Here is a 57671-nt window from a genome sequence, read left to right as displayed (position 1 = left end):
TTCCTGCTCGATTATCTTGATGATCGTATTCGCACTAAAGATGAGGTGGCACACCTGCTTGAACTACCTGTTTTTGCCGAAGTGCCGCGCGCCCCAACACCGGGACGCTCCGTTACGAAGCGATAAACACCGCCGGAATATTCATCCTGATGATTTCTAGTGGGTCATCCTGTAGGGACAGTGCCGCGCTCCTGTCCTGGTCGGGATACGGGCACAGGGACAAGCCGCTGTCCCTACAGGCGAAACCTGGATAGACAAGCCGCTGTCCCTACAGAAATGAACTACAATGGAGGACTTTGCCTCGTGGGGAATAATGCAAAAGAACAGCACGCGCTGCTCACAGATTATGATACAAATACTGCTTATAGTGAAGCTTTTCATACACTGTTCGCGAATATTCGCTTTCACTGGAATAACGAAAAGACAGAACAGTTCCTTGTTCGCAATGTGCATACATTACTGATCGCCACACCCTCAAATTACAGCGAGCAGGCTTCAGTAGCCGCAAACCTGGCAATTGTCGCCGCTCAAAGTGGCACTCCAACCATCCTGGTGGATACCGATGTGCGGAGACCACAACTGGAAAAGCGCTTCGGACTCGGGCAGCATTCCGGATTGAGCGATTTATTACAAGAAGACGAACCGGTCACTGCCGAGCGAATCAGCGCCTGTTTGCAAACAACATACGTGTCTGGCTTGAAGCTTATCGGAGCGGGCACATCAACTGAAAAAGGTTCGTCGCTCCTACTTTCGCCGAGACTCCAGGATGTAGTATTATGTGTTTGCAACGTTCTGGCCAGGGAAACGGAAGAAAGCCGGCCAGGCATCGTTATTTTTCATAGCGCGCCAGTACTAGCCGGCGCTGATGCCTCATTAATCGGGGCACTCGTCGAACAGACTTTGTTGACAATTGTAATCGGTAACACAACTCGCGCTCAGGCAAAACAGGCACAGGAGCAACTCCAGCAAGCCCAGGCCAGGCTGTCTGGAATCGTCATGCTGAAACCATAAAAGGAGAGGGTTAGAATATGCCAGGCCGAGAGAGTCAGGGCAATGACTCCTGGGATCGATTTTCTAGCGGACCGCTTGCCGCGACAAATGGAACCGGTAAGCAACGAGCCATTCCTCGTCGCCCTTCCAACATGCCCCGTGTAGACCGTCCGCCCCGGACACCTCGTGTGGGCAGACCGCAGCGTGAAACCCCGCGTCCCAAAAGAGGGCGACGCCTGCTCGTACTTTTGCTGGTATTTGTTATATGTGGAGTGCTGGCAGCGATCATTGGCGCTGCGGCTGTTTTCTATTTTACGAGCATAGGGGTCAGTTCAGGAGCCGCGAGTACGGCTTCTGATTTTCTCAACAGCCTTGCCACCCAGGACTACAACCAGGCATACAAAGATCTTGACGCCACTATCACACTACAGATAGCACCTGATGATTTTGTTGCTCAAGCTAAACAAGAAGATACCTGTTATGGCGCTGTGACAACATACTCAGAAGTAAATGGCAGCGCGACAACGTCGCCGGACAATCTTACGCAGAGTTTCACCTACACCGTCACACGTTCAAAAGGCAAGTCCTACCAGCTACACTTGACGCTACACAAAGACAACTACGGGAACTGGTACATCACCTACTATGGTGGCATTAACGGCGGCGGCAATAACCTGGCACCGGGTCTACCCACCTGTAATAGCTAATATAAACATACGAGGGAATAGAGAACGCTCTTTTCACACGCTCTAATGAGCGTTCTCTTTCTCCGCTTGCTCAATTCGGCAACCTTTTTTCACCCATTCCAACTTTCCCCATACATGAAGCGTAATCCCTGTGAACTCTCTGGCCGCGAATTGCTACTAATACCATAGAAGAAAAAAGTAGGGGACAATGAGATCGATACAGAAAGCGACGCGACGTGTTTCACACTACCGTACAAGAGACCGACTGGATGGATATGAGCATGCAGCCAGTCGCCGATGATAGACAACTCTTGAGGGATATCGCAGCAGGTAGCAGGCAAGCGCTCTCGGAGCTTTATACGCGCTACCAGCGTCCTCTCTTCAATTATTTGCTGCAACTCACACCCGATTATGGGCTGGCGGAAGAGTTGCTCCAGGACACACTGGTGGCCATCTGGAAAAGCGCGCACAGCTTTGAAGAGAGATCAAGCGTGCAGACGTGGCTGATCGGCATTGCTCGCCGGCAGGCGCATAACACACTGCGCCAGCGCAAAATCCCGCTTACCTACGAGTCAGAGATGGAAACAATGGCGGATATCGAACCGGAATCGGGAGATTTTACGCTCGCTACTATCGCTCGCGAAGAACTGGCCGCGGCTTTCAAGCAGCTTGCTCCAGTCCATCGCGAAATCCTGGCGCTGATTTTCGTACACGAACTGTCTTATGCGGAGGCGGCCACTATTCTAGGAGTACCGGTCGGCACAGTCAAGAGCCGCCTGAGTAATGCCAGGCGCGCGCTGCGGTCACTACTCGACGCGAGAGAGGAGTTGAAAAAATGATGTTCCAGTTTCCACAGGATCGCGAACATGTAGTCGATCTGCTGCCAGCATATATTAGTGGCAACCTTGATGCGGCAAGCGCCATTCTTGTACGCGACCACTTACCGGAGTGCGAAGCATGTCGGCTCGAACTGGCAAGCTGGGAGGCAATCCGCGACGCGGCTCAATTGGCTATGGTATCCGCGCCGCTTCCTTCCGCACAAATCTTGGATCAGGTCTGGACAAGAATTGATACATCGCCGGCTCCAGAAGTCGTAACACGGAGATGGTTACCTGGTTACCTGATGGCTCACCTCTGGCTCGTCTTCAGGAAACAGATCGGCATCATTCATAAAAGCATCTGGATCGTCTCGGCCATGGTAATGGCTTTTGGCTGCATCCTGATATTCGCCGCCACTGCAGGCAATCACAACCATATACACGAGGCCCAATTATTGCTGGCGCTCTTCGCCTCTGTAATCGGTGCATCTGGCGTTGCCTTTATCTATGGAGCGGAAAATGATGCTGGCTTTGAATTGACGCTCTCGACTCCAACATCTATTCGCATCGTGATGATCTGCCGCATGATCCTGGTTGTTGGCTATGACTTACTGCTCTCCGCGCTTGCATCAACTATCCTGGCCCTTTCTTATGGTGGTGGCCCCTGGGAAATCATTCAACTCTGGCTGGGGCCAATGCTGCTCCTGGCTTCCATCAGCCTGGTGCTCTCAATGATGGTTGGGTCTGTCATCGGCCTGCTGTTCTCACTTATTCTGGAGGCAACACAGGCCTTGCCCACAAATATCGAGCAGGGCTTGCTAGGACTGCAACTCGCCCACCCCAACCTGTGGCAAACCAATCCCGTCATCTTGTTGCTGGCTGTACTCTTCTTTGTGTTTGCCATACTCTATGCGCCGCGCCAACCAAGATTATCGGGTTAGTAGCAATAGTTCGCCCAGGGACGAGGGACCAGATACTACTGCTCATCAGATCAGCGCAAAGTACGAGCCGTGCTCGAAAAGAATTGAGCATCAAAAATCACATACGAATTTACATAGATGGAGGCAAAATGTATCTTGATCGATTGTCTTATGAATTAAAACTGATGGGTAAGCGGGTCATCCTGACCCCCATTCTGGTGATGCTTGGCTTTGCCCTCATAGCAGTGTTCCTGCACGCCAGAGCGGTAGACCCATCCCGTACATTGTCGGCAAGCCTCGAAATAATCATACCCCTGGCGGCGGGTATAGTTGTAGCAACGATCACCAGCCAGGATAATGCCATAGAATTACAGCTTACCATGCCTAAAAAGTACGATAGAACAGTTTTGCGCCGGTTTCTCATTATCTTTGGCTGGACCGCATGCATAGCCTTGCTTTCGGGCATCATCTTCTACACACTCAATCTCAAGTTCATACCGCTATCGTCACCATCAGAACCGGTGATTTTGCAGTTGCTCACGCAGGTACTCACCTGGCTTGCGCCCATGCTCTGGCTGATCAGTATCGGAATATGCCTGGCTTTGCTGTTGCGCAGTCGTCCGGCCAGCAGCGCATTGATAGGCGGCATCTGGATTTTTGAAATCATCTTCAAAGATTATATTGCCGCTACCAACTGGCTGCACCCGGTATTTCTCTTCCCAACAACGCTGATACCGCTGGTGGGAATCATTCCCCAGGCCTATTTCAACATCTGGTTGACAACCCGCCTGGAGTTAATTGGAACTGCGCTCGCAGTTCTGTGTATCAGCTGGCTGCTGCTGCGCAATCCCGAGAGTTTACTGAAAACAGCGAGTGAGGAATAATCATGAACCAGTTAGCACTATTCTCCGGCATTTTTAGCTATGAGTTTCGCATGCAGTTCCGGCGGCTTGCGCTCTGGATAACGTTTTTTGGCATCGCGGCATTGCTGTTACTGCGCGGTGGATTCCGTTTCCTTCTGGTCTTCGCACTGAACCAGCCGCTGCTCCCCCTCGTCGCCGAGTGGGCTCGCAGCTTGAATTTTCTGCTGCCCATCGCGGCAGGAGTCCTATTAGCCGACCGCCTGGCACGAGACCGCAAGACGCGAGTCGACGAACTCTTTACCTCTGCGCCAGGCGCTTTAAGCATACGCCTGGCCGGGAAATATGCCGGTAGTACGCTTGCTACTCTCATACCCATTTTCTTGTTCTTCAGTATTGGCGCAGGCTCAATTCTCTATCAGACCCATAACTTGTTAACGATACCCTATGCCCTTGAAGCCTTCGCGACAATCATATTGCCCGGAATACTGTTTGTCAGCGCATTTTCGATAGCCTGCCCGTTCCTGCTCTGGGTACCGCTCTACCAGTTTCTCTTCGTCGGCTACTGGTTCTGGGGTAACATCCTGAATCCAGGAAGTGGTATTCCTACGTTAAGTGGAACCCTTTTGACGCCGGTGGGAGGATACATGGCATCCGCCTTCTTTGGGGATAACGATCAACTCATCCAGAATGCTACAATTACGCAGGGGGTGGAAAGCCTCTCGCTTCTACTCGGTATCGCACTGCTCGTAATGGTTGTACTCTGGTGGTTGATGAGATGGGAGCAGGCGCGACAATGACGATTTTTAGACGGAGAAAATCTTTAATGTGACACGATTTAAGGAGGATTTTTCATTATGAACATCGAAATCAATAATTTGAGCAAAGTTTACCGTGGCGGAGTCCAGGCCCTTAATGCAATAGATATGACCATTCCAGGCGGCATGTTCGGACTTCTGGGTCCAAATGGCGCGGGCAAAACAACATTGATGCGCATCCTGGCCGGTATCCTACGCCCAACCGCTGGCAGCGTCCAGATTGGTGAATACGATATCAGCACCGAGCGCGGGCGCACCGCGGTCAAACGCATGCTGGGCTATCTGCCCCAGGACCTCGGCATGTACCCGGACCTGAGCGCCCGCGAATTTCTCGACTACGTGGGCATTCTCAAGGGGATGGACAATCGCGGGATTCGCCGCCAGCGTGTCGAAGAGCTGCTTGAACTTGTCTCGCTTTCTAACGTTGCCAATCGCAAGCTCAAAACCTATTCCGGCGGCATGAAACGCCGCATCGGAATTGCGCAGGCGCTGCTCAATGATCCCAAACTCTTGATCGTCGATGAGCCAACCGCGGGACTCGATCCCGAGGAGCGCATTCGTTTCCGCAACCTGCTTTCGGAACTGGGTGGAGATCGTACCGTACTACTTTCAACACACATCGTCGAGGATATCGCGCAGACCTGCCGCAACCTCGCCATTATGAAGAGCGGCAAGGTAGTTTTTCAGGGTACGACGGCAGAACTGGTTGGGGAAACACGCGGTAAGGTCTGGATTATCACCACGCAAGGCATCAAGCCGGAAGGAAACTTCACCGTTGTTTCCACCCTCAATATGGGCAGCACTATTCAATATCGTGTCGTCGGCGAGCTTTCTCCGCGTGCGGGAGCAATACCGGTAGAGCCAAGCCTGGAGGATGGCTACGTCTGGCTTATGCGCGAACAGCGCACCTCAAATATATCGCTGATTTCATGACACGTGCTTATCACATCAGGGATAAATGGGAAAATGGTAGCAAGCTCTTGAGTAATTCAGCATCCTTATGCTAGACTACTCATACTGCAATAACGCGGTAATTCCCATTGGAGTCGCTGAATCATGAAGAAGGCGTTACTCTACCTTGGCCTGGTACTGCTCGTGGTTCTTGCCGTCGGATACTATAACTATGCCAACAGCATTATCTCAATCAATAACAGCAGTTCGACGCCGACCGAGCCATGGCAGCCGGCCCGTTTAAGTATTCCACGCCTGCATATCAATGCGCCGGTTTTAAGCGTCGGTAAAACGCCCTCAGGAGCAATGGATGCGCCGGTATCCCAGGCCATCAACTCGCCTTATTGGACAAGTGTCTTCTGGTATAACGTTGGTCCGGCCCCCGGGCAGGCCGGCAACGCGGTCATCGCCGGGCATGTTGACCGCGTCGGCGGCGACCCGGCTATCTTTTGGACCCTCAGCGCCCTTGAACCCGGCAACACGCTTTCAGTGATTACTTTGGAGAAAAAAACGCTGCATTTCGTAGTGAACCGCGTCATCAGTTATCCCGCGAACGCGCCCAGCCAGTATGTAATCAACGCGGTATTTGGCCCCACTACGGCCCACCACCTCAATCTGATCACCTGCAGCGGTGTCTGGACGGGTCACGGGTACGACCAGCGATTGGTCGTCTTCACTACGCAGACGAATTGATTCTTTCTCAGCAAGTCATAAAAAAACGGGCCAGCCATGTCATTCTGAGCGAAGTAAGCCGAAGCCCTTCGTTCCTCAGGGCTTCGGCTTACTTCGCTCAGAATGAGGCGGTTTGTTTGGAAGCTATTTTTGGCCATACCTGTATTGTTAGAAGTTCGTTACTGCGTCAATATCCGTAATATGCGTTGGAACTGCCTGCCGTAGTCCTCCGCCGCCAACTTAGGCCTGGTAAGATCGAGCGTTGCGAGTTGTAATTCCTGCGACTCATCTCCTTCTAGCATAGCAGTCGTACCTGGTTCTATGCGATGCAGCGTCTTCCCTTCTGGCAAAGCGACACTGGCTTTTTCGAGGATCTCATCCGCGACATAGACAGGGCTGCCGGTTACGACGGCAAGAGCAAGGGCATCGCTTGGACGCGCATCGACCTCATTCACAGTGTCGCCGCTGCGAATCTTCGCGATCGCATAGAAGACCTCATCCTTGAGCGATTCAATGCGTACCTCTTCAAGTGTTGCTCCCGCGGCTTTCAATACGCCGGCTATGAAGTTCATCGTCATGGGCCTCGCCAATTGAGATTTACTCAAACCCATTTCTATAGCAGCGGCCTCTGCCGGGCCGATCCAGATACCAAGCACCCTGCGACCCGCTTCGTCCAGCAACACGACCATCGAAGTATCGCGCTCTTTCGTCCCTGGTTTCAAGAAACTTACAGCTTCTACAACCGTCACCTTGATCATTGTTTGCCTCCTCTGTCGTAACGAGGAATCCTCCGGCTCCCAATCGGGGAGCGCCAGAAGATGCTCTTTTAACTGTTTGCGGGCTTTGTACAATCGCCCCTTTACAGCGACAACGGAAATTTCCAGGATCGCAGCTACCTCACGTAAACTGAACTGCTCGTAGTAGAACAGCAGTGTCGCGGCACGTTCCCTGGGCGAAAGCGCCTGCACAGCACGCAGCATGGTGCGATGCAGTTCGTGTTCTTCAACGAACGCCTGCGGGTCCAGCAGCGCACCGGAGAATGTAGTGGCGTCGATGCTCATGCCGCCCATCAGCGCCTCCAGCGAGTAGAAATCAAGCTTCTGGTCGCGCAGGTAGCCCCGGCAGACATTCAAGGTAATTCCATAGAGCCAGCTTCTGAAACGGTCGCTATCCCGTAGATGATCGAGCGATAAATACGCCTGTAGGATGGCCTCCTGCGCCAGTTCCTGGGCAATAAAGGCATTCGTCACCATACCCATGGCAATACGCTCGGCCATGGGTTGATAACGCTCGATAAGCTGGCCAAAAGCGCGCTTGTCACCTGCGCGCGCCAGGATTACCAACTCAGCATCAGATTGCTCATCCACGGCTGTTTTTGCTCACTCACCAGGAAAACCGGCATGCCACTACTCTTTTCCGTTGCTAAAGAGTAGTGGCAAAAATCGAAAGGAAGGTTACTTTTTTGCAGAGCAGATCAAGAGAAGGCATTCAGTCCGGTGATGGCCTGACCAATGATCAGGGTATGGATATCGTCCGTACCCTCATAGGTATAGACCGACTCCAGGTTGTTCTCGTGACGACTGATGGGGTATTCCAGCGTGATGCCATTCGCGCCAAGCACCGAACGGGCCTCGCGCGCGGTTTTGAGCGCCTCGCGCACATTATTGCGTTTCGCGACCGAAACCTGCACCGGGTGCAACAACCCCTCATCCTTAAGACGACCCAGTTGCAGGGCAAGCAGTTGCGCCTTAACCAGTTCGGTTGCCATGACCGCCAGTTTCTCCTGCACGAGCTGGAAGCTGCCGATTGGGCGACCGAACTGGATGCGTGTCTTCGCGTAATCCAGCGCAGCCTCGTAGCAGGCCCGGGCCGCGCCGTTCGCCCCCCAGGCAATACCGTAGCGAGCCTCATCCAGGCAAGACAGCGGGCCGCGCAGCCCACGAATGTTGGGCAGCATATTCTCGACAGGAACGCGGCAATCCTCGAAGTGTAACTCAGAGGTAACAGAAGCCCGCAGTGAGAGCTTATGATGAATATCGCTGGTCGAAAAGCCGGGCGTGCCGCGTTCGACCAGGAAGCCACGAATACCATCCTCAGCTTTAGCCCAGACAACGGCCAGGTCTGCCATGCCACCATTGGTAATCCACATCTTCGTACCATTTAGAACATAGGAGTTGCCATCGCGGCGCGCGCTGGTACGCATGCTGCCAGGGTCGCTACCCGAATCCGGTTCTGTCAGCCCAAAACAGCCAATCACCTCGCCCCTCGCCATACGCGGCAGCCAGTGCTGCTTCTGTTCCTCGCTACCGAAAGCGTAGATGGGAAACATGGCCAGCGAGCCTTGCACGGAGACGAACGAGCGCAGGCCGCTGTCACCGGCCTCCAACTCCTGGCAGGCGAGGCCATAGCAAACGGCATTCAATCCGGCGCATCCATAACCTTCAAGATGCATGCCCAGCAGGCCAAGGTCGGCAATCGCAGGGATGAGTTCGCGCGGAAACGTGCCGGCCTCAAAATGCTCGCCAATGATGGGCAAAACACGCTCCTGCACGAATTTGCGCACGGTATCGCGCACCAGGCGTTCTTCCTCACTCAGCAGGTGGTCGATGTAATAAAGATCGGTTGCGGATGGCAACTCAACATGTTGTTCAACTTTTGTTTCTGCCATAAATATATCACTGCCTTTCTTGCACGGTAGTACGGGTTTTTAGACGATTAGGGAAATGTATGCTCTTCGTTGAGCAACATACTACCATGCTGATTATTATATCTCAGATTCAGGATGGTATCTGGCAGTCTCTTCCTTTCCCTTCTGCTTTGATCTCGCGCTGAGATAACAGTACAATACATTTCTGGCAAGGTCAAAGAATATGGAGCTTTTTGTTTGTTAAATCAATGGACAACATCAATCCTATACGCTATAATAAGCCCATTATGAATGGATGTTATTCGGAAGGTTTCACTGGAATGACACGAATCCGGCAGGTCTGAGCGGAGCCCATCTGGGGTCTACTGCTTGAACATGCACGTTCCGCGTCTCGCTTTTGATGAACGCGGATGCTGTGTGTTGCCTGCCTGTCGCACCATCTTTTCAAGATCGGGCTTCGCATCGAGTCGCATGAGCTATATGGCTCTGCGGCTTTTTTGTGCCTGTCGTTCGCCCCTCGTCTTGAAAGGAACGTGTGATGTCATCTGCTTCTCACCGGCGTATCACCTACGCGCAACATTTTTTGAAGGATTCCTGTCTTGTCACCTCGCTGCTCGCCCGGTGCGATATCAATTCCAATGATGTCGTGTATGAAATTGGTCCTGGCAAGGGCATTATTACGGAGCAGCTTGCCTTACGCTGCAAACAGGTTGTGGCCATCGAGATAGACCCCTGCCTGACAACTATGCTTCGCCAGCGATTCGCGAGCACGCCTGATGTGATAATCCGCGAAGGCGATTTCCTGGAGTATCATTTGCCTCGCAAGCCGTACAAAGTCTTCGCGAATATTCCATTCAATATCACTGCCGCTATCGTAACCAAGCTGACCTTAGAGGAAAATCCGCCCGAAGATGCTTATCTTGTAATGCAGAAAGAGGCCGCAGAGCGATTCCTTGGTAAGCCGCACGAATCGCTCTACTCAGTGTTATTGAAACCCTGGTTTGAAGTCGAACTACTGCATCGTTTTCGTCGCAAGGATTTTACGCCTCCACCACATGTTGACGTGGTCATGTTGCGCCTGCGAAAAAGGGGTCCGCCCCTGGTGAATCGCGCCGATAGGCAATGTTTCCGCGATTTTGTTGTGCATAGTTTTACGGCATGGCAACCAACGCTGGGACATATTCTCAAGGACATTTTTACGAGACCGCAACTCAAACACATACGAAGAGAACTGGAAATCGACCTTGATGCAACGCCAACATCGCTAACATTTGAACAGTGGTTGAACCTGTTCGAATGCTTCAAAAAAGTGGGCAACAGAGAGGCAATGGATAAGATTATGGGGAGCGAGAAGCGGCTGAGACAGCGACAAAGTAATTTCAATCCTCGCCGGGAAAAGGTTTAGTTCCTGCCACTTCTCTGTGAGGAGCGTATAATGGTCAAAACCCGAACACGTCAGGGGCAAATGCATACATTAGACAAGCTGGCCGCTTTCATCAGAGGCATCAGCTTGAATAGCCCATGCTGGAGTGAGGCCATAATAGAGTACATCAGGGTCGATGTCTGCTCCATTCGGCCATGCTATTGTACCTTCTTCAACCTGTAAGGCATGAAACAAAGAAAGATCGTTCCGAATCGGCTCGAAGATGGGGCCATGAAGGTAAGGAGCAAGATTTATTTCTCGTCTTGAGCCATCAGTAAAAAGCACATTGACAGTGAATCCCTCAACGGGTTCGGCACTCTGAACTCGAACCAATGACTTCGTCATATCTCGTTCTACCTCTCAGATAAAGGAGCTATTTGTTTAAGGGCCATGCCTTTCCTCGCCAATTCCCAATTTTCCATAAGTTCCTTATTGTGTGTCGCAGTCCACTTGAGAACCAGGTCAAGTTGTGACTTAGGAAGATATCCCTTAAGCACTTTTGGCGCTGCAATTGTTAAAAAGATCAAAATTATGGCCTCATACTCACCCCATTTCGCATGAAAATGCGGTGGCATATGATCATTATAATACATATAGATCAGGATGCCAAAGAACTGACTGATACGCGGCATAGTACCCCCTATTAGCGTTTTTTCTTCATTGAAAGCGCTAATTATTATGAGTGAGATTATAGCCTCATCAATTTGCAATGTCAATAAGAGATTCTCTTTACCAGTATCATAGCTTACTCAACCTGTATCCGATGCAGGAAAAGATGCTATCATACACTCAAGCCATTGCGTATCTTATTTCCATTTCGAGAGGTAAACCATGCTTTTTGATGAGACAACCGTTCCTGAACATTTGCGCATCCAGCTATCGGGTCTCCTTGAGCCGGGGATGATACATAACCGTGTCATGCGTTTTGAAGAACTGTATGAGTCCTTGCCCAAAGATGCGAGCGTACGAGTAGGCGTTTATACGTCGGAGATTGCTCCAGGAGGACAAACTTCCTGGCACTTTCACAATGGCGCAGGATTTTTCCTGGTGTTGCAGGGGAGAGTCACGATCGAATTTAAGGATTCGACTCGCCATTACCAGGCTGGGGATGCCTATGCGGAACCAATTGGAGTTATCCATCGCGCGGTAAATCCCGAGCCAGAAATTCCATTTCTTTGCGTCGGCTTTGTCGTTACTCCAAGGGATCGTGAGCATGTCGTGAACGTCAAGGAACCATGGTGACGCTAAACAGCACCGATTGACCACTCTCCCCAAAACAGTGTATGATAGTGAGGCTATGAAATATCCATCATTCTGGGATACCCTGCAACAACCTATTATCGGACTGTCCCCCATGGACGGCGTTACTGACGCGCCATGCCGCACGATGCACGGCCTTTATGGTCGTCCTGACGTGGTGCTGACCGAGTTCACGAACGTCGAGGGCCTGTGGCGTGGCAGCGACCGCATTTTCCGCGACTTCTTATACACGCCTGCGGAACGGCCCGTCGTGGCGCAAATTTTTGGTTGCCGCCCCGAATACTTCTACAAGGCCGCGCACGTCGTCTGTGAGCTGGGCTTCGACGGCGTCGATATCAATATGGGCTGTCCCGCCCGCACCGTCGCCAACAAAGGTGGGGGAGCAGCGCTGATTCGCATGCCAGAAACGGCCAAAGCTATCATCCGCGCAACACAGCAAGGCGTGCGCGACTGGGCCAACGGTCAAACATTGGAAGACCTGGAAATGGAACCGCAGCGCATCCAGCGCATCCGCCAGATGAATGAAGAGCGGGTGCGCATCTGGGGCGATACTCCACGTGTCGAGCGCCGCCTGCTGCCCGTTTCGGTCAAAACGCGCCTGGGCTACGACTCCATTGTGATTACCGACTGGGTACAGGAACTGCTGGAACTCGAGCCTGCCGTCATTTCGCTGCATGGGCGCACGCTTATGCAGCACTATAAAGGTGAAGCGAACTGGGATGCCATTGCAGCTGCCGCCGAAATCGTGCGCAAAACCGGTACCTTGATCTTCGGCAACGGCGATATCCATAACCTGTACGAGGCCGCGCAGCGCATCCGCACCACGGGCGTCAATGGTGTATTAATCGGACGCGCTACATATGGCAATCCCTGGCTCTTCCGCAACCGCGAGAAGCTGAAGGTGCTGCTCAACGCGGGCATTAATCCAACTGTCGATGACCTGCCGGATGTCATGCCGACGCGCGAGGAGCGGCTGCGAATGGCACTCGAACATGCTCATGTACATGCCAGACTCAAGGGCGAAGACCATTATGTCGAAATGCGCAAGCATCTGGGTTGGTACTTAGGCCACTTCCCCGGCGCCAAGCAGGTACGCCATGCCCTCGTCCGTATCAACAGCCTGGCAGACGTTGAGCGCATCATTCATGCCGCGCTGGAGCATCCCGAAGCATTTGAGGATGACGAGAGGCCTGATGAGCCTGTTGAAGAGGAACATAACGCGGAACTGGATATGGTTTGCTCCGCCTGATCAGGCTAAATAGCCATCCCTCTCTTCAAGCTCCTGGCAATCTCCCGCATCCAGGGATAATGCTCGCGCAGGTGCTGGGTCATCCTGCGCAGGACTTTAGTCGCGGTCCATTCCTCGCCATCGTGCAGGTAAACGCGCGTGCGCTGCTCTGTCGTCAGGTCGTGCAACAGCAGTTCAACGTCCATCGCATTATCGAATAGAGCCATCGCAATGTCGGATTGCAGGTCCGGGCCGGGGTTTGCCGGTGGATTATCCATCAAGCGGGATGCATACCAGGCTTCGGTCTTCACGATATGCGCCATATGCTGTGCCAGCGACCAGTCCCCGGGATGCAGCACTCGCTCGCAATCGTGTTCTGGTACGTCTTCATACAACTCAAGCAGTTCGGTACGCGCCACCGCGGCTACATTCAGCGCCTTATCAATTTCCATATCATCAGGTGGCACCAAATCTGCCTCAAATCTAGGACCCTTATTGCCATCGATGGCCGCTAACCGCTCTTTGACGACCACAGAGATATCGCTCCCGTCGTCTTCAACGATGGTTATATCATTTTTCTTTAGCCAGTTCAGGTAGGCAGAGACCGCATTGGGCGCGTTTTTCAGCGCCTCTTCAAAGGTAGGTGCGGAAGAAAAACATCCGGGCAAGTCGCGGAAAAAGAGTATACTCTCACCAGGCCAATCTTCAACCAGGGTATAATACTGCATCACATGTATCTCCTCTTATCGTCTGTTCCAGGCAAAGACTTTATTTGATTGATCTTTTCTGTGATGATAACACGCTGAGGTTGCGTAAAGAAGCTCTTGAGAGGGGCAACTGAGCATTTTTTCCTATGAGGCGGTGTTGACACCACGTGGCCAATTTGTCGCCCCAGGTATAATGAATGTAGATAAATGGATTGCAGTGAAGTGGATGAGGAGGATCAGACATATCATGAATAACGAACAGCCAGTTTTTCCGCCTGCCCCCATGGTACGCCTGCCACAAATTCCCCCACAGCAGGTCGCGACAAGACGACAAAAATATGCCAGACCTGTATTGACACGCTATACTGTGCAGCCAATGCCTGTGACACCACGTCCCGGTTTACTACCATACTCACCATTTCAAACCCGGCTACCAGACACTCCGCCAGTAGCGTCTCTAAGCTCCCCGGCAACACGAACACTCTCCCCCAGAAATACCGGTACCACTTTGAGTCCGCGTATGCTTTATATCCCACGCACTACCAGGCATAGAGAACCCGGCTTAGGCGAGTCGCTTATGGGATGTGCTCTGCTGCTGTTGATAGCTATCGTCGTATTAGTGCTGCTCTACTACCTTTCCTCGCCAGGATAATACACCAGCAACCACTGCCAGGCAATCCGCGCTTGCGCCTGAAACGTTTGCGCTATACAATAAGAACACATTGTTTGGTCGAGCATCTCCCAGGAGAGCCCCTACAAGAATCCGGACTCATGTACAACGTGCGCCGGTCTTAGAAATGTTTGAGACCAGGTAAATCGATGTCGATAAAAGCCTACCTGAAGTGGTTGAGCAGCGTTGTACGGGGCTGGCTTTTTGTCTTGTGGATTTACTTGAGTGCCGGCTGGCGCTTTTGCCGCTGGCGTATTCAATTATGGTACAGGCAAACGTATATGGCGGAAAGTGAAAGTACACAGGCTGCTACGAAAAAAACCCTGCTCTTTATCCGGCATGGGCAAACGACATGGAATGTTGAACACCGTCTCCCTGGACAACTGCCAGGAATAGAGTTGAATGATATAGGACGACAACAGGCCGCGCGGCTCGCGGACGCGCTTTCAGTGTTACCGATCAGCGCAATTATCACCAGTCCCCTGGAGCGGGCACGTGAGACCGCCGAAATTCTGGCGCAGCCACGCGGCCTGACCGTACAACTTGAGCCTGGCCTGATGGACACAAATGTTGGTCACTGGGCAGGGCAGGTCTTCGACGAACTCTCTAAAAATGATCCGGCGTGGAAAGCGTTCGTGCGCGACCCAACGAAAGGACCGGAGGACGTCGAGACCTTTCCCCAGGTACAACAGCGCGTCGTGGCTGCCGTCAATCGCTGGCTTGAACACGATTCAACCGGCAACTACCCGGCGTTTGTAGCCCATGCTGATATCATCAAGTTGCTGCTCGCACACTATACCGGCCTGGAAACGGCACGCGCAGGGTCCCTGTCCATCGATAATGCTTCTGTCAGTATTGTCGAAGTGGAGGGAGAACACCGGCCACGCGTCGTCGCCGTCGGCTGGAATCCTCATCCTGGCTGGCTGAAACCGCCCTCTTCTGAGCCCGAGAAGCCCAAAGCCGAGGGACAACAGGAGGGCGAGCAGAAAACCTGATCATCTGCCCAATCTTAAAAAGCCGCGTTATGCCAACGATACCTCTCGCAATGCAGGTATCCTGGCGCAAACATAAAACGTGGAAGGGAACTACAGTATGTTTGATCCGCGTGATCCTTATGAACGCTATTGGTGGCACTACGATTCGAGACGCCCACTCTCGATGGCACAAATTATCGCATTGAAAAGCGTCGATACCGAAACGGTGGCGCTCATCTGGTTGCTGCTGGAACATGGGGCATCATTAACCGTAGCAGGCCCAACCGATCCGCAGCCGGGCATTGGCAAAACCACCACGCTGAACGCGCTGCTACAGTTTTTGCCGGAGGGAACAGCCCTGGCCTATATGTCTGGCATGTACGAGAATTTTGCGTTCACACAATTGCCCGATATTGACCCGGCGAAAACCTATGCCCTCTGTAACGAGGTCAGCGACCACCTGCCCATCTACATGTGGGGACGCGTCGCGCGCCGCTACCTGACCTTGCCCGCGAAAGGATATCATATCGCAACGAGCGTGCATGCCGATACCATCGACGATGTGATTTACATGTACCAGCATGACCTGCGCGTACCTGTACAGGATATTCGTCGTTTAGGGCTGGTTATTAACATTGGCGTCGTTGGTCGCGTTTATCCGTTGCGCCGGCGCTGGCTCACCACACACTTCCTGCAGCCCCATGCCGATCCTAAGCGCCCCGATGTCGTCATACCCATTCCACTCTCCCTGTGGAACAAATTCGATGACACCTTTGAACATGCTGATTCATCCATCCTCGACGACCTGGCAAATTGGTCCGGCATGACAGGTTCAGAGTTCTCAACCGCGCTCCAGCGCCGCATCGATTGCCTGGAAGAAGTCTCTCAAGGCCAGGGTATCGATATGAATGAGATGTACAGCGTCATTGAAGAACTGAGGAAAGGCGATTAATTGGCCGATTCCTATCCAGGAGAATTATTTTCTCGCTGTAATTGTTCCAGTAAGTTAGAGGACAATACGAAGAAAGGAGGCAAGCCATGCTGAGTCACAAGCAATTACAAAGCGAAGGACGCTGGCCACGCATCTGCAATAATTGATTAACTGTACTATCCAGGAGAGGAGCATACTCAATATGAGTTATTCTGTTGCCATGATCAGCGTCCACACGTCTCCGCTCGATATACCGGGACGCAACAAGGATGCTGGGGGCATGAATGTATATATACGCGAACTCGCACGCGAACTGGGCCGTTCTCAGGTGACGGTCGATATCTTTACCCGCCAGACCCGCCCAAACCAGTCATCAATCGTTCAACTCACACCCAATGTACGGGTCATCCATGTGAAAGCGGGGCCTACATCCCCCATTTCCAAGCACGATCTTCACCACTACCTGCCTGAATTTCGTCACCATATCGAAGCATTCAGACACAGAAATGGGAAACCCTACGATGTGCTACATAGCCATTACTGGCTTTCGGGCATGGTCGCGATGCCACTTGCACGGTGCTGGGATATTCCGCATGTTACAATGTTTCATACCCTGGGCCATCTGAAACAACTGGCAAATCCCAACGCATCGGAACCGCTCTTACGGTTGGAAATGGAACGCCAGCTTATTCAGCATGCCGACCGCATCATCGCTTCCACTTTTGATGAGCGGCAGCAAATCATTCGCCATTGTGGAGCGACACCCGGCCAGGTAGAGGTTATTCCCTGCGGCGTCAATCTCGAACTTTTTTTTCCATATGATCGCAAGCAGACACGCGAAAAACTCGGACTGAAACAACACACACCCACTCTGCTCTACGTAGGCAGACTCGATCCTTTCAAAGGGCCTGATCTCTTGTTGCAAGCCGCTGCCTTGATGAAAGAAAGGGCAGAGATTCTGATCGTCGGAGGAAAGCTATCAGGAGACAGAGAGCTAGATCGACTACGCGAACTGGCGCGAAAACTTCAGATAAGCCAGCGCGTCCATTTTCTTGGCGCTCGCCCACAGCACGAATTACCGGTGATCTATAGCACCGCCGACGTTACCGTCGTTCCGTCTTATCATGAGAGCTTCGGGCTGGCCGCAGTGGAATCGTTGGCATGCGGCACGCCGGTCGTAGCGACTCGCGCGGGTGGATTAATGACAGTCGTGCATCATGGCGAAACAGGCTATCTTGTTCAACGCTGCCCCGGCTTTTTCGCGGAACGTCTCGATTTCCTGCTGCAACACCCAGAAATACTCGCGCAGTTGCGGGCAGCCGCTCGCCCGTCTGTCATTCAATACAGCTGGAAGCATGTGGCCGGTCAGATGATGAATGTTTATGAGGATGTGGTTAGCGCTGCAAAGTGCCTCGTTGCCCAGTAAGAGCCTACCGGCAGGTAGCATATCCGTACTTTGGTCAATTGACAGCCACTCATAGGTAAGACATAATGAAATCGCTCTTCTTTGTTGAAGAGTGTACGCATGATGGTCATTTGTGAGAGGGATGATACAGCAACATTCCTCTTCTGCGACGAAAGGAGATTTGTACCTGTGGCAGATGAACATGCAATGCATCATGAGGATGATTCTTGCTGCGGACCTGGTTACGCTTCGCCCGAAGAAGCGATGAAGGCCGAACCTGAAAAGGTGCTCTACAGCATCGCGTTATACGAGGGAACAGGGATCAATGAACCTGATTATCTCGCTACTATTGATGTTGACCCTGCATCCCCTACCTACTCGCAGGTAATTTATCGAACTCCCATGCCGAACGTTGGAGACGAACTTCATCATTTCGGCTGGAACGCCTGTAGTTCCTGTCATACGGATGCAAGTAAGTCGCGAAACTTTCTCATTATTCCGGGCAATTTATCCAGCCGCATTCACGTTGTGGATGTCTCTGACCCCAAAGCGCCTAAACTGCACAAGGTCATCGAGCCTGAAGAGGTAAAGGAGAAGGTGAATCTGACTGCTCCTCACACCGTCCATTGCCTGGCGGATGGTCACGTGATGATCTCTATGCTTGGCGATAGCCAGGGCGAGGCTCCCGGTGGCTTCCTACTGCTCGATGAGGATTTTAACATCGCAGGGCGCTGGGAAAACAAGGCCCATGGCATGCGCTTCAACTACGACTTCTGGTACCAGCCGCGCCATAACGTTATGGTTAGCAGCGAATGGGGCGCGCCCAATACCTATACCAAAGGGTTCAACCTGGAAGATGTCGCTGCCGGTAAGTACGGGCGCGGGCTGCACTTCTGGGATTGGGAGAAGCACGAAATCGTTCAGAGCGTTGATCTGGGCGAGGATGGATTAATCCCGCTCGAGGTACGTTTCGTCCACAATCCTGATAGCACGCATGGTTATGTTGGGGCCGCGCTCAGCAGCAATATGTGGCACTGGCACAAGTCCGACGGCAAGTGGCAGGTTGAAAAGGTCATCGATATCCCATCCGTTGAGCTAGAGGGCTGGCCGATTCCGGTGCCGTCCTTGATCACCGATTTCTTGATTTCGATGGACGACCGGTTCCTCTACCTGTCGAACTGGCTGCATGGCGATATTCGCCAGTACGATATCAGCGATCGCTCGCATCCCAAATTGACCGGCCAGGTGTGGTGCGGCGGTTTGCTGGGGAAAAGCGGGCCAGTACAGGGACACAAACTCGAAGGTGGTCCTCAGATGCTCCAATTGAGCCTTGATGGCAAGCGGTTGTATGTGACCAACTCGCTCTACAGCACCTGGGACAACCAGTTTTATCCTGAGCTCGCGAAAACCGGCTCGTATATTTTGCAAATCGACTGTGACACCAATAAGGGTGGCATGCGTATCAACGAAAATTTCTACGTTGATTTCGGCAAGGAACCGGCAGGCCCGGCTCGCGCCCATGAGATGCGCTACCCTGGCGGCGACTGCACCTCGGATATCTGGGTCTAACGCATCTAGAGAACCGGTCGAGAAATAACGCTGGGGAATCTTCTGACAGAAGAATATCTCCAGATTTGGGCAAGGGATGGAAGAGAGCTTATGAACTCTCTTCCATCCCTTTCTCTGCGAAACAAGCGATGGAAAAACGTTCAGGCGGTCATGGCAAAAACCTTGTGATACATGTATACCCGGCACAGCAATTGAAAGCCGACGGCTTCATAAATGAAACGCGAGGAAGTAAACTCCGTATTCTTCTCCTCCTTTCCGGGATGTTCGCCTGTCACCAGTGCCGCCTGCATGCCTCGTTCGCGTAAACGCTGTAACCCGCCAAGCATCAGCGCCGTTGCCAATCCTTGACGACGAAATTGTGGGCGCGTTCCCACCGGTTCAAACAGGCCCACGCGGTTCACCGGGTCCACCCAGCAAATGCAGCCCGCTGCCGGTGTGCCATCAGGGGCCAGGATCATCAGATCGAGTTGAGGATCGTATTGGGGCATCTGCATCACTGCCAATTGGCGCAAGGTTGCTTCCTTGTAGGTCTTGCTCCCCCGTGGGAAAAAAGCATCACGTTGCAGCGCAGCCCGCATCTCCGCTTCAGCCTCTCCAGCAATCGGGCGAAGCGTGAATCCTGCTGGCAAAACGGGTGCTGGCACAGGCTCGATCAGCGGTCGGCGGTAGCAATGATAGTACTTTTCCTGGCGCTCATATCCTTCATGTTCAAGAAAACTTGCCATCCCCAGATCATCGTCGGAGGCTAAACCCCAGGCTTGTTCCCATATCTCATACTGGTTCTCGCCCTGTTCTAGAGCGCGCTCTTTTATGCGCTGCACTCCCCACTGGCGTACCATAAGATAGCGCTCGTGCGTGCGGAAGTCGGGATGAAGCAGGCAGACGATCTCATTCCCGTTAACGATCCCGAGAGCAAGCGCCTCACCATTTTCTTGATACCAGAAATGCCAGTTCTGCTGATCGTCAAGCGAACCATCCCGGCACCACCATTGCAGGTCGCCAATGTGCGGATAATCGGCCTGTGGATCGCGTGAGCGACAGATGGTGACAAATTTCATGGCTTCTAGAAGAGCTGGCCCGCCATTACGAGCAAGCTTCTGTGCTGTGTTCATGTGTCTATCTCCTTGTTTTTCTGATTGCTGTGTTATTGAATGCTTTCTGTGGCTGATCGGCGGGATTTCTCGCGATCAGAGCTTGCGCTATTGCCGTCAATACATCGTTTCACCTGCTTTCATATGGATAACAAATGCGCAGATAGATACCACCTCATTGCGGTAACATCGGCAAAAGCAGGGAAGAAGCAATCTGCATCAAGCCAGGTGAGCGAGCAAAGAGATGGTGCGCTACCCGGCGACGAGGAAAGAAACGAGGGGAGAAAGTGTGCCCAACACACGATACCCAGTTGACATCTCAACTGAGGTCATGAGGAAGCATGGCACCCATATCTCGCCGTATAAGCCGATCTTGTGCCGGGGCTTATACGGCGAAGGCGCTCGTGTTACGGTTGCGGTTGCGATGGATCATCCATCCAGGGATTTTCATGTCCCCTCTCAAGTAAAGAATATTCATGGAGATAGTGTACCATACGGTTGGGGTATATATCAATGACGACTTCCCCGGCTAAAGCGCGGCGGCTTCTCGGGCTAAACCCAGGCCTTGTCGTCCCAAGGCCAGAATATTCAAAGCAGCATTGAGGTCTCGATCGAGATGCAACCCACAGCACGGACAAGCGAATATCCGGCTCTCCAAGGGCATCTTTTGCCGATGCCCATACGTAAAGAAAGAGAACGCTCAGCGTCAAGTTCTGAGCGTTCTCTTTCCTTTTCATCCTTTCAATTGAGCCACTTTCTGCTCGACATCGATCCCCATCAAGCGGGCAAGGTTGCCGCCGAGAATCTTCTTTTTGGCCTGGGTGGTCAATTGTGGGTAGCCGTAGCCGGACACGAGGTCTTCGGGCAGTTCAAAGTTCCAGAAGGCGTCGAGCGCCCAGCGCGGGTGCCAGATGGGCGTCTCACCGCCATAGAGTATCTTGTCCTCGCCACACCAGAACATCAGCTTGCCCATATTTTCGGCGAAAACACGAGGCGCGCGCACGACGAAATTCAAGGTTGCCGCTATCGAGGCATACAGGTTGGGATAGCGCACCAGCTGCCAGCAAATCTCATCGATGAACGGCAGGCCCACGTGGAAAATGATGAAGTTGAGGTCCGGGAAGTTAGCGGCGGCTCCGTCCATATCCCAGGCCTGTGTATGCTCGATAGGCTGCGGGCCAAGCGGCACGCCTTTATGCACACCAATGGTGGTCACACCGAGTTCGAGGGCCTTTTCAAATACCGGGAAAGCCACACGTGGATCATCCATGCGCCAGGGGAACGGCTCTCCATAATCATAGCGCACATTGTAGAACTTGAAACCTTTCGCTCCATACTCTTTGACCTGCCGCTCCATCAAATCGAGGGCTTTCTTGCCCTCCAATGGATTGACACTGCCCCAAAAGACGGCACGATCAGGATATTTCTGAGCCATAGCCGCGCATTTCTCCCACTGCGATAGACCATCATAGAAGAGGTCGGTGAGCGGCAGAGGCTGGGCTACAATCATGTCAGTGCCCGACTCCTCAAAGACCATCTGAGCAATCTCGTCGATATTCCATTCACGCAGAAACTCTTCTGGGCTGAGCAGGCGCTCCCCTGGAGGCGTCAGCACCTGGTGGAAGGCGTACAGGTGATTAATGAACATCTGCCCCGGCTTGCCAAAGGCATTGGTCAAGTCGAAATTAAAGACATGACAGACGCAGTCAAATACAAAGGCATCATTGTCTAGCATGGACGAATCGCTCCTTTCATGAAGCTGTTGCCTGAGAGGCAGAGGATTGAGCCTCACGTTCAAGTCGACGCTGGCGCAAGGGTAGCAGTTTTGCCATCGGCAGGGTGAGCTTTTCGCGCGCACTGGCAGTCATGCGTTCGGGCGTCCAGACGGTGTTCCAGACGATTTCGGTGTCCACCTCTCCCACTCCCTCGATGGCACGCACATTCTGGTCAATCATCTGCAACAAATGGGTTGAAAACGGGCACCAGCCAGAAGTGAGCAGCAGTTCGACGCGCACATCGTGCCCATTTTCTGCTACCTTCACATCCTGGATCAGCCCCAGCTCAACGACGCTGACTGCACGCTCTTTGCAGCACGGGTCATAGCATGTTTGCAAGACCTCAAAGACCTGCTCTGGCGTGACCTGGCGTTCTTCATTGTTGGGCAAGAAAGGACTCCTTTTAGCTCATGAGGAAGATACATCTACGAGGAACGACTTACGAACCAGTAAAAGGGCTGTGCAGTTCGGGCAATGAAATAACCCCATGATGCAAGTATAATGATTAGAGGAATGAAGTACAAGGGGTAAAGAATCCGAAATGACAAAAGACCCTGCATCTGCTATCATTAATTCCTGACTTACCTTCGACTTACATCCTAATATTTAGGAGAATCGCTATGTTTACCAAATCTGAAGCGATCTACGACGCCATCTATAGCACCATGAAGGATTATGCCAAGGAGGCAGAGCAAATCCACGCCTTAATCCAACAGTATAAGCAATCTGCCGGAAACAGATTGCTCGATATCGCCTGCGGAACCGGTGGGCATCTCCCTTTCTTGCAAGAACATTACTCGGTTGAGGGGCTTGACCTGGACGAACAGATGCTGGCAATTGCTCGCCAGCGCAACCCAGGCGTGATTTTTCATCATGCTGACATGATCGACTTTGCATTAGGGCGCCAGTTTGATGCCATCATCTGCATGTTCAGTTCAATTGGTTATGTCAAGACGGTTCCGAGATTGTATCAGACGCTGCAAACGATGCGCCGCCATCTCCTTCCAGGCGGAGTCGTGATTATTGAGCCATGGCTGACTCCTCAGAGATTTAAACCTGGTCACATCGGAACCGTCTTCGTGAATGAACCTGATTTGAAGATTGCGCGCATGAATACTACGGAAGTGGAAGATGGCATCTCAATTATGGACTTTCACTACCTTGTGGCGACTCCCCAAGGGATTGAGCATTTTACCGAGCGACACGAAATGGGACTTTTTACACACGAAGAATACATGAGCGCATTTCGGGCCAGCGAATTGGATGCGGTATTTGACGAGGCTCCTGATAAGTTGATGGGAAGAGGATTATATATCGGCGTGCTTCGCTGATCCACGCACTATCCTTTCGAAGCAGCTAAGATTCTCCCTGGTTGGGCACTTCTCGATAATCGCGCTCACCCGTTGCTCTATTGTAGAACACTTCCATGAGCCGTTCGGTCGCCGGATCAACGAAACGCTCTCCGGTGGGTCGCCAGTGCCCCCGGGTTCGATCCACCTGCGCACGGTATCGTTTGCGCTCCAGGAGCATAGCACTCACCAGGATGAAGCCGTTCACTGCCAGATACACGACCAGCCAGAGCGCAGCGTGGACGATGAACAGTAACACCGCCGCGCCGGCTAAAGAGAGCAGACCATAGCCAAGGATTACTCCCCGTAGCATAGCTCTCCCTACCCCTCCGGCTCGATCACCACTGCCGTGCCATATGCTACGATTTCGCTCATCGTGCTGCCAATCTCTGAAGAGTCAAACTGCATCCGCACCACCGCATTCGCACCCATCGCGGTAGCGTTCTGAACCATCCGGTCAATGGCATGCCTGCGTGCATCCTCGAGTAGGGAGGTATATTCTTTGATCTCGCCGCCTGCCAGAGAGCGTAGACCGGCCATGATATTGCCTCCCAGGCCCCGGCTGCGCACTACGACTCCAAAAACCTGTCCCCTGGTTTCCACAATGCGATGTTGGGCAATCCCTTCTGTTGTGACGATCAGCATCATCTTCTCCTTTCGCTTCTCCCTCGTTGCCTGCATGCGAAGCGCTCCTTCTCTGCCGGCAGAACTCAATGGATAGAGCGTTTTGATTTCAATATTTCAACATGCATTGAAATGATAGCGCAAAAAAGCTCAGAAGTCAAGCAGGCAGAGATATGAAAACGATGATACAATTCTAGTAGAGAGGCGAAATCATGAGCGGAAGGAGAACACGTGCGCATAGTTTCTTTACTGGCAAGCGCCACGGAGATGGTCGCGGCGCTGGGATGCCTGGATCAACTGGTCGGGCGCTCTCATGAGTGTGATTATCCGCCAGAGGTGCTGGAACTGCCCGTGGTGAGCAGGGTACAGATCAATATTGAGGGGAGCAGCGCGGAAATCGATGCCCAGATTAAAGCTCTGGCCGAGGCACAACGTATGAATGCCACCAACACCCAATCCAGCATTGCTCTCGCGCCTGGCGATGAGGCCGCTTTCAAAGCCTTGAGTATTTATGCCATCGATATCGCGCAACTTCAGAAGCTGCGACCGGATGTGATCTTAACGCAGACGCAGTGCGAAGTTTGTGCTGTGAGCGAACGCGATGTCACTCGTGCCGTGCAGCAGTTGACAGGGATGGAGCCGCGAGTTATCTCGCTGTCGCCATACCGCCTAAGCGATGTGTGGGAGGATGTTTTGCGTGTCGGTGCTGCGCTAGGGAAACGCGAACAGGCCAGGGCGCTGGTTGAGGGTTATAAGCAGCGTCTGGCCAGCCTACAAGAGATTACCGCGACAAAAGCCGGGTTATCCGGCAAACCGCGCGTTGCGGTACTCGAGTGGCTCGATCCATTAATGGGCGCCGGTAACTGGACGCCCGAACTGGTTGCTTATGCCGGCGGCGAGCATGTTTTTGGCGAGGTCGGGCAGCATTCTCCCTGGATTTCGTGGGAAGAATTGCAGGCAGCCGATCCAGATGTGCTGGTGCTTTCACCGTGCGGCTATACGATTGAGCGTACGCTGTTGGACGTGCCGGTATTGCAAAGGCATGCTGTGTGGCAGAGCCTGAGCGCTGTAAGGAATGGGCGCGTCTATGCGATTGATGGCAATGCGTATATCAATCGTTCGGGGCCGCGTTTAGTGGAATCGGCGCAATTGCTGGCGCGGGTGATCTGGGGAGAGCAATTGGGAATTGAGGTTGATAGCAGCGCCTGGAAGCAATTGTAGCTTGATGAATGAAACGGGGCAATCTGAACATGCTTAGATTGCCCCGGTAATGCAGTATCGCGGACTGAGAAATAGATCAGGGATTGTTCGATCTTGGCGCAAGGCCCCAGAAGAGCAGGACGATAGCTACTATGAACAGCAAGAGCATCAGTCCCACCAGGTCATCTACCACGTCTGAAAGATCGAATTGGAAAACGGCTGCCGCGATAAAGAGCAGTACTATCAAGGCTCCGATGATAGGGAGAATTAACATCACATTCAGGCGTGAACCGGGTTTTGATGGGCGCGGCTCGCTGCCCGCATAGGTGATATCTGTATCGAGTGGCTCCATAGAGAACCTTTCTATATCGCCGGGGTTAGTACAATACCTGTTCCCGCACGTACAATAAACGAATCGACAACTCCTCTGTTAAGATGGAAAACAACCCGCGAACATGCCGGTACTTGCATGAAGACGGGCAATCCATCTCAGGGACTATTATAGTCCTAATGAGTGTTGAACGCAACCGTTAGCAGCAAAAAAATGCCATAAAAAATGGCCCTGCCGGGCCTACCTAGTGAGTCTGCGTAGAGGACGACCAGTTACTTGACTCCTTATGCAGGATCGATATCGGAGCATCGCCGTATGTATATGAAATAGTTGGCAGCGAGCGAAACTTGTTGAGATAACGGCGCAGTTCTAATGCATTGACCGAATACATCGATCCATCCACGGTTGCGGGGATTCTGCCTTCAGCAAGCGCGCTACAGAGGTCGGCAAACGTTGGAACACGGTCAGTCATGAAACACCCCCTACAAAACTGTAACTATCGATCGGATGAGCCGTCTGTGAGTAACTTCATCCTCTTACTTGAGATACGTTCGTACCTACTCCTGGGTTTCATCCTTCCTTTCCACTTTACCCGAGAGAACACCCGGCGCAGGTTTTTTATTCCGTCTGCTTTATTCTTCGAAGTCTTTATCCTCCTCTTCTGACTGATCTTCATCTAACAGGCCTGGAAGCGGATCGATATACATGGTACCGCGGATCACATCTATTTGTTTGATAACATCTTTGATCGCCGGAATCATTACTTGTTTTCCTTGAGGAGTTTTAATGGCATAGACATCGTTGCTACCGGTGACAATAATATCAACGACCCGGCCCAGGTCACGACCGTTTACGGTAAAGACATGCAGGCCCAAAATATCATGCTGATAGTAAGAACCAGGTGGAAGTTTCGCCATCTTACTTTCTGGAATTTGCAAGTTGATGCCACGCAGTGACTCGGCAGCATTCGCATCATTGATGCCCTCCAATTTCAACACGATCATTTCACCCTTGTAAGGCCGCACGCTCTGAATGTGATAGCGGATATGTTCCGAACCGGCATAAACCGCGTCAAGCTCTACAAAACGGTCGGGTATATCCGTCAGCAGGCGTACTTTGAGTTCGCCGTGAATGCCAAAAAGAGCTACCACGTTCCCGATAGTAGCCCATTCAGTGTTATTCTGTCCCGGCACATTGCCCTCTTTTATTGAATCTCTAGCGAAGTATGACGACCCTCACGCGCGCCGCCCGCGCGCAAAAGCGCGCGCATTGCCTTGGCGACTCGCCCCTGGCGGCCAATTACCTTGCCATAATCATCAGGAGCGACGTGCAATTCCAGCACCAGGGCATTGCGATCGTTGCGAACTTCGCGCACCTGCACGGCAGATGGATCATCAACCAGTGATTTCGCGATGTACTCGATGAGTTTGCGCATATTCAACCCTCATCTGCTCTTATTTATTCGGACTCGGTAGAAGCTGGAGCGGCAGTCGCTTTTTTCATCTGCTCGAAGCGATCCAGTATGCCAGCGCGTTTGAGCAGGCTGGTGACCGAATCGGTCGGCTGGGCACCATTTTTGAGCCAGCCCAGGGCCTTCTCCTCGTCGATATGAATCGCGGACGGCTCGACAAGGGGATTGTACCAACCAATATTTTCGATAATGCGGCCATCACGCGGCGAACGCGCATCTGCGACGACCACTCGGTAGCTGGGGGCTTTGGTCTTGCCCACCCGTTTTAAACGAATTTTGACAGACATGTGTTCTTTTTCTCACCTCTTCCCCACCAGTTATGGGGTTATTTCTTTGTATATATGGCAATGCCGCGTTTCAGCGCAGCAAATACGAAATTCCTGAACTACGGCCCCACTAGAATAGCACGGAGCGCTTGAATTGTCAATGATCATTCTGATCAAGCTTGCGGAGACGTGTACCACTTGTGAAGAACCTTAGCCGCCGGCTTCCAGTTTGGCTCAAACAGTGGGACAGACCAGGCCCAGAAAAAGATGCCGGTGATATGAGAATCGGCCAGGACGTTTACGAGGGCAGCGTTGTAGGCCGCGGCCTGCATATTGGGGTCGGGCGGCTCTGCCTGGGCCTGAGCATCACGCTGCCATGGACGGTAAAGGGCATAAGCGCTGTCGCGATACCCTATTTCTGACACCAACACCGGTTTGCCGGTCTGCTTAGCAAGTGAATCTAGCACTACGCTGATATTTTCTTTCCAGAGACGAGGCAGTGTAGCAGGGTTAAGCCGCTGCGGTGTATCCGCCAGAGGAACATAGACCGAAACGCCGATAGCCGATAGATGGGGATTGTTTAGCCACGTTGGAAGCGAACTGTACAATGATGACCAGTTAATATCATAGGTCAATTTCCCATGAAAAATCGAACGAATACGATCAATTAGCTGGTTCCAGAAGAATGGCGCAACCATCTGAAGTTTATCAAACTCTGTGCCGATGGCCAGTTGCTCTGCCTGAGCCTGGGCAGCTGCCTGTACAAATGGTTCATATGCCTGCCAATAGCTATCAAACCAGGCCTGGGTCTCTTGTTGAGAGGCAAACTGGATAGACCCTGACCAGGTCAGGATACCGTTAGCCGATACAAACGGTACCACAAATACATGATAGTGCATGGCATGGGCGCTACGTATACCCGCCGCAAAAGCCTGCGGAGTAGGCGTGAAATTGGCCGTAGTAACTTGCGTGGAGTACACCGAGGCTTGATAGAGGTTAACGGGTATCTCGATCCACTGAGCTGCCGTCTGCTTTTGTATATCACTCAAACCAATGCGCCAGTTGGCGTCGCTGTCAGAATAGGCAGTTGTGCCCCATTGCGGAAAGACGATGCCAGTCTCGAATGTGGGTCTATGGAAGCGCTCTTGTAAGGTGCTCCCTTGATCTCTCACATTCAGTATCTGCCGTTGAATGGTTGCCGCCGTAGTATGAGAGCGCAGCGAGAGATGCAGGAAAGGTATATGCCCGCTTAGGAGGAGACTCTGAAAGAGTACCCCTATGATCATCAAGACAAACGAGACGATGAAGACACGATAGGAGGCAAAGCGTTTCACTGCCCTCGTCCTCCACCGCCGCTCCAGATTTCCTCGAACGGCATGGGTATGGCATTATTGTTCTTCTCTTCTCTGGCCCGCAGGTCTTGCCGTCCCAGGGACGATTGACCGGGAACTTTCTGCGCCTGTAATCGATATTGCGCCATAGGAGAGCTACCTATGGCATCACTTTCTCCTGAAAGCGTTGGTGACAACTGCTGTTGCCAGGGGGCCGCCAGCCCTGGCATGAAAGACCCTGCTGGCGCCGGAGCAGGGAGAGCTGGCTTGTGTCCATTTTTTTCTGCAGCCAGGCTAGGCTTGGAGATGACGAAAAAGCCCTGCTTTGGTCGCAAGCTATACAGCACACCCAGCGCTTCCAATAATGCGAACCAGAAGCTGCACAACACCAGTAGCCATGAGACAACTCGCTTCAAGAGCGACTCAACGCGCCCTTTTTTCAAGAACGGGTGCGGGCATTTCGCCTGCACATCTATTCCTTGTAAGTATGCCAGGGTAAAGGTGGCCCAGGCGAAATCTGCCGGGATGCGCATCCAGCGAAACGGACTTGCATGTACGAATAAAGCCAGCAGCGCTACTAGCAGTGGCAGGAATGCAAGCTGCCAGAGAATGGTAAAGATGCCCAGGCACATTCTGTAAATAAAAGGAACCTGTTTATCATGCAGCACGGCTCGAATGCCTGAGAGCCAGCGGCTGCGCTGCCGCACGAAATCTTTGACGCGCTGTGGGGGCTGTTCGTGCAGATAACCGTCTACCCAGGCAAAGCGATACCCCTGCGCCCAGGCTCGCAAGGCCCAGGCGGCATCCTCTGTTATAGAATTTGCTTTACCAACATCGAACGAAAGCTGCTTATCATCCAGTCCACGCACGACGATAAAGGAGCCATGGATGCCAAACATAGGCGTCCCCAGGGCATATTGCAGGCGAAATCTGCCGAGGTCATCGGCGGTGCGCAGGGCATCAGCCCCCCGAAAGAACCAGTTCCCGCCCTGATAGAGTATAGCGCCCTGCCCGATCAAACCCTGGATGTGGTCTTTGTGCCTATCCTCTTGCTTGCGCGCCTCGAATTCAATGGCGCGCGAGACGAAGCGATAGAGGCCGGCCAGCATATGTTCATCGACCAGGCTTTCTTCGTCAAGATAGATATACCAGTCTTCTGCCTGCGTGGGGCTATGTTTCTGGCTTTCGTGCTGTAAGTATGTCAGGGCGCGCGCCTTAAAACGCGAGCGATTGGGCGTGACATAACCAGGTGGCACAACGTAGATGCGCGTATGAGGATCGCGCCCCATTTTCAGATTGATGGCACATTCGCTGATAATCTCTATACAATATGGGCCAACAGGGTGCGGATAGCGCGCGAAAGCATTGTGAACGGCTATTACACTATCTCGAAGGACATCGATGTTATCTCCACGCGTGACAAAGCGGAAGATGAGCCGGACCGGTCTCCTGGTAGGAGCAAACGCAAACAGGCCCGATCTCTGGAAAACGCTGGGAACAGCCACTGGCTCAGGATGGGCGCGCACTGCTTCCGCAAATATGAACCAGCCCAGCCAGAGAAAGATCGCCAGCGGCACCGGCGCAAGCCACGTCAGTTCCAACCAGCGCACACCCACGCGCCAGATAGAAGGCTGCGCGTGAATACGATCCAGCACGGACTGTAACTGGAGCAAGAGATATGTCAGCCCTATCGTTGCACCCAGGAGCCAGATACGGTAGAGCAGGGCGATGCATACCCGGTAGAGCCTCTGAGGGCCGGTGTGAACCGGAGATGGTCGTGACCTGGCCTGGAATGAACCGCTGTCAATCATGCTAGAACCATTCGCCCGGTCTCTTTGCATTGTCTGAGCGTAATGAGCCGTATAAGAGACGCTGGGAGGACGGGTAGGTAGCTGCGGTTGTGCGAGTCGCTGTTGTCGCAGTTGGGCCAGGCGTGCTGCTCGTTCCTCAGAACCATCAACCTGCATAGAAGACCTTTCTAGTTCCCCCCTGGTACTCGTCCTGCAGTTGGGCAATAGCCAATAAAGATATATTCGAACTCATCGATATTGAAGCTTGCGATATATTGATGAGCATAATAAAGCTCGCGGTAAAACATGACGCACTAGTAAACCCCTTCAAGCAGTATAACGCCTCTTGTAGGGCGAGGTCACACTGTGCCAAAAAGTACTGCTATGTTTCCGGTCCGCAAGCATGCTTGCTATTGCAAAACATGCTGCAAATGATGATGGAAATCACATAGCATCAGAAGCCTTAACAATACGGTGCAAGTATGGAGAGCGAGGTAGTCATTTACAAGATCACTGTGCCCTGGCCGATTTGAGGGAATGCGAAAGCGAACTGCCTGGATCATCTGCAGGCATAGGGCTATCCACTTCATAAGTGGGGGAGTAACTCATTGCGGTTTCCGAAAGGCTGTACGCCATGATTCTGTACCAGACTTTTCCGGCGGGTCTTTTTGGGTCGCTCCAGGGGGTACTGTTATCGGTGGCACATTGATAACAAATCGTCTTCCAGGGGCCATCCGGGCCTCCAGTCGAGCGCTGAACGCTATATTTATAGGCGCCCGCGACGCCTCGCCATTCGAGTCCGCCGCGAGTAGTGCCGGTAATGACCGGGGCGCCAAATAGACCTGGCGGCGGGACAGCCATTTCTCTCATCTGATAAGCGTGCGCCCGCAACAGCTGCGCGCGCATACGCATGTCGCCGGTATCACCAGGATAGTGTAAGGTATAGCCATCGTTGTGCTGTTCATAACCAGAAGTATCCTTGTGGCCGAAGAGCGACCAGAAAAGATCGCCTGAGATAGCATAGTTGGATTCGATATTGTTTAAAAAGCTGGGAAGCGCATCACCACCTTCCCGATTGTTCCATGCGTACTCTTCAGCGATAAAGACTTTATTCGCGCGTTGTGCCAGCCCCGCCTGCGTGTTTAAGGCGGAAATCGACATAGGATAGTACTGCCCCACGTACATATCGACGCTGCTGATATTCAGATCCTGCTCAAAGGTAGAAGAGGTATAACTTTGCCCGGTATTGCCGTCGATGACCAGGTGGTTGCTGTCGATAGATTTGATGTATGCGGAGATCGTTTGCACCCACGAGCGCGGGGCAAGCAAGCCGTTGCCGGTCTCCCATCCGAGAATAGTTGGATCATTCTTGTATGCAACACCGGTATAGCTATTCACACGGTTCAGGATGTGGTTGATATAGGTTTCAAAATCGCTGATGACGGTCGGATTGGTGTAGAATTGATTCTCATCTCGAATACCCCGCCAATCGGTGAACGTGTGTTTACCGCCATGATAATAGTGAAAATTATCGGTGAGTGGGATAATGAGGTGCAGGCCGAACTTCTTAGCCTCGGCAATAGCATAATCGACATGCCGGAAAGCAATTTCGTTAAAGATACCCGGCGACGGTTCAATGCAGAGGGAACAGCCGACGGAGATGCCCAGTGTGTGTGAGCGCACCACGGTAGCTCCCATCTCTCTGGCGGTAGCCAGCACATCATCGACGCGGAATGCCGTCGGGTAATCGATACCTCCCACATTTTCGTCTAAACCAAGCCAATAAATATTGGCGCCGGAGAAGCGAAAAACGCTGCCATCCAGGAGAAGCTGCGAGCCTGAACGTTGAATAAACTGCGCTGAGACTGCGTGCGTCGGCTGGCGAGCGACCTGTCGGGTCAGAACGAGAGTAAGCACAATAAGTGAAATGAGAATGGGAAAGAGAATAATGGACCAGTACCGGGCCAGGAGAGTGGGAATCTTGAGCGCCTTCATGTCATTTCCTCTTTTCATGGCTACTCTGCTCTTCCATTAGAATTATAGCAGCAAAGTGGGTAAGCATCAACTTGTGGCGAAAAGCAGTTTTCGCGAAGGCATCCATTCGTATTACAAAAAAGCTGTGATATAATTCTTTATAAGAGATTCTTCTACTCCTTTAAACTTGAGCAGGAGGACGGCCTGTCACGGGGGAGAAGTGCCAGGAATAGCCAGGCACGTACTGACAATAGGTAGGCCAGGTGATAACTATGATCAATCGTATTGGACAGCGGCTTGGCAACTATCGCCTGCTACGCCTATTGGGGCAAGGCGGTTTCTCTGAAGTATACCTGGGCGAGCATGTGTTTCTTGGTACACAGGCCGCAATTAAGGTACTGAGCGTGCGGTTAGTAGCGGAAGAGATGGAGGCTTTCCAGAATGAGGCGCGTACAATAGCAGGATTAAGGCACCCAAATATCCTGCGCGTCCTGGAATTTGGCCTGGAGGATACTATTCCTTTCCTGGTCATGGAATATGCCACAAACGGTAGTTTACGCCAGCAACATCCAAGAGGGGTCCTGTTACCGGCTCATCTTGTACTGTCTTACGTGAAGCAGGTGGCCTCCGCATTGCAGTATGTACACCACCAAAAGTTGATCCATCGCGATATCAAACCGGAGAATCTCTTACTGGGGCCTACAGGTGATGTCCTGCTCAGCGATTTTGGTACCGCGCTGGTTATTCAAACACTTCATAACCCTGTCACCAGAGAGATGGCAGGCACCCTGACCTACATGGCGCCAGAGCAACTGAGAGGTAAGGCTCTTCCTGCAAGCGATCAGTATAGCCTGGGGATCATGGTTTACGAGTGGTTGTGTGGAAGGCCACCTTTCGAAGGAACGTTTATACAACTCTCCGGCCAGCATCTCTTTACTTCACCACCCCCAATGAGTACCTGGGTTCCAGGTATCCCATCCGATGTGGAATTGGTGGTGATGACCTCCCTTGCTAAGGAGCCGGAGCGCCGTTTCGCCAACGTCACGGCATTCGCTCATGCCCTTGAACAGGCTATCATGCCACCACAATCACTTGCTTCCTCGCAGCCCGGCTTCACGTTACCTGCCAATCCTGCACCTGCCCTCTGGCCTGCGCCCTTTCATTCAACACAGCCAGAAGAGCAGGCACCTACCTTGCCCACACCGGTGTTTACGCCTGCGAATACACCACGTTCAGTACCGGCATATGAGCAGATGCCCACCGCTCGTTTCACTCCAGCCTTTCCTGAAACAGTTTCTACGACCCCACCGGCCCCAGCACGCGAATCATTTCCAGGCGAGCCAATCACACCCCCTTTAGGGACATCCAGCCCAAAACCCCAAAGGCGTCACTCGCGGCGTGCTGTTCTGGTCGGTATTCTCGGCCTGGGTTGTGTCCTGGCCGGGGGTGGAGTAGGAACCTGGCTTGTGTTAGAAAGAAATAGAGCGGCATCAGCTATTCAACCGGGCCAGACCCCGACACCCATAACCGAACCGGGGACAACGTTCGTCGTTTATAAAGGTCATACGCAGCAGGTCTATACTGTGGCCTGGCAACGACAAGGCCAATTCGTCGTTTCCGGTGGAAAAGATGATAAAGCTCGCGTCTGGAATTCCTCTACCGGCAAAGATATCTACACGTTCATCGAGCATTCAGGCTCCGTGAATGGCCTGGCATGGTCACCTGGAGGGCAGTCCATTGTGTCCGCCAGTTCAGATACAACCGTGCGCGTATGGCAGGCAACGACGGGCAGCATTGACTTCGTTTACAAGGGGCACTCTAACAATGTACGTACAGTAGCATGGTCACCGGATGGAAGCATGATCGCCTCTGGAGGCGACGACAATACAGTACAAGTATGGGATGCTATGACCGGCGCCCACATTTTCACCTACAAGGGGCATCATAACATGATCTGGTCTGTAAGCTGGTCACCGGATAGCCAGCGTCTCGCCTCAGCGGACGTTGATACGACGGTGCAGGTATGGGATGCAACCAGCGGGGGTAATGCCTTCATCTATCATGGACACAAACAAGCGGTAAAAGCCGTGGCATGGTCTCCCGACGGCAAGTTGATTGCATCAGGCAGTGATGTGCCGGAAAGCAATGTGCAGGTATGGGATGCCAACACCGGAGTGCGCCAACTTACTTACACTGAACATACAGGCGGCATCTATGCAATCGCCTGGCATCCAAAAGGGCAGCACATCGCCTCCAGTTCGTGGCAGGAAGTACGGATATGGAACCCGGTTCTGCCGGCAGGGAAAACATTGAATACGTATAGCGACCACACCGGTGCCGTGCATTCAATCGCCTGGTCGCCCGATGGACAGCGTATTGCTTCCGGGGCCGATGATACGACTGTGCGCATCTGGCAAGCGGTATGAACGCTGAAAGGCGGACGATCACAAGGTATACCCCTACGACCCATCCCCAATGCGATGCAGCTTCACAAAATTGGTACGCGCCCGGCTTGCCACCGGTAATCCTCCCATAATCACCACATGCTCGCCTGGCTGAGCAAGGTTGTCAGCCAGCAAACGTTGCTCAACGACTGCTATCAGGTCTTCGGTCGTGCCGACCATTTCAATGCGGTGCGGCCATACCCCCCACCAGAGCGCCAGCTGGCGATAGACACGTTCAGAGGGCGTGTAGGCAAGGATGGGTGTGCGGGGACGGTCCTTAGAAATGAGATGCGCGGATGTACCGGAGCGCGTGAAAACGACGATAGACTGGACGCTGGCCTCTTCGGTAAGCGCGCGAGCAGCATGGCTGACAGCATGCGCCTGCGAAAGCCGCTTGCACTGCGGCGGCTTCGCGGTACGGTCGCTTACTTCGGCCTCAAGCGCAATACGTACCATTACCTGCACTGCTTCTATTGGATAGGCCCCGGTGGCCGTTTCAGCACTCAGCATAATGGCATCGGTTCCATCGAGAATAGCATTGGCAACGTCACTTACCTCGGCTCGCGTTGGACGTGGATTGGTGATCATCGATTCGAGCATCTGCGTTGCCGTAATGACGGGCAACCCGAGGTCATTACATTTATCGATAATACGCTTCTGGATCAGCGGGACTTTCTCCAGGGGCATCTCGACGCCCAGATCGCCTCGCGCCACCATGACTCCATCGACAACCTCCAGGATGTCATCCAGTCGCGCCACCGCCTCCGGCTTCTCCAATTTTGCGATCAATGGCGTAGGCACGCTATGCTTATCGCCTTTCTCCGCCTGCACATGCCGGATGAGTTCTTTTGCCTCCAGCACATCCTCTGGCCTGCGCACAAAACTAAGCGCGACATAATCGACATCGTGCGAGATGCCGAACTTCAGATCATCACGGTCTTTTTCCGTCAAAGCGGGCGCGCTCACTGCTACCCCAGGCAGGTTGATGCCCTTATGCTCGTCCAACAAACCACCATGTACTACAACACAACGTACATCGGTCGTATTGGCGTCGAGCACGCGCAGCTCCATCAGCCCATCATCTAATAAAATTCGATCACCCTCCTTCACATCCTGTGGCAACTGCCGGTACGTGGTCGAGACAAGCTGAGCATTTCCCTCGACAGGACGAGTGGTGATGGTGAACGTTGCTCCATCGCCCAGCCTCACGGGCTGCCCACCCTGCAATGAGCCTGTACGTATCTTCGGCCCTTGCAAATCCTGCATGATGGCTATAGGAAATCCCAGGCGTTCGGCAACGGCTCGTATTCGTTGGATGATGACTGCGTGTTCATCCTGGGTGCCATGTGAGAAGTTGAGGCGAGCAACGTTCATGCCTGCTCGCATAAGTTGCTCGAGTTGTGCTTCGCTGTTCGTTGCCGGACCTATGGTACATACAATTTTTGTTCGTCTCATGAAGTCGTCCTCCGCTTGAAGTATCTATGCCATTATATCCTTATATCTCCTCGCGCACATATAACCATCACGTCAATTCCTTGCTCTTTTCTTTATAACTCAATACTGGAAGGTTTTCTGTGGCAGGTAGAGGACGAGCTTCGTTATCTATCTTCACCATTACAAAGATCGATACAAACCCGGCACTACTTCGTTGATATCCGTAGAAGAGATGACATAGCGATGCCCTGGTACGAATTTGCGTACCCCCTCTATATAGCGCGTACCGGTGCATCAGTAAGAAGCTGCATTCCTTTTTATTTAAAGGATACTGTTTGTTTTCTTGCTGGATGTCTCTTTTCTCTCGACATAGAGGTGTAGGGGGGAAGGACAATCCCGGTTGCTTGTCCTCTGCACCGCTATCTCTCATCACCAGCTGAGAACGCTCTCCCGGCACGTTCATTCAGGGAAAAAGATGCGCTCATTGCTTACCGGATGGAATAGATGCTCGATGCTCATCCACAGGCTCCTGGCATGATGATAGAAGAGCAAGGGCAGAATGAATGCGATGGCGCCTCCGATGCACAATAGCGAAACGAAGGAGATGGACTGGCTCGCTGCCAGGGGAATGATTACTAGCAGCGTGATCAATTCGCTCACAAATATATTCAGGGCAACCGCGGTAGTGAAGTAGCCCGGCTCGCGCGCGTAGACGAATTCGCAAGCCGGACAGTAGCGGTGCATTTTGAACCAGTGCCGGTACAGCTTTCCTTCGCCACATACCGGACACCTTAACCGCAAACCACGGCTCAATAGTACCCGCGCCTTCTTCAGAAAAAATGACATGACTCTTATCCGCTCTCGGTCAGAAAAAATGCTTTCATCTATGAGAACAAGAAATTAACGCTCTTCATTTCCGGTGGAGGTTCAGGAAATCCTGCACCAGGCGATTGAACGCTTCCGGCTGCTCCATACTCACCATATGGGCGGCGCCTTTGATGATCTCCAGGCGCGCCTGGGGAATCTCCGCGGCGAGTCGCTGTGCCAGGGCAATTTTATCGGGCTGGTCGCAATCCCCAACAATAATGAGCGTTGGCACGCGAATTTCCGCAAGACGCTTGATGGCCGGTGGTTCAAGCACCACTTCCTCCGCCTCTGCCGGTATGGGAACGGTAAATGCATGGTATTGCATTTCGTAGACACGCCGTCGCACTTCTGGATTCACCTGGTCAGGTGTACGTCGAGGCCCATCGACCCAGAAACGTACATTCAGATCGGTCGCTGCTTCCAGGTCGCCGCGCTCCAGATGCATCTCTTCTTCCTCATTAAAGCCCTTTACCGCTTCTGAAGATGGCGCTCCCCCAATGGACGGCGCGACCAGTACCAGCGAATTGACCATTTCAGGATGGACCAGCGCAAAATCAACTGCGACCTTGCCGCCAAAAGATACGCCAACGACATGCGCCTTTTCGATGTGCAGGTAACGGAGCAGGGCCGCGGGGTCTTCATAGGAAGCGAAAGATCCCGCCGGGAACTGCGATTTACCAAAACCGCGCAGGTCATAGCGAATAACCTGGTATTGCGGTGCAAAGACAGGGACCTGTTCGTCCCACATACGGCTGTCCGCGATTCCAGCATGAATCAAGAGCAAGGGTTGGCCCTGGCCGGTGACGGCATAATAGAGTGGAGCTCCCTGTACATCGAGGAAGCCGCTTTCTGAACGTAGTTCTACCACAAAAACATCTCCTTATCCTTTAAATAAATTTGACATCATCCTCCCCTATGCTATACTGTCCTCAGTAAAGTTATCAGCGATGCGGCGGATAACACAGATGTGTCCGCCGCTTTTATTTGATTCGCGATGGAGCAAGGACAGTATAGCATGGAAAAAGATCGGCGGGCAAAGCCGAGATAGATTGAGAGAGAAACCCTATGACAATTTCGGAAAGAAAAGCTATTCCCATTCCAGAAGTAGAACCTCGCAGACCTATTCCCACGCAGAATTTGCGCGTTCCTGGCCCAACACCCATCCCAGCAGCAGTGCTGAACGCGATGAATAGCCCTATGATTAATCATCGCGGTCCCGAATTCGCGGCTATATTGCGTCGTGTGACACAGCGATTGCAATATTTCTTCCAGACGACCTCGCCATTGATGACATTCCCGGCTTCTGGCACCGGTGGGCAGGAAGCAGCAATCGCCAATCTTTTCTCACCCGGCGACCACGCCATTGCGATTACGATTGGCGCTTTTGGCAATCGCCTGGCCACCATTGCCGAGAAGTTCGGCGTGCGCGTAACGCGCATCGAGTTTCCCTGGGGACAGGCCGCCGATCCGCAAGTTGTCGCAGAACGTTTGAAATCGAGCGCGCCATATAAGGCGGTATTGATGACGCATAACGAGACATCAACCGGCGTTACGAACGATATTGAAGCGCTGGCCCGGCTGGTACGGCAGGCGAACCCTGACGCGCTGATCGTTATCGATGCCGTCAGTTCGCTAGGCTGCATTCCGCTGGAAATGGATGCCTGGGACCTTGATGTTGTCTTTACCGGCTCGCAAAAGGGCTGGATGACCCCGCCTGGCCTGATGATGATAGCCGCCAGTCCGCGTGCGTGGGAAGCTAATAAGACGGCTACATCGCCGCGTTTTTACTTCGATTGGGAATTAGCGCGCAAAAATCTGGAGAAGTGGCAGCATCCCACAACACCACCCGTGTCGATTTTCTATGCCATTGATGTAGCACTGGAAATGATGCTGGAAGAGGGACGAGAAGCGATCTTTGAACGGCACGCGCGCACGGGTGAATACGTGCGCTGGCGCGCAAAAGAGATGGGCTTGCAGTTACTCGCCGATCACGAATACGCCTCGAATACCGTGACGGCGATACTCTCACCACAGGGTATTGATACGAAGGCCCTGCTGAAGAAGTTGCGCGAGGAAGACCAGGTGGTTTTTGCCGGCGGGCAGGGACAGCTGGATGGCAAGATTTTCCGCGTTGGTCACCTGGGCTACTTTGAAGAAGCCGACCTGGCCGAAGCGATGGATAGATTGGAATTACGTCTGGGGGAAATGGGATTCCATGCTTAAAATACTTGTAGCCGACCGTATCGCGCAGGAGGGTCTGGCCCTGCTGCGTACCGAGCTTCCAGAAGTTGAGATCGATGTACGTACCGGACTGAAGCCTGAGCAACTACGAGAGATCATCGGCAATTATAGCGCTTTGATCGTGCGCAGCGAAACGCAGGTGACGCGGGACATCCTGGGGGCGGCAGGCCAGTTAAAGATCGTAGGCCGCGCCGGAGTAGGGGTAGACAATATTGATATCGATGCCGCTACGCAGCTTGGTATCATGGTTGTGAACTCTCCCACAGGCAATATCGTAGCGGCCGCCGAACATACCATTGCCATGTTGATGGCGATGGCACGTCACATTCCCGCGGCCAACAGCAGCATGAAAAGTGGCAAATGGGAAAAGAGCCGTTTCCTTGGCGTGGAGGTACGCAACAAGGTGCTGGGGATTATAGGCCTGGGCAAAGTCGGTACGGAAGTGGCACGACGCGCACAGGGACTGGAGATGCAGGTCATCGCTTTCGATCCTTACGTCGCGCCGGAGCAGGCACGCAAGCTAGGTGTGTCGATGGTCGATATGGAAGAAGTGCTGCGACGGGCGGATTTTGTGACCTTGCATACCTCACTTACCAGCGGACCCAACGGTACGCGTGGGCTGATAGGCGCGCGCGAACTCAGTTTGATGAAGCCTGGAGCCAGGCTGATCAACTGCGCGCGCGGTGGTCTGATCGATGAGGAAGCATTGCTCAATGCGCTGGATGAGAATCGGTTGGCCGGAGCCGCGCTCGATGTATTTAGCCAGGAGCCGGTACGTGATGACGCGGTGTTGAAGCAACTGCTGGCATACGAGCAGGTAATCGCCACGCCGCACCTTGGAGCCTCGACGGAAGAGGCACAGGTGGGTGTGGCAACCGACGTAGCGGAGCAAATAATCTCGGTTCTACGCGGCGGTTTCCCGCGAGCTGCCGTGAATGCGCCGCTCATATTGCCGGAAACGCTGAAGATACTGCAACCCTATATGCACCTGGTAGAGCAAATGGGCCGCCTGTATACCCAATTGCAGCCCGGTCCTCTCAAGAAGATCGAGTTTTCGTGCAGCGGAGAAATTGCCGGTTACGACCTGCGTCCATTGCAGGCGGCCCTGATCAAAGGTCTACTCGAATCCATTTCGGATGCCCACGTGAACATGATCAACGCGCAGTTGCTGGCAAAGCAGTGGGGACTGGAGATCATTGAGCAGAAATCAACCATGCCGACCGAATTCGCCAACCTGGTGACGATGCGCGTATTGAATGCCAACGGCTACACCTCTTCCTTCGCGGGCAAACCAGGCTCCGGCGATGAACACGTGGAGGTATTGAGCGGTACGGTAATGCATGGTGGACCGCGCATTGTGCAGGTAGGACGCTATTGGACAGAGTTTATCCCTGAAGGATATATCCTCTTTTGCCGCAACCCGGATCAGCCCGGCATGATCGGACGTGTGGGCACCGTACTGGGCAAAGCCAACGTCAATATTCGCCACATGGATGTCGGACCAGGTTCGCGTATGCCCCGCCATAGAGAAGCGCACCGCTCAACCGATACGGCGTTGATGATCATCTCCGTAGACGAGCCTGTGCCTGATTGGGCGCTAGAAGAGATCGGCGCCGAGGGAGAGATCTTCGGGTTGACACTGGTCAAACTATAACCGGGGGCGCATTGATTTGCGCCCTCTCTTCTTATTTTCTGGGGGAAGAAATACCTGAAAACTTCGAAAGCATCGCTGGCTTTGTTGCCTGCATTGAAGACGCCTGGGGATTGAAACGTTTGAAACATGCCAAACACAGCAATCCGATGAGCGAGTTTTTCATATCTTGAGCTCAAAGTTCGATGAGGTCGTAGTTTTCCTCTTGTTGCTGATGTTCTTGTGCGGGAGCCGTGGACAAGAGTTTCGCACGGATAAAGCGATTGACTCGATATTGGATGAGGAAAGTCAGGGCAACAAGCACAAGCAGCCCGCAGATCGCAGGAACAGTATATGATTGAATCAGGTGAAGCGCGAGAAAGCACCGACGACCAAGCGCCCAACCAATAGAGAGAATACCAACACACCAGAGTACCGAACCAGATGAAGCAGCGATCAGGAAGCGGCGAAAGGGCATATCGGAGATGCCGCAGGGTATGCAGGTAAATGGGCGGATGTATGGTATGATGCGCGAGAGAAACACCATCCAGATGCCAGCTTTCAGAAACCAGTTTTCGGCGGCTATGATCTTTCGCGGATCTATCCTGAATCTCCTTGCCAGGCGCAACAACACCTGCCTGCCACCTTTCATACCGAGCCAATAGCCCAGGCAGGCGCCGCTGATGCTACCAAGAATTGCGGCCAGCGCCAGGATATATATATTGAGGTGGCCCAGAGAAGCCAGCGCCCCGGTCAACAGCAAGAGGGAGCTATTAGCCAGGGGAATGGCAGTACTTTCCAGCAACAAAATCAGCGCAAGCAGGAGGTAAACGATGAGTGGGCTGATGTTGAGGACAGCGTGAATGAGAGAATCCAAGCCTATAACCTGCTTCCTATTTTCGAGGCGAACAACTCTTCTAAATAACACCTCTGACAAAAGTCCTATCTTCTGGCGTATATAAAGACGTATCAGGGCTATGTGAAGTAGCCGTTCCAACCTCTTTGGGCACTATTACGTATGAACTGATTAGGGAAGATGGTTATAATGGGAAGAGATTTGACGCCAAGAAAAACATTTGGATACACCAAACAGAAAGAATTACAAATGACGACAACTCCTGTGACAGAAACGCAAAAAAAGCGCCTGATCAAACCATCGAGAGGTCAGGCGCGATTTGCTTTTACCATTCTACTGATCATCAATATACTCAATTATGCTGACCGTTATGTACTTTCCGCGGTTCTCCCTCAAATCAAACACGAGTTCAATATGACGGATTTTCAGGGAGGGTTGCTCATTTCTTCGTTCCTTATTGTGTATGCGGTGACAACACTTCCAATTGGCATCTGGGCAGACCGGGGCATACGCAAAAATATCGTAGCAATTTGTGTTGGTGTCTGGAGTGTGGCAACAACTTTCGCCGGCTTTACGCGTAACCTTTTTCAGTTGTTCAGTATGCGTTCAATTCTGGGCATCGGAGAGGCCGGCTACGCTCCCGCCTCGCTATCACTGCTCGGCGACTTTTTCTCCAAAACCCATCGCGGCCGCATCCTTTCCTTCTGGTCAATCGGCACCCTGATTGGTGCGGCGATTGGAGTATCGGTTGGCGGACGCATTGCCGATACATTGGGATGGCGCTGGGCATTCTATATCGTCGGCATACCCGGCCTGATCGCGGCATTTCTAGCATGGCGCATAAAGGAACCCAAACGAGGTGTTTTTGACACCGAAGAAGGCGAATCAGGTGAAAATGCCGCGGATACCTCGACTGCGCATGGTAAAATCGACCAGAACTTCTGGGGTACAGCGAGAGCGCTTCTCAGGATTCCAACTTACTGGGTGCTGCTGGGTGCGCTCACTTTCAGCTTCTTCACGATTGGTGGTACATCTTTCTGGTTGACGACCTACCTCACGCGTGCTTTTTCGCTCTCGTTAACGGAGGCCGGCTCAGTCTCTGGAATCGTGTTGATAGTCACCGGCCTGACCGGGACAATTATCGGCGGCTGGTTAGCGGACTTTTTACAGAGTCGACGACCCCAGGGCCGCATGATTACATCTGTCCTCGGTTTCCTGCTCGGCGCGCCGTTGGTACTTGTGGCTCTCAGCATTCACATCTTTCCAGTATTCATAGGAGTATTCGTCGTAGCAGCCATCTCCCTGAATTTCTGTACGGGACCCTTGAATGCGGTGATTCAGGATGTGATTGCTCCTGATATGCGTGCCACTGCCGTCGGCCTTGCTCTGTTGCTGGCACATTTGCTGGGTGATGCAGCTGCCCCAACGGTGATCGGTTTCATTTCGGACATATCTTCGTTAGGAACAGCGCTGCTGGTAACCGCTCCACTCTTTCTTTTCCTGGCCGGTCTGGTTTCCCTCATCGGCGTGAAAACAGTTGCCAGCGACATGCGCCGCATGCAGGAACAATTGAGGGCAAGATAGGTTTCATCAATTACAAAAGAAAAGGAACCTTCTTCAGAGAGAAACGTTGATGATTGTCCGGCAGTCTCCAGCACGAGATGAGCAGACGGGGCCTCAGGTGGGCGCGAGAGATTCTTCGCTGCGCTCAGAATGACATGACCCCGGAGTCATTGTAACTCCGGGGTCATGTCATTCTGAGCGCAGCGAAGAATCTCTCGCACACTTATGGGTAATCACCAGAAAAATGGGATTGACAACATTACGAAGGTATGGTAGCATAAAAACACATGCGGGAGTAGCTCAGTGGTAGAGTTCCTGCTTCCCAAGCAGGCTGTCGCGGGTTCGAGTCCCGTCTCCCGCTCTCATCGCACAGGAAGTCAGTTCTAGAGCGCGTTCATAGCAAGCGTGCAGTACTGGCTTTTTTGATTCGGGTATGCAGAAAGCGTTTCCTGAGTACCTGCCTCGTAAAGCCACGAGTTCCTGCTTTTCATGCTCATAAACATTGCATGAACAGGATAGGCGTATCTGCCTCTTGCTATGAATGCCTCAAGCAAATTGGAGGTATTCCTGTGTCGTCTCGCAACAAGCACAATCAATCTGCGTCACAATCGCAAGCAAGCAAAAGTTCACTCGCCGCATAAAGTGTTCTCTTCGTGCATCTATCAACGAATACATCCTTGATCACCAGAGCCAGAATCATAGCCCTAAAACTATTGAGTGGCATACGCTCGCATTGGGCAAGCTGGCCGTCTTCCTTGAAAAGCAGGGCGTTACCTACATTGAGGATATTGAGCGCGTACACCTGCTCTCCTGGCTCACGGTGTCGGCTTCTGAACCTGGGTCGATAGGAAAAATTGGGGGATAGTCCATACCCAGACGTCAGAGCCTCTAGCTCCCTCTCCCTCTTCTCGACGCAGAAGGGCAGGGGAAGAGGTCCCGCAATGGCTCTGAATGCTTCGACAATGCTGCTATGTGGCCTGCTAGCCTCCCGAAAAAAGGGAAATGCGAGTTCTCACTCGCATTTCAAAAAGGATGCAGATCGTCCTTTGCGCCTCTCATTGCTTAGCTTATTTAGAATGGGAGCCTGATTTGTCTGTCAGGGTCTGTGAATTATTGCTGGCCTCCACTCTTCTGAGAAAGGAGGGCAAGGGCTTGCTGAGCACAGGAAGCGAAATGGCGGTGGGTCGCTGCGATGCTCTGATGGAGCCATGCCTGCCGCGTGGATCAGGCACGGCTGCCAACAATTTCGCCAGGCTATGCAAGCCGGCTTGGGTGAGCAAACCATCCGCTTGCTCGCTGCTGAGAGCAGGGAGGACACACTGGAGTGCGATACACTACATGAGAAGCTTCTCCTTGAGAGAAGATGGATTGGATATCGCTATCTTCTCTCTCGTGAGAAGCCTCTCTCTGCAATCATTCACAAGCCCTGGACTCTCCGATATGACCCTTGACAAAGCGTCGTGGGTTCACTATACTATGTGTGTGAACATTCACTCACATTGGAGAGGATTGTATGGCAAGCACACGAGACAGAATACTGGAAGCTGCTGAGAAGCTACTGCTTTTGAAAGGGTCGGCACATCTGACTACCAAGGAGATCGCGCGCGCAGTCGGGCTATCGGAAAGCGCGCTCTATCGGCATTTCGACCATAAAGAGGAGATCTTCTTCGCGCTGATGGCCGAGCATCTGCCTGCCTTTCACGAGGCATTTCAGACGCACCAGGCAGGGACCGCAACCATCAGCGAGAATCTGGTCGCGCTCGCTCTGGCGGCGCTGCACTACTATGAGCACATCCTCCCGATGGGCGTCTCCTTCCTGGCAGACAAGGATCTGCTGGCGCAGTTTCGGGCCACAATCCAGCCGCTGGGCATGGGTCCGCACAATGTCTTTGAGCGGTTAGCAATGTACTTTGAGGAGGAACAGCGCCTGGGACGGCTCGGAAAGCATCTCTCGGCGTTGAGCATGGCAACGATGCTGCTGGGCCCCTGTTTTCAGCGCGCGTTCAACTTGCAGTTCCTGGGTGTTGACCCGTTCGGCCAGACGGATCAACAATTTGCCGAGGCACTGGTGCAGGGGCTGCTTGCCGGTCTCCAGCCTTCCTGACTGGCAGCACGAGGACAAAAGCACCTTGAGGGAGTGTGAGTATTCATTGAAACAGCCAACCTGATGAACGGACGACAGCACGTACTTTACCGAGAGCGGTTGGTGCCCCCTGGCAGAGCTGAGCAAGAAGGAGTCACATTGATGATGACGTTAACCGAAATCTTTGCACACAAGGGAAAGTCTATAGAAACCGTTGCAGCATATGTTCAGCAGTACCTCGATGAGCACGCGGTGATGATTGAGCTCTCCGCCCTCCCTGGGTTGGACGCAACCTTTGCTGACCGAAAGGAGCAAGCAAGATGATCAGCGCTGCGTGAGGTGGTCACAGCCTATGGCGCCTGGCTGGCCCAGAACGATGTCCCCAAGTTGTACATCAACAACGATCCAGGAACGGCGACACCGGCAGTGCGGGCGTTCTGCCGCACCGGCTGTGCGCCCTGGCCTAGCGATATATGCTGCTCGGAGTTACCTGGAAACGAGCAGGAAACTCCGAGCAGACGAGTACAAGAAAGAGAGAGAACATGAGCGAAAACACAACACACACCTCTCGGGCGTACCTAACCACTCCCGGCAAGGGCCACATGACCCTGCTGACCAGCTTCCGCCGCAACGGCCAGGGCGTCGGCACGCCGGTAGGCACGGTCGCCTCGGGCGGCAAGCTCTACTTTATGACGGCGGCGGAGACCTGGAAGGTCAAGCGTCTCGCCCACAATCCGCACGTCACCCTGGCACTTGGCACCCGCAAAGGGGAAGCGCTTGGCCCGGCGATTGAAGGCACCGCGCGTCGCCTCTACGATGCAGAAGCCAGGCAGGCACGAAAGCTACTGCGCGTGGGCATCGTGGGCCATTTTTTTGGGGTCCTCTTTGATCTGAAATATCCGGGGGAGAAAACGGCGGTGTATGAAATTGTGCTGGATGCCACAGATGCTGACCCGGGAAGCCGAGACGTTGAACGGATGCAGGCGACGCAGTCGCGGACCGGGTCCAGGGAAAGGTGAGCGCGGCAATGGCTTCAGTAGCCAGCCGTTCCATCTGCTCAATATCGTCGAAGAGCAAGTGGAGCTGGATGAATTCAGCTCCCGCCTCGCGACCGCACGCAGTCCTGCAAGGACGAGCAATGAAGCAGCACATTCGGAGCCCTTAGGAGGAGGCCTCACTTGCCACACTATCAAGTTCCCTTGCCAACTGCGTCACCGATGCTCCGGTCCTGAACATCTCGCGAACTTCGCGCGAGAGAGGAAGTGGAACCTCATAGCCAACGCTATACCCACGCCAGAAAGGTGACGCCGTTACCAGACCAGGCACGGCCGTGAGAGGGTTGGGGTCATCGGAGACCACCCAGAGCCCATCTCCATGAAGCAGCAACGGCATGATGCCCTTTCTCACCAGTCCGACCAGGTGCCCAAACAGGTTCACCTGCTCACTGCCCAGCACCTGCGCCAACCAGTCGGGTCGCTCCCACCCTCCAGCCTGCTGCTCCCCGGCCAGCAGGGAGATGCCGCGCTGCGCAAGCAAGGTAATGGTGTGCAGGGCATTGGCTCTCCCCACCGCATGCCGGTAGCGATCAGGATGCGTCTGCAAAGACGCCGCAGCCTGCCAGAGCGTGGTGGCCCACCGTTTGAGTACGGCTTGCGCGTGGGTCCAGAAGACGCCTTCCTCCACCTGTACCTGATAGCCGATGGTACGACACCCGTTGATCTGCGGCGTACTCATCCAGGCATTCCCAAGAGCGCTCGGCAAGCGTTTGCCATCGAACACCGAACCGGAGGTCTCCGCGTTGACGCGCCAGATACCGGGACGTATGCCATCGTAGGCTCGCCCACGCACAGAATAGTCGGGCGCTCCTGTTCCCAGTTGAACGCTCAGGCTCCCCTGGAGCAAATGGGAGCAGTGGAGATATTTGTGGACGTACCGCTGCCGTTGCTCCACCACGGTCAAAGCACGCTTCCAGGCGACAGGATGCACGCACTCGGTGAAAGGAATGGGTTGTCCCTCAGCAGTGGTCAGGGTACGCAGATCAAGAGGCAAAGCGCGTAACGACGCAATGGACTGGTCGAGGGTGCAGTCGGCGAGGAACTGCTGGGCGACCCGATCGAGGGCATCCGTCACCGGCCTGCCCAGGACCTGGTCCAGGTACGTCACGGTTGCGAGCAGGCTTCTGGCATCGGGAAGGTTCCACTGCCAACCAGCATGCGCTGGAAAGGAGAGGGTCAATCGACGTCTCATCTCCTGGCCACTCCCCTTAGGCCAGAGTAGCACGCTGCTGGGTCTGCTCGAATCATGTGCATCGGCATGCACGAGGACGGACCAGCGCTCTCGCAGGTGCTCGAAATCGCTACAGGTCACCGTTCGTGAGAGCGTAGCTAAAGGAATCACCCAGACCGAGTGCAATCCAACGGTCCAGAGGAAGTCCAACAGCCCGCCCAGGTCGCGCATCTCAGGTGAAAGCAAGCGCGTGCCAAGGACCCGCTTGCCCTGGATTACCTCAAGCAGGAGTACTTCATGGTCTGAAAGAACGCCATATGTTGGATGAGGAGTCAGGAGAGAAGAGTATGTTTCTCGCTTGATCATAGCAACTCGACATTCAGAATGCTGGAGCGGTTCATCTCATGTAGGCTCCAACCACGACTTGTCCCATATAGACACTATAGAAAATAGTTCCCTCTGAAGCAGACAAAAACGGCAATGTTAAACCGACTGCTTGCGCTCTACCTACGTCGTGGTATAAGGAAGCGCCAACATGAATGATCTCTTGAGGGTGTGTGCGTCTCAGAAAGGACCCCCTCATAGCACTCAGGCTGAGGGCAGCTTAGCACCCGATTGTTGGTGGAACCTCGTGGTCTCGGCGATCCCTGATGGCTTTGTCGCTCGTTTCATCTGAAAGGCAACGAACTCGGCAGCATTGTGCTGCCGAGTTCGTTGTAGTTGTCGGGCATAGGTGCGACCGATAGTTCGTAGCCCGTCTCCCGCTCTCTTCAATGCATCATCTCTATATAATCCCATGCTATGTCCATTGGGAACAACACAGAAGCTCGTTTTTCAGCGGTGGCTAAAATCGCGCAACCTTTTGATGCCTGCCTGGTCAAGTACATACTCATACGCGTTGCGGCCAGGGGCAAGCGATTTGCCGTCTAAGTGCCGGAAACCCAGTTTTCTCACCAGGTTATCCCCCTCCACCGTGGCCGTCACCGTGTAAATACGGGTAATCTGATAGCCATTCGCCAGCAGATTCAGGAGCAGGTCGATGAAGCGCGAGACGATAAGACCGGCATAGAGATGCCGTTTATGGGCAGTCAGATGGGGATCGATGGCAATGACATCGATATAGATGCTGAATGGTTCTAATCGCACAAATGGTAGCATCTCTTTTACAGAGATCTCACGCTCAATCTTACGACCGGTAAGGAGATCCTCAAGAAGGTTCTCGGACAAACGGAACATTGAGATGTAGCCGACAACCTCACCATCAACTTTGAGTGAGTAGAATGTAAATTCAGACTTCTGCTGGAAAGCAATACGTTCTGCCAGAGGGGTGATAAAATCGCTGCCAAAACACCTGATACCAATGTTCATCTCTTCTAGCTGATCGGCAGGAGTCGAGCGGGAAAAAATAATTCTGTCGTATTGTTCAAAAAGCATATTCATGGAGAGCGCGAGGGCATCGATATCTCTCCTGGGATACACTCCCTGTTTCATCCCTGGCAACACCACTTTGGGAATGACTCCCTGGCTGACTTTGCGGAAAAACATGGCTTTCGATAAGCCAAGCCTGGCCTGCGCTTCGCTGGCCGTGTAATAATTACTATGAATCGCCATCTATTTACCCTACAATGAAGCTTTACGAAATCCCTGCACTACAGCTTACGACCCCTTGAGAAAAGCTGCCTGTACTTCAGCCTTTGTCATGTGAGGAACTATATCATACTTTATAAACTTTGTGTACTGGCTGGTACTACTTAATACTACGTAAAAGTACTGGAGAGCGATTACACTTGAACAAGTAGCTTACTCATGCTTTAAGAAGGATAACGATTAAAGGCGATGACGAAATTCCTGTTGTAGAGCTTGAAGATGAGCCAGTCCCGCATCGTCAAGGGTATATTCGAAGGCCAGACGACCAGGAACGAGAGATTTTCCTGTCATTTGCTGAAAGCCCAGCCTCTTTAGCAGGTTACTGACCTGCTGCGTTGTGGAAATAGCATAGAGGTGAGTGATCTGATAATCATTTGCCAGGAGATAAGAAAGTACGCTAATAAAGTGGAAGATCATCGTGCCGGCATAGAGACGCCTCAGATGAGTGGAAAGTCCAGAGTCCACAACGATCCTATCAAGAAAGATAGCAAAAGGCTCCAGGCGCACAAATGGCAATACCTCTCGCAAGGTAATGTCTCGCTCAATCTTCTGGCCAGTCAGCAAGGCATCGAGAAAACTATCCGGTAAACGAAACATGGAAACATAGCCCACGACCTTGTCGCGTACCTTGAACGAATGGAACGTAAACGAACACTTTTGCTGAAATGCAATGCGTTCAGCCAGCGAAATTACAAAATCACGCCCCCAGTAGCGAATATCAATAGCCATTTCCTCAACCTGGTCGGCGGGGGTCGACCGCGAGAAGACATACGCCTCTGTCTGAGAAGTCATCGACAGGGCCAGCGCATCTATATCTCGCCTGGGATACATTCCCTGTTTCCTTCCGGGCATGATTACCTTTGGAATCAATCCTTGCCGCACCTTCTGGTGGAACTGCGCTTTGGATAATCCAAGTTTCGCCTGAGCCTCGCTCGCTGTATAGTATTGTGATCCCTGGTTATTCACGGATTTCCTCCATTTTTGAGACTATATCATATTTTTTGTAGTTTTGTAATCCCTATGAAATAGAAAGAAATATTCGCAATTTTTGGTAGAGGTATTGACAAGAAGAAATTTATGAGCTATATTTAACTATAGAAACTTTTGAAACTTTTGGATACTCGTTGCACAAAGATACTCCTGGCTACCTTGTAGGCCTTTCACACTTTGATGCAATGCCGGGTGCATATCCATTCAGTTTCTCCTTTCGGCCATGGATTACCTTTTACTTAAAGCGTTTTTACGAAAGTTTTGTGGGGGCAAATTCAAAATAGTAGTGCTGCTTTTCCGTCATTTGATAGTCTTCAAAGTCAAAGGAGATGCTCATGACCTCAACCACAAGAAAGCTACGCGTGGCACTCATTTTCGGGGGACGTTCTTGCGAACACGAGGTTTCTCTCGCCTCGGCGCTCTCTGTTATGGCTTACCTTGACCCGGACAAATACGAGGTATTGCCCATCGCTATTTCCAGAGAAGGCGCCTGGCTGCCCGGTATTGCGCCCGCGGCACTGCTCACGGCGGAACAACGCGAACAGCCGTGTAGCGCGCAGCAGAAAGAAGAGCGCACTGCTCAGGATATTGCTACTCGCAGTGATAAGCGAACGCACCTGGGCGGTGATCGGCTTATCCCTCTAGAGGAAAGACCAGACGTTGCCTTTCCAGTCATACATGGTACGTATGGCGAGGATGGCACGTTGCAAGGATTGCTTGAGATGGTAGACATTCCCTATGTCGGATGCGGAGTATTTGGTTCTGCGGCAGGGATGGATAAAGACAAAATGAAGATGTTATTTCGCTCCGCCGATCTTCCTGTCGTAGATTCGTTGACCTTTCGCCGCCTGGATTGGGATCGCACACCCGAGCGCATTCTGGATAGGATTGAGGCTCGCCTGGGATACCCCTGTTTCGTGAAACCTGCCAACCAGGGGTCGAGCATTGGCGTAAGCAAAGCGAGTAGCCGTGTTGAACTGGAGCAGGCCATGCAGCTGGCCGCTCAATATAACGGCAAAATTATCGTGGAGCAATCTGTCGATTGCCGCGAGTTAGAATGCTCGGTGTTAGGGAATAGTGAGCCGGTTGCATCTGTTGTAGGCGAAGTCATGATGCAGCACGAATTTTACGACTACGAGGCAAAGTATCTGGATAACTCGTCATATACCGCCGTTCCGGCAGACATTCCAGCTGGTACGGCAGAAGAGGTTCAGAGGATGTCTGTGCAGGCGTTTCTCGCGCTTGATCTAAGCGGCCTGGCGCGTGTGGATTTCTTCTTACAAAGAGAGAGCGGGCAAGTCTACATCAATGAGGTCAATACGCTGCCCAGCTTCACGCCACAGTGCATGTATCCAAAATTGTGCGCGGCTAGCGGGTTACCTTACCCACAATTGTTGGATCGCCTGATCGAGCTGGCAATAGAACGCCACGCGGACCGCAGTCGTAATCGCTCCTGTCTGTAGTGCTTATAATAAGCGACGGGGAAGATCGTTATCACTCGGATGCGCTTGCTTTCCGGGATGTATTGATAAAAATTGGTAATGATTTCATTGATGGAGGAACAAATTCATGAGTACACAGCCCGTTACCTCTGGTTCCGCGCGTCTCCCTTTACCATCTCAGAACCATAAAGTCAAAGAGATCGATTTGGGGGACCTCCGGGATATGCAGCAGATCACGTCCCTTCTCAATCTAGGCCAGCTTTTGTGCGGCCAGTTGCAAGGAGGGGTGAGCCGCCTGTGTTTTGAAATCCAGTCCATGACACAGGAACGCGCGCAACTCTTCCTTAGCCGGCAAAAAGCGCTGAAACGGGTACAGCTTCCCGCCACCACTATAGCCACGTTTCCGGTGCAATTCAAGCACCATGTATATGGTGTACTATGTATTACTTCCGATCCTTTGAATCCTGAGCAGCCTTCAATCGCTCGGCCTGTTGCGCAACTTCTGGCTCAAGCATGCAGCTGGTTATTGTTTACATTTGAACAATCAGCTTTTGTGCAGGGTCAATGCCAGCATCTTGACTACCAGATGAATGGGCCTTTGACCAGGCGCGAGCAGGAAGTGCTTTCGCTGATGTGTCGCGGCTACAATCAGGAGGCCATCGCGCAACACCTGCACATCGCGCCCGCCACAGTAGGCAAGCACCGACAACACATTTACGAGCAATTAGGAGTGCATTGCGAACGAGACGCGCTCCTTGCCGCCTATCACAGCGGCCTCTTTTCTTTGATTGAAGATATCGCCGGCTAGCTCCTCTATAGCATACCTGGTAGCCCCAGCCCAGGCGCGATCATGTAGTTGAAACAAGATAGTTCAGCAAGGAACGCGGGGCCGATGATGAACATTCACCATCAAAATCGGGAGGCATAGCTATCCGTGTCATTCTGAGCACAGTAAGCCGATTTGGTTGTGAACATTTATTGGCCTCACGGCTCTGCCGTAGGGGCCGATTCATCGCGCCCACCGCCGATTCATCGGCCCCGCGTCCCTTGCCGGAAGACGTTGTAAACAACCATGATCGGCCCTCGCGCGATTACCGCAGCAATTTGTCAAACTGCATCATCTAGCCCTTACACCCGCAATATTCACCGGCCAGCACTCATTCTCAAGCAGGCGTAAAAAAAATACTGTTTGAGAGGCACGACAGCGTGACTTTTGTAACGTATCCTTGCTTCAGAAGTTAGAAACACACCTGTAGGAGCATCACACTGCTAGCGTGGAGTTGAAAGATGAGTTATACACTGGCCACTAAGACGGTGGAAGCTACGACCCTTGTCGAACTGCTGCGTTGGAGGTCGCTTCACCACCCAGAACGACATGCCTACACCTTTCTGAGGCAAGGGGAAACTGTTGATTCGCGCCTGACTTACGGAGATCTGGACCGCGAAGCTCGAACAATTGCCTCGCTACTACAACAGAAGGGCGCTACAGCTAAACCGATACTCTTGCTGCACGCGCCGGGTACGGCTTACGTCAGCTCCTTTTTTGGTTGTCTCTATGCTGGAGCAATCGCCGTACCTGCCTATCCACCTGCTTCGGCACGCATGATGCCGCGCATCCAGGCCATTGTTGAGGACACGCAGGCCGCCATCGTGCTTACAACCAGCAATCTCCTCTCTGACCTGCAACGTTACTTTACACATGTGCCAGACCTGCAGCACCTGGAATGGATTGCGACCGATACCATCCCTGCTTCCCTGGCGCAAGAGTGGGAAGAACCACTGCTTACTGCCGATTCGCTCGCCTTCCTGCAATACACATCCGGTTCCACCTCTACGCCTAAAGGGGTGATGGTCACGCACAGCAATCTTTTGCACAATCTGGAATGGCTCGTACAGTACTGCGAGCAAAGGTTTGAAAACGCCAGCCATATGGTGACATGGCTGCCGCCGTATCACGATATGGGACTTATCGGCGGCATTCTCTTTCCAATGTATGGCGGCTATCCATCGACGATGATGTCGCCGTTTGCCTTTTTGCAGCGCCCCTATCGCTGGTTGCAGGCAGTTTCTCGCACTCGGGCTACCATCAGCATCAGCCCGAATTTTGGCTATGATCTCTGCATCCGCAAGCTCACGGCTGAACAGAAGGCAACGCTTGATTTGAGCAACTGGGAGGTCGCGGCCCTCGGCTCCGAGCCTATCCGCAGCGAAACACTCGATCAATTCGCGGAAACCTTTGCCAGCTGCGGTTTTCGTCGCCGCGCCTTCTTCCCCGGTTATGGCCTGGCAGAAGCAACGTTACTGGTGGCAAGTGGCGGTAAAAATGACCTGCCACTTGTACTGGCCCTCGATAAAGCCGCCCTCGAACAGGGATATGTTCGCGCTCCCAGTGACACCGGCACTAGCAGAAATATGGTGGGATACGACCATTTTCTACAAGAGCAAAAAGTAGTGATTGTTCACCCTGAAACCTTGACGCCATGCGCGGATGATGAAGTCGGAGAAATCTGGACTTCCGGCCCCAGCAGGGCCGCTGGATACTGGCAAAAAGCCGAAGAGACAGGGCGCACCTTCAACGCCTACATTGCCACTACCGGTGAGGGTCCTTTCCTGCGCACCGGAGACCTGGGCTTTCTGCATGAAGGGGCGTTATTTGTCACAGGCCGTCTCAAAGACTTGATCGTCATACGTGGGCGCAATTACTATCCGCAGGATATCGAACTAACGGTAGAACAGTGCCATCCGGCGATTCGCAAATCCTGCTGCGCCGTTTTCTCAATCGATGTCGATGGGCGAGAGGAACTTGTCGTACTGGCCGAAATAGAGGCGCGCTATTTACCGGCGCATGAAGCAGCAGGGACTCCGCAGGCAAGCGAAGCCCATCGCAAGCCATTGGACGGCCAGGAACTGATCAAAACGATCCGGCGCGAGATAGCCGAGGAACACGACCTGCAGGTCTACAAAGTCGCGCTGCTGAAAACCGGGGCGATCCTCAAGACATCGAGCGGCAAAGTTCAACGGCGCGCATGTCGTGCCGCCTTCTTAAACGGTGAGCTGAGCATGTGGGATGAATAGAAGACGTGTATAACGGAGTAATTTGACATGAGTTTCTCCGATTTTGAAAAGAACAACGACGCTTCTGAAGAGCGACATGGTGAAGGCAAAGCACACGGGCAGGCATGGAGCCGCGAAGCTATTCAAGATTGGCTGATCGCTCACATCTCCGCTGAGCTTTCGCTTGAGCCGACTGCGCTTGATATACATGAGCCGCTGGCGAGTTATGGCATGGACTCGGTAGCGGCAGTCGGGCTATCCGGCGATCTCGAGGACTGGCTAGGACGCGAACTGGCGCCTACACTCTTCTATGACTATCCTACTATCGTTGCGCTGGCCGGCCACCTTGCCGGAGAGAAACTGCTTGCGGGACGCGATACTGCTGTAGGGACAGTGCCTGGTGCCTGTCCTGGAACACCCGACGAACCAATTGCCATCATCGGTATGGGGTGTCGTTTTCCTGGCGGAGCCGATTCGCCCGAGGCGTTCTGGCAATTGTTGAGCAGCGGGAGCGATGCCATTCGTGACATTCCTGCCGGGCGCTGGGATGTCGATGCCTTTTTTGACCCGGACCGCACTGCCGAGGGGAAGATGTACACGCGCAAGGGTGGATTTCTCGAACATATCGCGGCCTTTGACGCCCAATTCTTCGGCATTTCCCCTCACGAAGCCACGCGTATGGACCCACAACAGCGCCTGTTGTTAGAAGTAGCCTGGGAAGCTCTTGAGGATGCCGGGCAATCCTTGAGCAAAATCGGGGGCAGTTCGACAGGCGTCTTCATCGGCATGATGAGTAACACGGAATACTCCCAACTACAGGCAAAATTTGGCTACGAGACGGGCGATACGTCCTACCTGGATGATCCATATTTCGGCGTCGGCAGTGCCTCAAGCATCGCCGCGGGTCGGCTGGCCTATCTGTTTGACCTGCAAGGGCCGGCAATGACCATCGATACGGCCTGTTCCTCTTCGCTGGTCGCCGTTCACCTGGCCTGCCAGAGCCTGCGCAACGCTGAATGCAGGCTGGCACTGGTGGGCAGTGTCAACGCCATGCTGCTGCCGGAACATATGGTGAATGCCTGCAAGATGGGCATGCTGGCCGCGGATGGGCGCTGCAAGACCTTCGACGCGGACGCGGACGGCTTCGCCCTGGGTGAGGGATGCGGCATCGTCGTGCTGAAAAGGCTCAGCGATGCGCAGGCCGATGGAGATAATATTCTGGCTATTATTCGCGGCTCGGCGGTTAACCAGGATGGACGCAGCAATGGCATTACGGCCCCCAATAAACTGGCGCAGGAAGCGGTGATACGTAAAGCACTGGCAATAGCCGGTATCGAGCCGCGGCGTGTCAGCTATGTCGAGGCGCACGGCTCAGGGACGGCGCTGGGAGATCCCATCGAGATAGATGCGCTATCGGCAGCACTTGCTGAGGGACATTCACAGGACGCGCCGGTATTTGTCGGTACGGTCAAGACCAACATCGGCCACCTGGCGGGCGCCGCGGGCATTGCCGGCCTGATGAAAACCGTGCTGGCCCTACAACACCGCACGATTCCGCCGCACCTGAACTTGAAAACCCCTAATCCCCATATTCGTTGGGAAGAGAATCCGGTGCGAATTCCGGCAACGCTGCTTCCGTGGCCATCGCAGGAACAAACCCGTATCGCCGGAGTCAGTTCTTTTGGCTGGTCAGGCACGAACGCCCACGTAGTGCTAGAAGAGGCCATTCCTACTACATCAACCTCTTCATCTCGTCCCTACCAGTTGCTGCTGCTCTCAGCAAAAACCATAGAGGCACTGGATAAGGCGACGAGTAACTTACAGGCGTATCTCAGGAACCACACTGACGAGCAACTGGCCGATATCGCATATACAACGGCACTCGGACGAACTGCCTTTCAACAAAGGCGCTTTGTCGTCTGCCGCGACATCCAGGATGCCATTACAACGCTTGAAACACCTGGCGGGCAGCACGTACAAACGGGCAGTGCGCAATCGAACCCGGGGAAGATTGCGTTCATGTTCTCAGGCGTGGGAGAGCAATACGCGGGCATGACCGCGGAATTGTACGAGCAGGAAGCGACCTTCCGCGAGACGATTGATCGCTGTGCTGCCATCCTCGAACCTTTGCTGGGCCTGGACTTGAGAGAACTCATCTACACAAAGCCAGAACAGAACCACACGCACCTGAATGGAAATTCCAACGGGCATAGCACATCACAGGGAACATATGATTTACAGGTGTTGTTAAGGCGTCATGGAAACAATGGACACTCCAAATCTCCTGCCCATTCTTCCCATATCGAATCTTCACCCGCAAACCGGCTCAAGCAGACGCGCTATGCGCAGCCGCTGATGTTTGTGATCGAGTACGCCCTGGCACAGTTGTTGATGCAGTGGGGAGTGCGTCCCCAGGCTATGATCGGTTACAGCCTGGGCGAATACGTCGCCGCCTGCCTCTCC

The 57671-nt window shown here is 53.0% G+C and carries 55 protein-coding genes, 1 tRNA gene and 1 pseudogene (1 of these 57 running past the window's edge); 31 read left to right on the top strand and 26 right to left on the bottom strand.

Features of this window, described 5'->3' with window-relative positions; all coding sequences use genetic code 11:
- The 9 genes from VFA09_12945 to VFA09_12905 all read left to right on the top strand — a co-directional run.
- A protein-coding gene (locus VFA09_12945; protein HZU68176.1) for a hypothetical protein crosses the window boundary here: on the top strand, positions 1–126 show its final stretch. Its footprint begins 651 nt before the window's first position; 126 of the gene's 777 nt are visible here — the last part of the coding sequence; the start codon falls outside the window, past its left edge; the stop codon is at positions 124–126.
- A gap of 177 nt (positions 127–303) precedes the next feature.
- Positions 304–1011 carry a hypothetical protein gene (locus VFA09_12940; protein ID HZU68175.1) on the top strand — a complete coding sequence of 236 codons (708 nt, stop codon included), beginning with the start codon at positions 304–306 and terminating at the stop codon, positions 1009–1011.
- A 17-nt stretch (positions 1012–1028) separates the two neighbouring features.
- Entirely contained in the window at positions 1029–1697 is a 669-nt protein-coding gene (locus VFA09_12935) for a hypothetical protein (protein HZU68174.1), read from the top strand.
- 260 nt (positions 1698–1957) lie between these two features.
- A complete protein-coding gene (locus VFA09_12930; protein ID HZU68173.1) occupies positions 1958–2515 on the top strand; it encodes an RNA polymerase sigma factor in 558 nt (185 codons plus the stop codon).
- Complete coding sequence (locus VFA09_12925; protein HZU68172.1) at positions 2512–3435, top strand: zf-HC2 domain-containing protein; 924 nt, start codon at positions 2512–2514, stop codon at positions 3433–3435. The genes VFA09_12930 and VFA09_12925 overlap by 4 nt, the downstream gene beginning before the upstream one ends.
- Before the next feature lie 128 nt (positions 3436–3563).
- Positions 3564–4298, top strand: coding sequence for a hypothetical protein (locus VFA09_12920; GenBank protein HZU68171.1), 735 nt, complete (start codon positions 3564–3566; stop codon positions 4296–4298).
- 2 nt (positions 4299–4300) lie between these two features.
- A complete protein-coding gene (locus tag VFA09_12915) occupies positions 4301–5074 on the top strand; it encodes a hypothetical protein (protein HZU68170.1) in 774 nt (257 codons plus the stop codon).
- A gap of 57 nt (positions 5075–5131) precedes the next feature.
- The gene (locus tag VFA09_12910; GenBank protein HZU68169.1) at positions 5132–6025 is read left to right on the top strand and encodes an ABC transporter ATP-binding protein; all 894 of its coding nucleotides are present in this window, start codon (positions 5132–5134) and stop codon (positions 6023–6025) included.
- A 123-nt stretch (positions 6026–6148) separates the two neighbouring features.
- Positions 6149–6736: a class F sortase gene (locus VFA09_12905; protein HZU68168.1), complete on the top strand. Its 588-nt coding sequence runs from the start codon at positions 6149–6151 to the stop codon at positions 6734–6736.
- Between the two features lie 158 nt (positions 6737–6894).
- Here VFA09_12905 and VFA09_12900 read toward each other — a convergent pair whose 3' ends face one another.
- Positions 6895–8082, bottom strand: coding sequence for a bifunctional nuclease domain-containing protein (locus VFA09_12900; GenBank protein HZU68167.1), 1188 nt, complete (start codon positions 8080–8082; stop codon positions 6895–6897).
- Between the two features lie 107 nt (positions 8083–8189).
- Positions 8190–9383 carry an acyl-CoA dehydrogenase family protein gene (locus tag VFA09_12895; GenBank protein HZU68166.1) on the bottom strand — a complete coding sequence of 398 codons (1194 nt, stop codon included), beginning with the start codon at positions 9381–9383 and terminating at the stop codon, positions 8190–8192.
- Between the two features lie 517 nt (positions 9384–9900).
- Here VFA09_12895 and erm point away from each other — a divergent pair.
- Positions 9901–10767 (top strand): 23S ribosomal RNA methyltransferase Erm, encoded by an 867-nt coding sequence (erm, locus tag VFA09_12890; GenBank protein HZU68165.1) that lies wholly within the window; start codon positions 9901–9903, stop codon positions 10765–10767.
- 69 nt (positions 10768–10836) lie between these two features.
- Here the strand turns inward: erm and VFA09_12885 are convergent, their stop codons facing one another.
- Complete coding sequence (locus VFA09_12885; GenBank protein HZU68164.1) at positions 10837–11130, bottom strand: DUF2442 domain-containing protein; 294 nt, start codon at positions 11128–11130, stop codon at positions 10837–10839.
- An 8-nt stretch (positions 11131–11138) separates the two neighbouring features.
- Entirely contained in the window at positions 11139–11501 is a 363-nt protein-coding gene (locus VFA09_12880) for a DUF4160 domain-containing protein (protein ID HZU68163.1), read from the bottom strand.
- Positions 11502–11616: 115 nt separating this feature from the next.
- Here VFA09_12880 and VFA09_12875 point away from each other — a divergent pair, with 115 nt between their 5' ends.
- On the top strand, positions 11617–12027 hold the full coding sequence (locus VFA09_12875; GenBank protein ID HZU68162.1) for a cupin domain-containing protein: 411 nt from the start codon (positions 11617–11619) through the stop codon (positions 12025–12027).
- 55 nt (positions 12028–12082) lie between these two features.
- Positions 12083–13294, top strand: a complete 1212-nt coding sequence (locus VFA09_12870; protein ID HZU68161.1) for a tRNA-dihydrouridine synthase — start codon at positions 12083–12085, stop codon at positions 13292–13294.
- Between the two features lie 5 nt (positions 13295–13299).
- Here VFA09_12870 and VFA09_12865 read toward each other — a convergent pair whose 3' ends face one another.
- Entirely contained in the window at positions 13300–14001 is a 702-nt protein-coding gene (locus VFA09_12865) for a DinB family protein (GenBank protein ID HZU68160.1), read from the bottom strand.
- Positions 14002–14227: 226 nt separating this feature from the next.
- Between VFA09_12865 and VFA09_12860 the strand changes: the two genes are divergently transcribed.
- The 5 genes from VFA09_12860 to VFA09_12840 all read left to right on the top strand — a co-directional run bounded on the left by VFA09_12860 (position 14228) and on the right by VFA09_12840 (position 19529).
- The gene (locus tag VFA09_12860; protein ID HZU68159.1) at positions 14228–14632 is read left to right on the top strand and encodes a hypothetical protein; all 405 of its coding nucleotides are present in this window, start codon (positions 14228–14230) and stop codon (positions 14630–14632) included.
- A gap of 167 nt (positions 14633–14799) precedes the next feature.
- Positions 14800–15645: a histidine phosphatase family protein gene (locus VFA09_12855; GenBank protein HZU68158.1), complete on the top strand. Its 846-nt coding sequence runs from the start codon at positions 14800–14802 to the stop codon at positions 15643–15645.
- A 97-nt stretch (positions 15646–15742) separates the two neighbouring features.
- Positions 15743–16576, top strand: a complete 834-nt coding sequence (locus tag VFA09_12850) for a hypothetical protein (GenBank protein ID HZU68157.1) — start codon at positions 15743–15745, stop codon at positions 16574–16576.
- 181 nt (positions 16577–16757) lie between these two features.
- The gene (locus VFA09_12845; GenBank protein ID HZU68156.1) at positions 16758–17981 is read left to right on the top strand and encodes a glycosyltransferase; all 1224 of its coding nucleotides are present in this window, start codon (positions 16758–16760) and stop codon (positions 17979–17981) included.
- 168 nt (positions 17982–18149) lie between these two features.
- On the top strand, positions 18150–19529 hold the full coding sequence (locus VFA09_12840) for a selenium-binding family protein (protein HZU68155.1): 1380 nt from the start codon (positions 18150–18152) through the stop codon (positions 19527–19529).
- Positions 19530–19669: 140 nt separating this feature from the next.
- Here the strand turns inward: VFA09_12840 and VFA09_12835 are convergent, their stop codons facing one another.
- The 4 genes and pseudogenes from VFA09_12835 to VFA09_12820 all read right to left on the bottom strand — a co-directional run bounded on the left by VFA09_12835 (position 19670) and on the right by VFA09_12820 (position 22785).
- On the bottom strand, positions 19670–20641 hold the full coding sequence (locus VFA09_12835) for a GNAT family N-acetyltransferase (protein HZU68154.1): 972 nt from the start codon (positions 20639–20641) through the stop codon (positions 19670–19672).
- A 508-nt stretch (positions 20642–21149) separates the two neighbouring features.
- A pseudogene (locus tag VFA09_12830) lies at positions 21150–21287 on the bottom strand (zinc ribbon domain-containing protein).
- Positions 21288–21353: 66 nt separating this feature from the next.
- Positions 21354–22355: an amidohydrolase family protein gene (locus VFA09_12825; GenBank protein ID HZU68153.1), complete on the bottom strand. Its 1002-nt coding sequence runs from the start codon at positions 22353–22355 to the stop codon at positions 21354–21356.
- A 16-nt stretch (positions 22356–22371) separates the two neighbouring features.
- Complete coding sequence (locus tag VFA09_12820; protein ID HZU68152.1) at positions 22372–22785, bottom strand: metal-sulfur cluster assembly factor; 414 nt, start codon at positions 22783–22785, stop codon at positions 22372–22374.
- Between the two features lie 230 nt (positions 22786–23015).
- On the opposite strand from VFA09_12820, the gene VFA09_12815 reads away from it, so the two are divergent.
- Positions 23016–23726, top strand: a complete 711-nt coding sequence (locus tag VFA09_12815) for a class I SAM-dependent methyltransferase (protein ID HZU68151.1) — start codon at positions 23016–23018, stop codon at positions 23724–23726.
- A 25-nt stretch (positions 23727–23751) separates the two neighbouring features.
- On the opposite strand, the gene VFA09_12810 is transcribed toward VFA09_12815, so the two are convergent.
- Both VFA09_12810 and VFA09_12805 read right to left on the bottom strand, forming a co-directional pair.
- A complete protein-coding gene (locus VFA09_12810) occupies positions 23752–24057 on the bottom strand; it encodes a hypothetical protein (GenBank protein ID HZU68150.1) in 306 nt (101 codons plus the stop codon).
- A gap of 8 nt (positions 24058–24065) precedes the next feature.
- Positions 24066–24425, bottom strand: a complete 360-nt coding sequence (locus VFA09_12805) for a heavy metal-binding domain-containing protein (protein ID HZU68149.1) — start codon at positions 24423–24425, stop codon at positions 24066–24068.
- Between the two features lie 174 nt (positions 24426–24599).
- On the opposite strand from VFA09_12805, the gene VFA09_12800 reads away from it, so the two are divergent.
- On the top strand, positions 24600–25589 hold the full coding sequence (locus VFA09_12800) for a cobalamin-binding protein (GenBank protein ID HZU68148.1): 990 nt from the start codon (positions 24600–24602) through the stop codon (positions 25587–25589).
- Between the two features lie 76 nt (positions 25590–25665).
- On the opposite strand, the gene VFA09_12795 is transcribed toward VFA09_12800, so the two are convergent.
- From VFA09_12795 to VFA09_12760, 8 genes are all read right to left on the bottom strand, one after another.
- Positions 25666–25920 (bottom strand): hypothetical protein, encoded by a 255-nt coding sequence (locus VFA09_12795; GenBank protein ID HZU68147.1) that lies wholly within the window; start codon positions 25918–25920, stop codon positions 25666–25668.
- A 223-nt stretch (positions 25921–26143) separates the two neighbouring features.
- Positions 26144–26371 (bottom strand): hypothetical protein, encoded by a 228-nt coding sequence (locus VFA09_12790; protein HZU68146.1) that lies wholly within the window; start codon positions 26369–26371, stop codon positions 26144–26146.
- Between the two features lie 160 nt (positions 26372–26531).
- Positions 26532–27092: a ribosome maturation factor RimM gene (gene rimM / locus VFA09_12785; protein ID HZU68145.1), complete on the bottom strand. Its 561-nt coding sequence runs from the start codon at positions 27090–27092 to the stop codon at positions 26532–26534.
- Between the two features lie 11 nt (positions 27093–27103).
- Positions 27104–27334 (bottom strand): KH domain-containing protein, encoded by a 231-nt coding sequence (locus VFA09_12780; GenBank protein HZU68144.1) that lies wholly within the window; start codon positions 27332–27334, stop codon positions 27104–27106.
- Between the two features lie 23 nt (positions 27335–27357).
- Positions 27358–27657, bottom strand: a complete 300-nt coding sequence (gene rpsP / locus VFA09_12775; protein ID HZU68143.1) for a 30S ribosomal protein S16 — start codon at positions 27655–27657, stop codon at positions 27358–27360.
- Positions 27658–27809: 152 nt separating this feature from the next.
- Entirely contained in the window at positions 27810–28970 is a 1161-nt protein-coding gene (locus VFA09_12770; protein ID HZU68142.1) for a hypothetical protein, read from the bottom strand.
- Positions 28967–30934 carry a glycosyltransferase family 2 protein gene (locus VFA09_12765; GenBank protein HZU68141.1) on the bottom strand — a complete coding sequence of 656 codons (1968 nt, stop codon included), beginning with the start codon at positions 30932–30934 and terminating at the stop codon, positions 28967–28969. Before VFA09_12765 ends, VFA09_12770 begins: the two co-directional genes overlap by 4 nt.
- A gap of 333 nt (positions 30935–31267) precedes the next feature.
- Positions 31268–32752, bottom strand: coding sequence for a hypothetical protein (locus VFA09_12760; protein HZU68140.1), 1485 nt, complete (start codon positions 32750–32752; stop codon positions 31268–31270).
- Positions 32753–33003: 251 nt separating this feature from the next.
- Here VFA09_12760 and VFA09_12755 point away from each other — a divergent pair, with 251 nt between their 5' ends.
- The gene (locus VFA09_12755) at positions 33004–35157 is read left to right on the top strand and encodes a protein kinase (GenBank protein ID HZU68139.1); all 2154 of its coding nucleotides are present in this window, start codon (positions 33004–33006) and stop codon (positions 35155–35157) included.
- A gap of 33 nt (positions 35158–35190) precedes the next feature.
- Here VFA09_12755 and pyk read toward each other — a convergent pair whose 3' ends face one another.
- From pyk to VFA09_12740, 3 genes are all read right to left on the bottom strand, one after another.
- Entirely contained in the window at positions 35191–36630 is a 1440-nt protein-coding gene (pyk, locus tag VFA09_12750) for a pyruvate kinase (GenBank protein ID HZU68138.1), read from the bottom strand.
- 438 nt (positions 36631–37068) lie between these two features.
- Entirely contained in the window at positions 37069–37455 is a 387-nt protein-coding gene (locus tag VFA09_12745; GenBank protein ID HZU68137.1) for a DUF983 domain-containing protein, read from the bottom strand.
- A 64-nt stretch (positions 37456–37519) separates the two neighbouring features.
- Positions 37520–38344: an alpha/beta hydrolase gene (locus VFA09_12740; protein ID HZU68136.1), complete on the bottom strand. Its 825-nt coding sequence runs from the start codon at positions 38342–38344 to the stop codon at positions 37520–37522.
- 197 nt (positions 38345–38541) lie between these two features.
- Here VFA09_12740 and VFA09_12735 point away from each other — a divergent pair, with 197 nt between their 5' ends.
- Together VFA09_12735 and serA are read left to right on the top strand one after the other, a co-directional pair.
- A complete protein-coding gene (locus VFA09_12735) occupies positions 38542–39699 on the top strand; it encodes an alanine--glyoxylate aminotransferase family protein (protein ID HZU68135.1) in 1158 nt (385 codons plus the stop codon).
- The gene (serA, locus tag VFA09_12730) at positions 39692–41371 is read left to right on the top strand and encodes a phosphoglycerate dehydrogenase (GenBank protein ID HZU68134.1); all 1680 of its coding nucleotides are present in this window, start codon (positions 39692–39694) and stop codon (positions 41369–41371) included. The genes VFA09_12735 and serA overlap by 8 nt, the downstream gene beginning before the upstream one ends.
- A 172-nt stretch (positions 41372–41543) precedes the next feature.
- Here the strand turns inward: serA and VFA09_12725 are convergent, their stop codons facing one another.
- Positions 41544–42224, bottom strand: coding sequence for a DedA family protein (locus tag VFA09_12725; GenBank protein HZU68133.1), 681 nt, complete (start codon positions 42222–42224; stop codon positions 41544–41546).
- A gap of 228 nt (positions 42225–42452) precedes the next feature.
- Between VFA09_12725 and VFA09_12720 the strand changes: the two genes are divergently transcribed.
- The 5 genes from VFA09_12720 to VFA09_12700 all read left to right on the top strand — a co-directional run bounded on the left by VFA09_12720 (position 42453) and on the right by VFA09_12700 (position 46868).
- Positions 42453–43787, top strand: a complete 1335-nt coding sequence (locus tag VFA09_12720) for an MFS transporter (GenBank protein HZU68132.1) — start codon at positions 42453–42455, stop codon at positions 43785–43787.
- A 268-nt stretch (positions 43788–44055) separates the two neighbouring features.
- Positions 44056–44127: transfer RNA gene (locus VFA09_12715), tRNA-Gly, on the top strand.
- A gap of 1152 nt (positions 44128–45279) precedes the next feature.
- The gene (locus VFA09_12710; protein ID HZU68131.1) at positions 45280–45870 is read left to right on the top strand and encodes a TetR/AcrR family transcriptional regulator; all 591 of its coding nucleotides are present in this window, start codon (positions 45280–45282) and stop codon (positions 45868–45870) included.
- Between the two features lie 141 nt (positions 45871–46011).
- A complete protein-coding gene (locus VFA09_12705; protein ID HZU68130.1) occupies positions 46012–46173 on the top strand; it encodes a hypothetical protein in 162 nt (53 codons plus the stop codon).
- Positions 46174–46391: 218 nt separating this feature from the next.
- Positions 46392–46868, top strand: a complete 477-nt coding sequence (locus VFA09_12700; protein HZU68129.1) for a PPOX class F420-dependent oxidoreductase — start codon at positions 46392–46394, stop codon at positions 46866–46868.
- A 142-nt stretch (positions 46869–47010) separates the two neighbouring features.
- Here the strand turns inward: VFA09_12700 and VFA09_12695 are convergent, their stop codons facing one another.
- The 3 genes from VFA09_12695 to VFA09_12685 form a co-directional block, all read right to left on the bottom strand.
- Positions 47011–48441 carry a hypothetical protein gene (locus VFA09_12695; protein HZU68128.1) on the bottom strand — a complete coding sequence of 477 codons (1431 nt, stop codon included), beginning with the start codon at positions 48439–48441 and terminating at the stop codon, positions 47011–47013.
- Positions 48442–48909: 468 nt separating this feature from the next.
- A complete protein-coding gene (locus VFA09_12690) occupies positions 48910–49686 on the bottom strand; it encodes a hypothetical protein (GenBank protein ID HZU68127.1) in 777 nt (258 codons plus the stop codon).
- Between the two features lie 216 nt (positions 49687–49902).
- Positions 49903–50688, bottom strand: coding sequence for a hypothetical protein (locus VFA09_12685; GenBank protein ID HZU68126.1), 786 nt, complete (start codon positions 50686–50688; stop codon positions 49903–49905).
- Between the two features lie 359 nt (positions 50689–51047).
- Between VFA09_12685 and VFA09_12680 the strand changes: the two genes are divergently transcribed.
- The 4 genes from VFA09_12680 to VFA09_12665 all read left to right on the top strand — a co-directional run.
- Positions 51048–52175, top strand: coding sequence for a D-alanine--D-alanine ligase family protein (locus VFA09_12680; GenBank protein ID HZU68125.1), 1128 nt, complete (start codon positions 51048–51050; stop codon positions 52173–52175).
- Between the two features lie 106 nt (positions 52176–52281).
- On the top strand, positions 52282–52962 hold the full coding sequence (locus tag VFA09_12675) for a helix-turn-helix transcriptional regulator (protein ID HZU68124.1): 681 nt from the start codon (positions 52282–52284) through the stop codon (positions 52960–52962).
- 479 nt (positions 52963–53441) lie between these two features.
- Positions 53442–55229 (top strand): fatty acyl-AMP ligase, encoded by a 1788-nt coding sequence (locus tag VFA09_12670; protein ID HZU68123.1) that lies wholly within the window; start codon positions 53442–53444, stop codon positions 55227–55229.
- 27 nt (positions 55230–55256) lie between these two features.
- Positions 55257–57671: beta-ketoacyl synthase N-terminal-like domain-containing protein (locus VFA09_12665; GenBank protein HZU68122.1), on the top strand; the 2415-nt coding region annotated here is incomplete at its 3' end.

This window comes from Ktedonobacteraceae bacterium (genome assembly GCA_035653615.1).
GTDB lineage: Bacteria > Chloroflexota > Ktedonobacteria > Ktedonobacterales > Ktedonobacteraceae > DASRBN01.
The sequence above is the reverse complement of the archived record's forward strand: the minus strand, read 5'-3'. Positions and strand labels throughout refer to the sequence as shown.

Bases quoted from the DNA above. Each gene is read 5' to 3' on its own strand.
- VFA09_12835 (HZU68154.1), bottom strand. From the start codon at position 20,641: ATGAACACAGCACAGAAGCTTGCTCGTAATGGCGGGCCAGCTCTTCTA.
- VFA09_12690 (HZU68127.1), bottom strand. From the start codon at position 49,686: ATGGCGATTCATAGTAATTATTACACGGCCAGCGAAGCGCAGGCCAGG.
- VFA09_12755 (HZU68139.1), top strand. From the start codon at position 33,004: ATGATCAATCGTATTGGACAGCGGCTTGGCAACTATCGCCTGCTACGC.
- VFA09_12865 (HZU68160.1), bottom strand. From the start codon at position 14,001: ATGCAGTATTATACCCTGGTTGAAGATTGGCCTGGTGAGAGTATACTC.
- serA (HZU68134.1), top strand. From the start codon at position 39,692: ATGCTTAAAATACTTGTAGCCGACCGTATCGCGCAGGAGGGTCTGGCC.
- VFA09_12670 (HZU68123.1), top strand. From the start codon at position 53,442: ATGAGTTATACACTGGCCACTAAGACGGTGGAAGCTACGACCCTTGTC.
- VFA09_12935 (HZU68174.1), top strand. From the start codon at position 1,029: ATGCCAGGCCGAGAGAGTCAGGGCAATGACTCCTGGGATCGATTTTCT.
- VFA09_12760 (HZU68140.1), bottom strand. From the start codon at position 32,752: ATGAAGGCGCTCAAGATTCCCACTCTCCTGGCCCGGTACTGGTCCATT.
- VFA09_12815 (HZU68151.1), top strand. From the start codon at position 23,016: ATGTTTACCAAATCTGAAGCGATCTACGACGCCATCTATAGCACCATG.
- VFA09_12735 (HZU68135.1), top strand. From the start codon at position 38,542: ATGACAATTTCGGAAAGAAAAGCTATTCCCATTCCAGAAGTAGAACCT.
- VFA09_12675 (HZU68124.1), top strand. From the start codon at position 52,282: ATGAGTACACAGCCCGTTACCTCTGGTTCCGCGCGTCTCCCTTTACCA.
- VFA09_12930 (HZU68173.1), top strand. From the start codon at position 1,958: ATGCAGCCAGTCGCCGATGATAGACAACTCTTGAGGGATATCGCAGCA.
- VFA09_12805 (HZU68149.1), bottom strand. From the start codon at position 24,425: ATGCAGGCAACGAGGGAGAAGCGAAAGGAGAAGATGATGCTGATCGTC.
- VFA09_12705 (HZU68130.1), top strand. From the start codon at position 46,012: ATGATGACGTTAACCGAAATCTTTGCACACAAGGGAAAGTCTATAGAA.
- VFA09_12825 (HZU68153.1), bottom strand. From the start codon at position 22,355: ATGCTAGACAATGATGCCTTTGTATTTGACTGCGTCTGTCATGTCTTT.
- VFA09_12875 (HZU68162.1), top strand. From the start codon at position 11,617: ATGCTTTTTGATGAGACAACCGTTCCTGAACATTTGCGCATCCAGCTA.
- VFA09_12780 (HZU68144.1), bottom strand. From the start codon at position 27,334: ATGCGCAAACTCATCGAGTACATCGCGAAATCACTGGTTGATGATCCA.
- VFA09_12895 (HZU68166.1), bottom strand. From the start codon at position 9,383: ATGGCAGAAACAAAAGTTGAACAACATGTTGAGTTGCCATCCGCAACC.
- VFA09_12850 (HZU68157.1), top strand. From the start codon at position 15,743: ATGTTTGATCCGCGTGATCCTTATGAACGCTATTGGTGGCACTACGAT.
- VFA09_12905 (HZU68168.1), top strand. From the start codon at position 6,149: ATGAAGAAGGCGTTACTCTACCTTGGCCTGGTACTGCTCGTGGTTCTT.
- VFA09_12860 (HZU68159.1), top strand. From the start codon at position 14,228: ATGAATAACGAACAGCCAGTTTTTCCGCCTGCCCCCATGGTACGCCTG.
- VFA09_12695 (HZU68128.1), bottom strand. From the start codon at position 48,441: ATGATCAAGCGAGAAACATACTCTTCTCTCCTGACTCCTCATCCAACA.
- VFA09_12680 (HZU68125.1), top strand. From the start codon at position 51,048: ATGACCTCAACCACAAGAAAGCTACGCGTGGCACTCATTTTCGGGGGA.
- VFA09_12925 (HZU68172.1), top strand. From the start codon at position 2,512: ATGATGTTCCAGTTTCCACAGGATCGCGAACATGTAGTCGATCTGCTG.
- VFA09_12795 (HZU68147.1), bottom strand. From the start codon at position 25,920: ATGGAGCCACTCGATACAGATATCACCTATGCGGGCAGCGAGCCGCGC.
- VFA09_12765 (HZU68141.1), bottom strand. From the start codon at position 30,934: ATGCAGGTTGATGGTTCTGAGGAACGAGCAGCACGCCTGGCCCAACTG.
- VFA09_12810 (HZU68150.1), bottom strand. From the start codon at position 24,057: ATGCTACGGGGAGTAATCCTTGGCTATGGTCTGCTCTCTTTAGCCGGC.
- VFA09_12855 (HZU68158.1), top strand. From the start codon at position 14,800: ATGTCGATAAAAGCCTACCTGAAGTGGTTGAGCAGCGTTGTACGGGGC.
- VFA09_12845 (HZU68156.1), top strand. From the start codon at position 16,758: ATGAGTTATTCTGTTGCCATGATCAGCGTCCACACGTCTCCGCTCGAT.
- VFA09_12745 (HZU68137.1), bottom strand. From the start codon at position 37,455: ATGTCATTTTTTCTGAAGAAGGCGCGGGTACTATTGAGCCGTGGTTTG.
- rpsP (HZU68143.1), bottom strand. From the start codon at position 27,657: ATGTCTGTCAAAATTCGTTTAAAACGGGTGGGCAAGACCAAAGCCCCC.
- VFA09_12870 (HZU68161.1), top strand. From the start codon at position 12,083: ATGAAATATCCATCATTCTGGGATACCCTGCAACAACCTATTATCGGA.
- VFA09_12885 (HZU68164.1), bottom strand. From the start codon at position 11,130: ATGACGAAGTCATTGGTTCGAGTTCAGAGTGCCGAACCCGTTGAGGGA.
- VFA09_12700 (HZU68129.1), top strand. From the start codon at position 46,392: ATGAGCGAAAACACAACACACACCTCTCGGGCGTACCTAACCACTCCC.
- VFA09_12920 (HZU68171.1), top strand. From the start codon at position 3,564: ATGTATCTTGATCGATTGTCTTATGAATTAAAACTGATGGGTAAGCGG.
- pyk (HZU68138.1), bottom strand. From the start codon at position 36,630: ATGAGACGAACAAAAATTGTATGTACCATAGGTCCGGCAACGAACAGC.
- erm (HZU68165.1), top strand. From the start codon at position 9,901: ATGTCATCTGCTTCTCACCGGCGTATCACCTACGCGCAACATTTTTTG.
- VFA09_12790 (HZU68146.1), bottom strand. From the start codon at position 26,371: ATGACTGACCGTGTTCCAACGTTTGCCGACCTCTGTAGCGCGCTTGCT.
- VFA09_12910 (HZU68169.1), top strand. From the start codon at position 5,132: ATGAACATCGAAATCAATAATTTGAGCAAAGTTTACCGTGGCGGAGTC.
- VFA09_12710 (HZU68131.1), top strand. From the start codon at position 45,280: ATGGCAAGCACACGAGACAGAATACTGGAAGCTGCTGAGAAGCTACTG.
- VFA09_12915 (HZU68170.1), top strand. From the start codon at position 4,301: ATGAACCAGTTAGCACTATTCTCCGGCATTTTTAGCTATGAGTTTCGC.
- VFA09_12720 (HZU68132.1), top strand. From the start codon at position 42,453: ATGACGACAACTCCTGTGACAGAAACGCAAAAAAAGCGCCTGATCAAA.